Annotated in this window: 64 protein-coding genes and 1 riboswitch (1 of these 65 cut by a window edge); of the genes, 37 read left to right on the top strand and 27 right to left on the bottom strand. The window is 71.1% G+C overall.

Annotated elements, in window-relative coordinates; genetic code table 11:
- Positions 1-53: 53 nt before the first annotated feature.
- The 4 genes from CHC05_RS15560 to CHC05_RS15545 all read left to right on the top strand — a co-directional run bounded on the left by CHC05_RS15560 (position 54) and on the right by CHC05_RS15545 (position 3,337).
- Positions 54-704 (top strand): HEAT repeat domain-containing protein, encoded by a 651-nt coding sequence (locus CHC05_RS15560; protein WP_089249276.1) that lies wholly within the window; start codon positions 54-56, stop codon positions 702-704.
- 3 nt (positions 705-707) lie between these two features.
- Complete coding sequence (locus tag CHC05_RS15555) at positions 708-1,700, top strand: MerR family transcriptional regulator (protein WP_089249274.1); 993 nt, start codon at positions 708-710, stop codon at positions 1,698-1,700.
- Positions 1,701-1,824: 124 nt separating this feature from the next.
- Positions 1,825-2,091, top strand: a complete 267-nt coding sequence (gene rpsT / locus CHC05_RS15550) for a 30S ribosomal protein S20 (protein ID WP_089249272.1) — start codon at positions 1,825-1,827, stop codon at positions 2,089-2,091.
- Positions 2,092-2,695: 604 nt separating this feature from the next.
- Positions 2,696-3,337 carry an MOSC domain-containing protein gene (locus CHC05_RS15545; protein WP_089249270.1) on the top strand — a complete coding sequence of 214 codons (642 nt, stop codon included), beginning with the start codon at positions 2,696-2,698 and terminating at the stop codon, positions 3,335-3,337.
- 277 nt (positions 3,338-3,614) lie between these two features.
- Here CHC05_RS15545 and CHC05_RS15540 read toward each other — a convergent pair whose 3' ends face one another.
- Positions 3,615-4,517 (bottom strand): phytanoyl-CoA dioxygenase family protein, encoded by a 903-nt coding sequence (locus tag CHC05_RS15540; protein WP_089249268.1) that lies wholly within the window; start codon positions 4,515-4,517, stop codon positions 3,615-3,617.
- Between the two features lie 466 nt (positions 4,518-4,983).
- A complete protein-coding gene (locus CHC05_RS15535) occupies positions 4,984-5,568 on the bottom strand; it encodes a hypothetical protein (protein ID WP_089249266.1) in 585 nt (194 codons plus the stop codon).
- Between the two features lie 176 nt (positions 5,569-5,744).
- Here CHC05_RS15535 and CHC05_RS15530 point away from each other — a divergent pair, with 176 nt between their 5' ends.
- Positions 5,745-6,395, top strand: a complete 651-nt coding sequence (locus CHC05_RS15530; protein WP_144022606.1) for a helix-turn-helix domain-containing protein — start codon at positions 5,745-5,747, stop codon at positions 6,393-6,395.
- A gap of 8 nt (positions 6,396-6,403) precedes the next feature.
- Here the strand turns inward: CHC05_RS15530 and CHC05_RS15525 are convergent, their stop codons facing one another.
- Positions 6,404-7,267 carry a hypothetical protein gene (locus tag CHC05_RS15525; protein ID WP_425426763.1) on the bottom strand — a complete coding sequence of 288 codons (864 nt, stop codon included), beginning with the start codon at positions 7,265-7,267 and terminating at the stop codon, positions 6,404-6,406.
- 73 nt (positions 7,268-7,340) lie between these two features.
- Positions 7,341-8,108 (bottom strand): enoyl-CoA hydratase family protein, encoded by a 768-nt coding sequence (locus tag CHC05_RS15520; protein ID WP_089249262.1) that lies wholly within the window; start codon positions 8,106-8,108, stop codon positions 7,341-7,343.
- Positions 8,109-8,126: 18 nt separating this feature from the next.
- Between CHC05_RS15520 and hemW the strand changes: the two genes are divergently transcribed.
- Positions 8,127-9,332 carry a radical SAM family heme chaperone HemW gene (gene hemW, locus CHC05_RS15515; RefSeq protein ID WP_089249260.1) on the top strand — a complete coding sequence of 402 codons (1,206 nt, stop codon included), beginning with the start codon at positions 8,127-8,129 and terminating at the stop codon, positions 9,330-9,332.
- A gap of 24 nt (positions 9,333-9,356) precedes the next feature.
- Here the strand turns inward: hemW and CHC05_RS15510 are convergent, their stop codons facing one another.
- Complete coding sequence (locus CHC05_RS15510; protein WP_089249258.1) at positions 9,357-9,953, bottom strand: DUF4870 domain-containing protein; 597 nt, start codon at positions 9,951-9,953, stop codon at positions 9,357-9,359.
- Positions 9,954-10,115: 162 nt separating this feature from the next.
- On the opposite strand from CHC05_RS15510, the gene hrcA reads away from it, so the two are divergent.
- The 3 genes from hrcA to CHC05_RS15495 all read left to right on the top strand — a co-directional run bounded on the left by hrcA (position 10,116) and on the right by CHC05_RS15495 (position 13,076).
- On the top strand, positions 10,116-11,135 hold the full coding sequence (gene hrcA, locus CHC05_RS15505; protein WP_089249256.1) for a heat-inducible transcriptional repressor HrcA: 1,020 nt from the start codon (positions 10,116-10,118) through the stop codon (positions 11,133-11,135).
- 63 nt (positions 11,136-11,198) lie between these two features.
- Positions 11,199-12,332 (top strand): molecular chaperone DnaJ, encoded by a 1,134-nt coding sequence (dnaJ, locus tag CHC05_RS15500; protein WP_179266213.1) that lies wholly within the window; start codon positions 11,199-11,201, stop codon positions 12,330-12,332.
- A 3-nt stretch (positions 12,333-12,335) separates the two neighbouring features.
- Positions 12,336-13,076 (top strand): 16S rRNA (uracil(1498)-N(3))-methyltransferase, encoded by a 741-nt coding sequence (locus tag CHC05_RS15495; protein ID WP_089249252.1) that lies wholly within the window; start codon positions 12,336-12,338, stop codon positions 13,074-13,076.
- Between the two features lie 150 nt (positions 13,077-13,226).
- Here the strand turns inward: CHC05_RS15495 and CHC05_RS15490 are convergent, their stop codons facing one another.
- Entirely contained in the window at positions 13,227-15,659 is a 2,433-nt protein-coding gene (locus tag CHC05_RS15490; protein WP_245870868.1) for a beta-glucosidase family protein, read from the bottom strand.
- A 31-nt stretch (positions 15,660-15,690) separates the two neighbouring features.
- On the opposite strand from CHC05_RS15490, the gene CHC05_RS15485 reads away from it, so the two are divergent.
- The 10 genes from CHC05_RS15485 (at position 15,691) to CHC05_RS15440 (ending at position 24,061) form a co-directional block, all read left to right on the top strand.
- Positions 15,691-16,038: a histidine triad nucleotide-binding protein gene (locus CHC05_RS15485; protein ID WP_425426762.1), complete on the top strand. Its 348-nt coding sequence runs from the start codon at positions 15,691-15,693 to the stop codon at positions 16,036-16,038.
- On the top strand, positions 16,035-17,381 hold the full coding sequence (locus CHC05_RS15480; protein ID WP_089249249.1) for a serine hydrolase domain-containing protein: 1,347 nt from the start codon (positions 16,035-16,037) through the stop codon (positions 17,379-17,381). The genes CHC05_RS15485 and CHC05_RS15480 overlap by 4 nt, the downstream gene beginning before the upstream one ends.
- 121 nt (positions 17,382-17,502) lie before the next feature.
- Positions 17,503-18,570 carry a PhoH family protein gene (locus CHC05_RS15475; RefSeq protein ID WP_089249247.1) on the top strand — a complete coding sequence of 356 codons (1,068 nt, stop codon included), beginning with the start codon at positions 17,503-17,505 and terminating at the stop codon, positions 18,568-18,570.
- A 23-nt stretch (positions 18,571-18,593) separates the two neighbouring features.
- Positions 18,594-19,061, top strand: a complete 468-nt coding sequence (ybeY, locus tag CHC05_RS15470) for an rRNA maturation RNase YbeY (RefSeq protein WP_089249554.1) — start codon at positions 18,594-18,596, stop codon at positions 19,059-19,061.
- Positions 19,058-20,407, top strand: a complete 1,350-nt coding sequence (locus CHC05_RS15465) for a hemolysin family protein (protein ID WP_089249245.1) — start codon at positions 19,058-19,060, stop codon at positions 20,405-20,407. The genes ybeY and CHC05_RS15465 overlap by 4 nt, the downstream gene beginning before the upstream one ends.
- Positions 20,400-20,765 (top strand): cytidine deaminase, encoded by a 366-nt coding sequence (locus tag CHC05_RS15460; RefSeq protein ID WP_089249243.1) that lies wholly within the window; start codon positions 20,400-20,402, stop codon positions 20,763-20,765. Before CHC05_RS15465 ends, CHC05_RS15460 begins: the two co-directional genes overlap by 8 nt.
- Entirely contained in the window at positions 20,762-21,646 is an 885-nt protein-coding gene (gene era, locus CHC05_RS15455; protein WP_089249241.1) for a GTPase Era, read from the top strand. The genes CHC05_RS15460 and era overlap by 4 nt, the downstream gene beginning before the upstream one ends.
- A gap of 13 nt (positions 21,647-21,659) precedes the next feature.
- Entirely contained in the window at positions 21,660-22,433 is a 774-nt protein-coding gene (locus CHC05_RS15450; protein ID WP_089249239.1) for an NAD-dependent epimerase/dehydratase family protein, read from the top strand.
- A gap of 64 nt (positions 22,434-22,497) precedes the next feature.
- Positions 22,498-23,658: an acyltransferase family protein gene (locus CHC05_RS15445; RefSeq protein ID WP_089249237.1), complete on the top strand. Its 1,161-nt coding sequence runs from the start codon at positions 22,498-22,500 to the stop codon at positions 23,656-23,658.
- 55 nt (positions 23,659-23,713) lie between these two features.
- Entirely contained in the window at positions 23,714-24,061 is a 348-nt protein-coding gene (locus CHC05_RS15440) for a response regulator (protein WP_245870866.1), read from the top strand.
- Here CHC05_RS15440 and CHC05_RS15435 read toward each other — a convergent pair.
- Entirely contained in the window at positions 24,050-24,688 is a 639-nt protein-coding gene (locus CHC05_RS15435; RefSeq protein ID WP_218824567.1) for a response regulator transcription factor, read from the bottom strand. The genes CHC05_RS15440 and CHC05_RS15435 overlap by 12 nt on opposite strands.
- 42 nt (positions 24,689-24,730) lie before the next feature.
- On the opposite strand from CHC05_RS15435, the gene CHC05_RS15430 reads away from it, so the two are divergent.
- From CHC05_RS15430 to CHC05_RS15410, 5 genes are all read left to right on the top strand, one after another.
- A complete protein-coding gene (locus tag CHC05_RS15430) occupies positions 24,731-26,095 on the top strand; it encodes a sensor histidine kinase (protein ID WP_144022605.1) in 1,365 nt (454 codons plus the stop codon).
- Between the two features lie 64 nt (positions 26,096-26,159).
- On the top strand, positions 26,160-27,089 hold the full coding sequence (locus tag CHC05_RS15425) for a PrsW family intramembrane metalloprotease (RefSeq protein WP_089249229.1): 930 nt from the start codon (positions 26,160-26,162) through the stop codon (positions 27,087-27,089).
- Between the two features lie 113 nt (positions 27,090-27,202).
- Entirely contained in the window at positions 27,203-29,476 is a 2,274-nt protein-coding gene (locus CHC05_RS15420; protein WP_089249227.1) for a protein kinase domain-containing protein, read from the top strand.
- Positions 29,477-29,489: 13 nt separating this feature from the next.
- Entirely contained in the window at positions 29,490-30,206 is a 717-nt protein-coding gene (locus tag CHC05_RS15415; RefSeq protein WP_089249226.1) for an NTP transferase domain-containing protein, read from the top strand.
- 10 nt (positions 30,207-30,216) lie between these two features.
- On the top strand, positions 30,217-30,696 hold the full coding sequence (locus CHC05_RS15410) for a CYTH domain-containing protein (protein WP_144022603.1): 480 nt from the start codon (positions 30,217-30,219) through the stop codon (positions 30,694-30,696).
- Here CHC05_RS15410 and CHC05_RS15405 read toward each other — a convergent pair.
- Positions 30,676-31,515, bottom strand: a complete 840-nt coding sequence (locus tag CHC05_RS15405) for a sugar phosphate isomerase/epimerase family protein (RefSeq protein WP_179266199.1) — start codon at positions 31,513-31,515, stop codon at positions 30,676-30,678. The two genes, CHC05_RS15410 and CHC05_RS15405, sit on opposite strands and share 21 nt — an antisense overlap.
- 41 nt (positions 31,516-31,556) lie before the next feature.
- Positions 31,557-32,537, bottom strand: a complete 981-nt coding sequence (locus tag CHC05_RS15400; RefSeq protein WP_179266198.1) for an SMP-30/gluconolactonase/LRE family protein — start codon at positions 32,535-32,537, stop codon at positions 31,557-31,559.
- Between the two features lie 77 nt (positions 32,538-32,614).
- Between CHC05_RS15400 and recO the strand changes: the two genes are divergently transcribed.
- From recO to CHC05_RS15385, 3 genes are all read left to right on the top strand, one after another.
- Positions 32,615-33,391, top strand: coding sequence for a DNA repair protein RecO (gene recO, locus CHC05_RS15395; protein WP_089249220.1), 777 nt, complete (start codon positions 32,615-32,617; stop codon positions 33,389-33,391).
- On the top strand, positions 33,388-34,203 hold the full coding sequence (locus CHC05_RS15390) for an isoprenyl transferase (protein ID WP_089249218.1): 816 nt from the start codon (positions 33,388-33,390) through the stop codon (positions 34,201-34,203). Before recO ends, CHC05_RS15390 begins: the two co-directional genes overlap by 4 nt.
- 183 nt (positions 34,204-34,386) lie before the next feature.
- A complete protein-coding gene (locus CHC05_RS15385) occupies positions 34,387-34,581 on the top strand; it encodes a hypothetical protein (protein ID WP_089249216.1) in 195 nt (64 codons plus the stop codon).
- A 25-nt stretch (positions 34,582-34,606) separates the two neighbouring features.
- On the opposite strand, the gene CHC05_RS15380 is transcribed toward CHC05_RS15385, so the two are convergent.
- The 4 genes from CHC05_RS15380 to CHC05_RS15365 all read right to left on the bottom strand — a co-directional run bounded on the left by CHC05_RS15380 (position 34,607) and on the right by CHC05_RS15365 (position 38,187).
- Positions 34,607-35,206: a GNAT family N-acetyltransferase gene (locus CHC05_RS15380; RefSeq protein ID WP_089249214.1), complete on the bottom strand. Its 600-nt coding sequence runs from the start codon at positions 35,204-35,206 to the stop codon at positions 34,607-34,609.
- Positions 35,207-35,404: 198 nt separating this feature from the next.
- Positions 35,405-36,205, bottom strand: a complete 801-nt coding sequence (locus CHC05_RS15375; RefSeq protein WP_089249212.1) for an energy-coupling factor transporter transmembrane component T family protein — start codon at positions 36,203-36,205, stop codon at positions 35,405-35,407.
- Positions 36,202-37,605 carry an ABC transporter ATP-binding protein gene (locus CHC05_RS15370; protein WP_089249210.1) on the bottom strand — a complete coding sequence of 468 codons (1,404 nt, stop codon included), beginning with the start codon at positions 37,603-37,605 and terminating at the stop codon, positions 36,202-36,204. Before CHC05_RS15370 ends, CHC05_RS15375 begins: the two co-directional genes overlap by 4 nt.
- 6 nt (positions 37,606-37,611) lie before the next feature.
- Positions 37,612-38,187: an ECF transporter S component gene (locus CHC05_RS15365; RefSeq protein WP_089249208.1), complete on the bottom strand. Its 576-nt coding sequence runs from the start codon at positions 38,185-38,187 to the stop codon at positions 37,612-37,614.
- Positions 38,188-38,293, bottom strand: a riboswitch (TPP riboswitch).
- Positions 38,294-38,342: 49 nt separating this feature from the next.
- Between CHC05_RS15365 and CHC05_RS15360 the strand changes: the two genes are divergently transcribed.
- Positions 38,343-39,164, top strand: a complete 822-nt coding sequence (locus CHC05_RS15360; RefSeq protein ID WP_089249206.1) for an alpha/beta fold hydrolase — start codon at positions 38,343-38,345, stop codon at positions 39,162-39,164.
- On the top strand, positions 39,161-39,970 hold the full coding sequence (locus CHC05_RS15355; RefSeq protein ID WP_089249204.1) for an AAC(3) family N-acetyltransferase: 810 nt from the start codon (positions 39,161-39,163) through the stop codon (positions 39,968-39,970). Before CHC05_RS15360 ends, CHC05_RS15355 begins: the two co-directional genes overlap by 4 nt.
- Before the next feature lie 17 nt (positions 39,971-39,987).
- On the opposite strand, the gene CHC05_RS15350 is transcribed toward CHC05_RS15355, so the two are convergent.
- Both CHC05_RS15350 and CHC05_RS15345 read right to left on the bottom strand, forming a co-directional pair.
- Positions 39,988-40,194: a type II toxin-antitoxin system RelE family toxin gene (locus tag CHC05_RS15350; RefSeq protein WP_245870864.1), complete on the bottom strand. Its 207-nt coding sequence runs from the start codon at positions 40,192-40,194 to the stop codon at positions 39,988-39,990.
- 107 nt (positions 40,195-40,301) lie between these two features.
- Complete coding sequence (locus tag CHC05_RS15345; protein ID WP_089249200.1) at positions 40,302-40,586, bottom strand: type II toxin-antitoxin system Phd/YefM family antitoxin; 285 nt, start codon at positions 40,584-40,586, stop codon at positions 40,302-40,304.
- Between the two features lie 166 nt (positions 40,587-40,752).
- On the opposite strand from CHC05_RS15345, the gene CHC05_RS15340 reads away from it, so the two are divergent.
- A complete protein-coding gene (locus CHC05_RS15340) occupies positions 40,753-41,271 on the top strand; it encodes a DUF6328 family protein (RefSeq protein WP_089249198.1) in 519 nt (172 codons plus the stop codon).
- 77 nt (positions 41,272-41,348) lie between these two features.
- Positions 41,349-43,319 carry an acyl-CoA dehydrogenase family protein gene (locus CHC05_RS15335; RefSeq protein WP_089249196.1) on the top strand — a complete coding sequence of 657 codons (1,971 nt, stop codon included), beginning with the start codon at positions 41,349-41,351 and terminating at the stop codon, positions 43,317-43,319.
- 41 nt (positions 43,320-43,360) lie between these two features.
- Here CHC05_RS15335 and CHC05_RS15330 read toward each other — a convergent pair whose 3' ends face one another.
- The 8 genes from CHC05_RS15330 to CHC05_RS15295 form a co-directional block, all read right to left on the bottom strand.
- Positions 43,361-44,011 (bottom strand): DedA family protein, encoded by a 651-nt coding sequence (locus CHC05_RS15330; protein WP_089249194.1) that lies wholly within the window; start codon positions 44,009-44,011, stop codon positions 43,361-43,363.
- 71 nt (positions 44,012-44,082) lie between these two features.
- Positions 44,083-44,685, bottom strand: a complete 603-nt coding sequence (locus CHC05_RS15325; RefSeq protein ID WP_089249192.1) for a hypothetical protein — start codon at positions 44,683-44,685, stop codon at positions 44,083-44,085.
- Positions 44,686-44,719: 34 nt separating this feature from the next.
- Positions 44,720-45,121, bottom strand: a complete 402-nt coding sequence (locus tag CHC05_RS15320; protein WP_089249190.1) for a Fur family transcriptional regulator — start codon at positions 45,119-45,121, stop codon at positions 44,720-44,722.
- The gene (locus CHC05_RS15315; RefSeq protein WP_089249188.1) at positions 45,118-45,417 is read right to left on the bottom strand and encodes an ArsR/SmtB family transcription factor; all 300 of its coding nucleotides are present in this window, start codon (positions 45,415-45,417) and stop codon (positions 45,118-45,120) included. The genes CHC05_RS15320 and CHC05_RS15315 overlap by 4 nt, the downstream gene beginning before the upstream one ends.
- A 14-nt stretch (positions 45,418-45,431) precedes the next feature.
- Positions 45,432-46,331 carry a metal ABC transporter permease gene (locus CHC05_RS15310; protein WP_089249185.1) on the bottom strand — a complete coding sequence of 300 codons (900 nt, stop codon included), beginning with the start codon at positions 46,329-46,331 and terminating at the stop codon, positions 45,432-45,434.
- Complete coding sequence (locus tag CHC05_RS15305; RefSeq protein WP_089249183.1) at positions 46,328-47,083, bottom strand: metal ABC transporter ATP-binding protein; 756 nt, start codon at positions 47,081-47,083, stop codon at positions 46,328-46,330. The genes CHC05_RS15310 and CHC05_RS15305 overlap by 4 nt, the downstream gene beginning before the upstream one ends.
- A complete protein-coding gene (locus tag CHC05_RS15300; RefSeq protein WP_089249181.1) occupies positions 47,080-48,018 on the bottom strand; it encodes a metal ABC transporter substrate-binding protein in 939 nt (312 codons plus the stop codon). Before CHC05_RS15300 ends, CHC05_RS15305 begins: the two co-directional genes overlap by 4 nt.
- 66 nt (positions 48,019-48,084) lie before the next feature.
- The gene (locus tag CHC05_RS15295) at positions 48,085-48,342 is read right to left on the bottom strand and encodes a DUF6703 family protein (protein WP_089249179.1); all 258 of its coding nucleotides are present in this window, start codon (positions 48,340-48,342) and stop codon (positions 48,085-48,087) included.
- 27 nt (positions 48,343-48,369) lie between these two features.
- Between CHC05_RS15295 and CHC05_RS15290 the strand changes: the two genes are divergently transcribed.
- The 4 genes from CHC05_RS15290 (at position 48,370) to CHC05_RS41460 (ending at position 51,025) form a co-directional block, all read left to right on the top strand.
- Positions 48,370-48,711: an antibiotic biosynthesis monooxygenase family protein gene (locus tag CHC05_RS15290; RefSeq protein ID WP_089249177.1), complete on the top strand. Its 342-nt coding sequence runs from the start codon at positions 48,370-48,372 to the stop codon at positions 48,709-48,711.
- Positions 48,712-48,736: 25 nt separating this feature from the next.
- A complete protein-coding gene (locus CHC05_RS15285; protein WP_245870863.1) occupies positions 48,737-49,333 on the top strand; it encodes an Rv0361 family membrane protein in 597 nt (198 codons plus the stop codon).
- Positions 49,334-49,399: 66 nt separating this feature from the next.
- Complete coding sequence (locus CHC05_RS15280) at positions 49,400-50,770, top strand: glycine--tRNA ligase (protein ID WP_089249175.1); 1,371 nt, start codon at positions 49,400-49,402, stop codon at positions 50,768-50,770.
- Positions 50,771-50,878: 108 nt separating this feature from the next.
- On the top strand, positions 50,879-51,025 hold the full coding sequence (locus CHC05_RS41460; protein WP_179266197.1) for a hypothetical protein: 147 nt from the start codon (positions 50,879-50,881) through the stop codon (positions 51,023-51,025).
- 21 nt (positions 51,026-51,046) lie between these two features.
- Here the strand turns inward: CHC05_RS41460 and CHC05_RS15275 are convergent, their stop codons facing one another.
- Both CHC05_RS15275 and CHC05_RS15270 read right to left on the bottom strand, forming a co-directional pair.
- A complete protein-coding gene (locus tag CHC05_RS15275) occupies positions 51,047-51,556 on the bottom strand; it encodes an XdhC family protein (protein ID WP_245870860.1) in 510 nt (169 codons plus the stop codon).
- A gap of 2 nt (positions 51,557-51,558) precedes the next feature.
- Positions 51,559-52,161, bottom strand: coding sequence for a DNA glycosylase AlkZ-like family protein (locus CHC05_RS15270; protein ID WP_179266196.1), 603 nt, complete (start codon positions 52,159-52,161; stop codon positions 51,559-51,561).
- Between CHC05_RS15270 and dusB the strand changes: the two genes are divergently transcribed.
- A complete protein-coding gene (gene dusB / locus CHC05_RS15265; protein WP_425426767.1) occupies positions 52,160-53,326 on the top strand; it encodes a tRNA dihydrouridine synthase DusB in 1,167 nt (388 codons plus the stop codon). The two genes, CHC05_RS15270 and dusB, sit on opposite strands and share 2 nt — an antisense overlap.
- Here dusB and CHC05_RS15260 read toward each other — a convergent pair.
- Both CHC05_RS15260 and CHC05_RS15255 read right to left on the bottom strand, forming a co-directional pair.
- Positions 53,323-53,658, bottom strand: a complete 336-nt coding sequence (locus CHC05_RS15260; protein ID WP_089249169.1) for an XRE family transcriptional regulator — start codon at positions 53,656-53,658, stop codon at positions 53,323-53,325. The genes dusB and CHC05_RS15260 overlap by 4 nt on opposite strands.
- Complete coding sequence (locus CHC05_RS15255) at positions 53,642-53,893, bottom strand: type II toxin-antitoxin system RelE/ParE family toxin (RefSeq protein ID WP_342745646.1); 252 nt, start codon at positions 53,891-53,893, stop codon at positions 53,642-53,644. Before CHC05_RS15255 ends, CHC05_RS15260 begins: the two co-directional genes overlap by 17 nt.
- Positions 53,894-54,119: 226 nt before the next feature.
- On the opposite strand from CHC05_RS15255, the gene lysS reads away from it, so the two are divergent.
- Positions 54,120-54,591 carry the 5' end (the start) of a lysine--tRNA ligase gene (gene lysS, locus CHC05_RS15250; RefSeq protein WP_245870859.1) on the top strand. The gene runs 1,202 nt beyond the window's last position, so only the first 472 of its 1,674 coding nucleotides appear in the window; its start codon is at positions 54,120-54,122; its stop codon lies off the right edge, out of view.

The following is a 54,591-nucleotide window of genomic DNA, read 5'->3' as shown; positions in this document are numbered from 1 at the left end:
TTGACCTTGACATCGTGACAAGCCTTTCACTGGTGTCGAGGAGGTGGGTTCCGATGGAAGAGACAGAGGCGACGCGGGCGCGCCGTGCCATGGCGCACCGCGATCCGTCGGTGCGGGTGCGGGCGGCGATGGCCGTGGGGACGGCGCCGGACCCGGGGCTCGTCGACGATCTGGTCGAGCGGTGCGCGGTCGAGCCCGAGTTCTCCGTCCGCGAGATGCTCACCTGGGCGTTGATCCGGCACGCACCGGGGGTGACCGTGCCCAGGCTCGTCGGTGAGCTCCGGTCGCAGCGGCCGCAGGCGCGGAGCCAGGCTCTGCACACCCTGTCGAAGATCGGGGACCGGCGGGCCTGGCCGGCGATCACCCGAGAGCTGCTCACCGACGCCGACGACGAGGTGGCGCGGAGCGCGTGGCGGGCGGCCGTGGTGCTCGCGCCCGACGACGCGCGGGCCGAGTTGGGCCGGGTGCTGGCCACGCAGCTCGGCCGTGGGGGCAAGGACCTCCGGTGGAGCCTCAGCCGGGCATTGGTCGCGCTCGGTGAGGTGGTCATGCCGATCGTGCGGGCCGCCACGGCGGCCGCGGACCCCGTGGTGCGTGCGCACGCGATCGCCACCGAACGGCTGGCGCTCGACCCCGACGCCGGGTTCGAGTTGGCGATCGAGGAGGCGAAGCGGATCGTGGCATTGGGCGGAAAGGGGACTTAGGCGGTGTTGATCGGCGACGTGGCGCGACGGTCCGGGGTGAGCGCCCGCATGCTCAGGCATTACGACTCGCTCGGGCTGGTGCGGCCGACGGGGCGGACAGATGCCGGCTATCGGGAGTACTCCGCCGCCGACATCCGCCGGATCTTCCACGTCGAGAGCCTGCGGTCACTGGGGCTGTCGTTGCGGGACGTCGCGCGTGCGCTCGACGATCCCGGCTTCACGCCGGCCGGCCTGGTCGACGGCCTGGTCCGCCGGACCCGGGAACGGATCGCGGCGCAGACGGCGTTGCTGACCCGGCTGCGCCGGATTGGTGAGGCGGAACCCGCCGACTGGACCGACGTCCTCCAGACCGTCGCCCTCCTGCAGGAACTGGGGTCCGACAGCGCCGCGCGGCGCCAGCGGGCGGCGCTCACCTCGGACGAAGAGGTGCCGGTGGCGGCCCTGGTCGAAGCGGCGCTGAGCGAGACGGACCCCAATGTCGCCGGCGCCCTCCGCTGGGCGCTGGCGCGTTCGGGAGACGGCGGGCTTGCCCTCCTGGCGGAGGGCCTGGAAGCACCAGCGCCGGAGGTACGCGAACGCGCTGTCCGGTGCGTCGCCGAGTTCCCCGGCGACGCCGCGACGGACGTGCTGCGCGGAGCGCTGGCGCACGACGACCCCGTGATCCGGACGCACGCCGCCCTGGCACTCGGAAACCGTGGCGTGGCGACCGCGATCACGCCGCTCATCGAGATGATCGTCGATGAACGGCGTGATGCGGACGCGGCGGACGCGCTCAGTGTGCTGGCGGCCGAGCCCGCCCTGGCGGACCAGATCGCGGCCGACCTGGTCGTTGCTCTCGCCTGTGTCGACCTAGGCGCCCGTCGCCGGCTGACGCAGGCGCTCGCGGACATCCCCGGGAGTGCGGCGGCACGCGCCCTCGAAGAGCTGTCGCACGACGCTGACCGGGTGATCGCGGCCACCGCGACGTATACGCTCGGGCTGCGCAGCGCGGCCTGATGGATCTTGGACGGCCGGGTGGGTTTTGGCCTGTCAATGGGTTCCTGGTAATCTGGTTTTTCGCGTGTGGCGACGGTTCGCCTGCGCCCCATTCAACCAACGAAGAGCAGGACGAGGCTGTCGCGTGGCGAACATCAAGTCCCAGATCAAGCGCAACCGGCAGAACGAGAAGCGCCGTCTGCGTAACAAGTCGGTCAAGTCGTCGCTGAAGACCGCGATCCGCAAGTTCCACGAGGCGACCGCGGCCGGCGACACCGAGAAGGCCGCCGTGCTGATGCGTGACGCGTCGCGCAAGCTGGACAAGGCCGTCAGCAAGGGCGTCATCCACAAGAACCAGGCGGCCAACCGCAAGTCGGCCATCGCCAAGAAGGCCAGCGCGACCGCTGCCTGAGCACCGCCGAATTCTTCGCCGAGGGTCGGCCGCGACGACGCGGTCCGGCCCTCGCGGCGTCTCCGCCGCCGGGCGCCGGGTCTGAGGCGACGCGGCCGTTGCCGGCCGGCCCCGCCGACCGAGCCCAGCGCGACCGCTGCCTGAGCACCGCCGAATTCTTCGCCGAGGGTCGGCCGCGACAACGCGGTCCGGCCCTCGCGGCGTCTCCGCCGCCCGGCGCCGAGTCTGAGGCGACGCGGCCGTTGCCGGCCGGCCCGCCGACCGAGCCCAGCGCCGTCCGAAGCGCGTTCAGGCGCCGTTCGACGTGCCTTCGCCCGTGGGTGGCGTCCTTCGACGACCCTTCACTAACCGCCCGGGTGGTGAGCGCTTACTAACCGCACGGGCGTGGCCGGCGGAGGCGACGCGTCGGCCTCCCCGCACCCGCTCATAGCGCGCGGCGTGTCGTGGCGCGCCACGCCGTGGCCCAGCAGATCTAGGGAAACGAGCGTCGTTAGGGCAGCCGTTAGGGCAGCAATCGTTTACCTAGATCTTGTTGCGATCACCGTCTCCGGTAGGCGGTGGCGGCGGGCGGCGGGTGCGTGGTGGGGCAACGTAGCGTTGGGCCATGACAGGGCGCGTTCTCTCGGTCAACACCGGCAGCCGGAAGATCACCGGCTATGCCGACGGACCCGGTGGTCAGACCGGCATCGACAAGCAGCCGACCATCGACCGAGTCACCGTGTCGGATGCTGGTGTCGACGGTGATTACATCGGCAACCGCCGGGTGCATGGGAGTCCGGACCAGGCCGTTTACGCCTACGCCGTCGAGGATGCTCGGTGGTGGGCCGACGAGCTCGGGCGGGAGTTGTGGGCCGGTGCGTTCGGGGAGAACCTCACCACCGAAGGTGTGGACGTCACTGACGCGTTGGTCGGTGAGCGGTGGGCGATCGGGTCCGCGATCGTCCAGGTGACCAAACCCCGGGAGCCCTGCAAGACCTTCGCCGGCTTCTGGGGCGTGCCTGACCTCATCAAGCGCTTCACAAACCACGCCGCCCCCGGCGCCTACTTCCGTGTGGTGACACCCGGCCAGATCGGCGCGGACGACACCATCGAGGTCATCCACCGCCCCGACCACGACGTCACCATCGGCCGGATGTTCCGCGCCTTCAACGGGCAGCCAGAGCTGCTCCCGAGCCTGCTGGCGGCCACCGACATCCCGGAGCCGCTGCTCGCCAAGATCCGGCGTCGCGTCCGGGCTCGGAGCTAGCTGGTCGGGTTTCCGGGGCTTCGCCCCGGTCCCCGCCCGAGCTGCGGGGACCCAGGGGGAGGGGCGGGTCCCGTTGTCGGGCTTCGCAAGGGCATCAGGATCTCCGGGCGGTGACAAGGTCGTTCGTCCGTGGGGCGCTCCACCTTGTCACCGCCCGGAGATCCTGATTTGTGGGCTACGCCCGACAACGGGACCCGCCCCTACGGCCACGGGTTGCGACAAAAAACAACTGGCCCGGGTCCGTACGGACCCAGGCCAGCTTGATGTTGCTAACGGCTTATCGGAGCCACGGGATGTTGCGGTCGAGCAGACCCCGGGTCTTCAGCTCCTTGCGGAGCGGGATCTCGTCGTCGATGTAGCCGTCCCAGTTGATGCCCCAGTAGTTCGCCGTGTGGGTGCCCTCGCCCAGCAGCTGGCGCTGCACCGGCGTGCGGTTCTGCCACCACTGCGACGCCAGGTCCGGGTGCAGTTCGTCGAGCGGGCGGATCCACCGGTACGTGTAGCCGACGAACAGCATCTTGCGCGTGATGGTCGACAGGTTCGTCGAGCGCGAGTGCCACTGGCGGCGGTCGAAGATGAACGCGTCGCCGGGGTTCGCGGTGATCTCGACGGTGCCCTCGGGGTCCGGGTTCTGCACCGTCAGGTCGGCCGGGCGCGGCAGGGAGTTCCACAGGTGGCTGCCCGGGATGACCTTGGTCGCGCCGCGGCCGTTCTCCGAGAGGTCCGAGAGGACGTACGCCACCTTCAGCGAGAACATCGGGCGCGGCAGGTTCGGGTCCATCGTCTCCGGGTCGGAGTTCTGGCGGTACCCGTCCTGGTGCCAGCCCCAGTACGGCTTCTCCGGCTCGAGGGCCGGCGGGGTGACGTCGAGGTGGTTGTGGTGCGTGTAGATGTTCCAGCCCGCGAGACCCCACATGTACGGGAACGCGACCGGGTGGGTCAGCAGCTCGCCGAACAGCTCGTCGCGGTCGAGGAAGCCGAGCAGGTGAAGGGTGCCGTCCTTCGTGGTGTTGCCGGCCGCCTTCTCCTCGGCGTACACCCGGTCGACCGCCTCTTCGAGCGCGGCCCGGTGGTCCTCGGTCAGGACGTTGCGCAGGAGCATGAAGCCCTGCTCGTGGAACTCCTTGCGGTCGACCTCGCTGATCGGCTCATAGCCGGTGCGGCCTCCGTAGTCGAACACGTGATTCCTCCTCGTGACGTCGCCTGGGCCGTCACTCGACCGTCGTTCGGGCCATGCTCGGCCCCGGATAACGCAAAATCCGAGGGGATTTCGCGCACATCCGGCGATGCTAGAGCCACTTGTCATCCCGAAAACACTTCTTCCGGCTGAGAATCCGCTGCGTTCGGAGGATCCGCACGATCCGGAGGGGCGCCATCACGACGGGCGATGATAGGTCACCCTAAATGCCAGCAAAAAGGGCGCAAGATCGTACGGAAAGTGAGATTGGACTCAGTTCGCACGTCGTGAGAGTTGCGGCTACCCGGGTGTACGCGACGAGTGCCCGGACGCTTACGCGCAGGTGTACCAATCGGGTACTATCGCGGGAGTTAGTTGTGCTGGCTCGTCTGCGGACGGGTCGGAAGTGGAGCCGAGGATTCCCGGGGCAGACCGGGGCCTCGGCTCGGCGCGTTTTAGGTCTCGTCGGTTAGGCCAGCTCGATGACGTGCTCGGTTACCACGCGCCGCAACGGGGCCAGAAACTGCGGGTTCTTGTCGCCTCGCGCGGCGCTGACGGCGCCGGCCATGATGTCTGGCAACCACAACAAGGGTTCGCCGTTCGGGCCGTACGCGCGCCCGAAGTCGACCCTTAGCGTCGCCGGAAGCTCGCCCCGGGAGCGCCACGCGGCCACCGCTGCGAGATCTGCTCGATCTTGCGCCGCCGTCCTTGACTCGATCATGGTTCGAGTCACGCCGAGGCTGTCGATCTCCCATAGGAGGCGGCGCAGGCAATGCCTGCGTCCGCGTTCCTGTCGGATCCGCTCGAGTCGAGTTCCGACTACGACAACGTGGATGGCATCGAGCGAGCCGACGGAATGGACGAGCTTGCGTCGTTCGGAATCGTCGGCGTCGCGCCAATGCACCCGTGGGCGTCGCGTGCCCGCCAACATCCGAACGTCTTCGCGAATGGAATTTACGTCAGTGTCGGCGATGATCGCCGCCGCTAGGAAGTAGATCGCGGCGCCGTCACGTCGGTAGCGCATCGACTCGTCAATCCAGGACGAGAAGGCCACGGGTGCACCGCCTTGCTGAGGGCCGTTAGCTCAGATCGGGCGGACATGGCACCGACGACCGCGACCCTTCCATGGAACGATGGGAAGATCGCAACCCAATGACGGTTAGTCACTCCAAAGTGAAGTAGCCCTCGCGTTTACTTTGGTGCGGGATTCTCAATCGGTATATTGCTGTTGTGTCCGATGGTGCCGACCGGCCTTTGCCGGAGGCGATGCTGGCCCAGCAGGTCAGAATCAAGCGCAACGAACGTGGCTGGTCACAGCAGGAGCTGGCCGCGCACTTGTCCGTGGAGTACGGGTTCCGTTGGCATCAGACAACCGTCGCGAAGGTTGAGAATGGCTTGCGGCCGATTGGGCTCAACGAGGCGGTCGTCCTAGCGATGGTCTTCGACATAACCGGTGCGCAACTGATGGAGCCTGTGAAACGCCGCCGCGAAGATCTGCACCGGATAACGGCGCGGAGGCAGCAGTTGGAAGGCCAGCTGACCCGGCTTTCGGCCGACCTCGAAATTAACCTTCGCGAAGCCGAAGCCGAAGCCGCGTCGCGCGCGGCCGACTCCGCGGCGATGACGCGCGAGGTTGCGGAGACCGCGGTCGAGGACGCGCTCGCCAAAGCGGAAGCGGCACGACAACTGATGGCCGTCAGCCGTGACAGGTTGGCCTACGCCGACGCGGAGTTTCACCACTTGAAGGGCGCCGCGCTTGCCGTGGAGTCGCGGATAAGAGCGATCCGTTTGGAGCGTGAGCGTCTAGAGGTGGATCTCGCCGATTTGCGGCGCCTGGGTGACGCGGTGCTTGAAGACGCCACTCGCCACGGCGAACCGTAACCGGCCGATCAGGCGTCCGCGAAGACCTCGGCCTGGACCTGGGTCGAGCCGGCGCCGTCGACCTTGGACCAGCGGCCTCCGTCGGCGGACCATTCCAGGCCGGCGAAGCGGACCGTCTTCACGCCGTGGTCGGTGGCGTGCGAGACCAGCCAGTGCGCGTAGCGCCAGCCCGCGGTCACGTCGGCGGCGGCCACCGCGAACCCGGCGCCCTCCGGCACCGTCTCGACCGTGCCCCAGTCCAGGTTGAGCACCTTGGTCAGCGACGTCGCGGCCAGCACGCCCCGCATCAGCGGCTCGCCGGGGACCGTGCAGGCGACCGCGCCGGTCGCCCGGCCGAGCAGCGCCGCGGCCAGCACGCCGGCCTCGTCTGACCACTTCTCGTAGGCCTCCGGGTACGCCGAGCGTTGCACCGCCTGGGCCGCGTCGGTGACCCGCATGTCCTGCCAGCCGCGGACCTTCTTGAGGCCCGAGTAGAACTTGCCCGCCGCGTAGCGCGGGTCGCGAATCTGCTCCGGTTTGCCCCAGCCCTGGCTCGGCCGTTGCTGGAACAGGCCGAGCGAGTCGCGGTCACCGCCGGGCAGGTTCTCCAGCTTCGACTCCTGCAGGGCCGTGGCGAGGGCCACGACGACGCCGCGTTCGGGGATCTTCCGGCGTACGCCCACCGCCGTGATCGTGGCCGCGTTGGCCATCTGGGCGGCGTCGAGGGTGACGGGCGGGCTGTCGTCACCGGCGCGCACCGTGCAGTCGCGGGACGGGGCCGGCAGCGTGATGGCGGGCGCCTTGAAGTCCTGCTTGCTCAGCCAGACGCCGAACGCCGCGACCAGGAACAGCGCGACGATCCCGACAACGACGCCCCGACCTCGCACCGACACCTCCGCGCTCCTGTTGTGGCAAAGGTTACGACGAGAGCGCGAAACCGGGAAACGACATCGCGGCGATCTGGCGTTAAGACGGGATCCAAGCGGGGTCGCGCTTCTCCCGGAAGGCAGCGACGCCTTCGCGGCCCTCGGAGGAGAGGAAATAGCCGACCGAGCGGGCGCCGAGCTCCGCGGCGTCGTCCCGCACGGAGGCCAGGGGAGCGCGTGCCAGCAGCTCTTTCGTCCCCGCCAGGGCACCGGGCGCGCCGCGCACCAGGGCGGCGCAGTACGAGCGAACGGTCGCGTCGAGCTCGGTCCCGCCCACGGACGCGGTCACCAGGCCGATCGCGGCCGCCCGGGTGCCGTCGAACAGCTCGCCGGTCAGGTAGAGCTCCTGCGCCGCTCGCGGGGACAGCCGGCGCAGCACGGTCGACGAGATCACCGCCGGGATCACTCCTAGCCGCACCTCGGTGAAGGCGAACGTCGCCTCGGTCGCGCAGATCGCGATGTCGGCCGCGGCGACCAGGCCGAGCCCGCCGGCCCGGGCGGGGCCGCCGATCCGGGCGACGACCGGCTTCGGGCACTCGACCACGGCGGCCAGGACGTCTCCGAGCATGCCGACCGGGACCTGTCCGGACGCGTACGCCGCCGCGGTCTCCTTGAGGTCGGCACCCGAGCAGAACACCGGCCCGGTGTGTGACAGCACCACCACCCGCACCGCCGGATCGGCGACGGCGGCGGCCAGGGCGTCCAGCAGCTCGGTCATCAGCGGCGTCGAGAGCGCGTTGCGGTTGTGCGGGCTGTCGAGGGTGAGGGTGGTAACCCCACGGTCGGTGTCGACCCGGACGAGAGTCATGGGGCGCACACTAGTGGAATGCCCGGTCCACTTCCCGACGGCGAAGCCGTGCCGTCCGACGGCGCCCTGCCCGACTCCGCCCTGCGTGCGGTCGGCTCGCGCGGCTTCGGCGTCTACGTGCACGTCCCGTTCTGCACCTCGCGGTGTGGCTACTGCGACTTCAACACGTACGCGCCGGGCGACCTGCCGGGCTGGCGCACCGACGGCTACGCCGACACCGTGCTGGCGGAGCTCGAGCTCGCGGCGCGGACGCTGGGCACCGCGCCCGCGGTCGACACGGTCTTCGTCGGCGGCGGCACGCCGACCCTGCTGCCCACCGACGACCTGGCCCGCATCCTGGAGGCGATCGACAAGACCTGGGGGCTCGCGCCCGGCGCCGAGGTGACCACCGAGGCCAACCCGGAGTCGGTCACGCCGGAGAGCCTGCGCGGGCTGCGGTCCGCCGGCTACACCCGGATCTCGCTGGGCATGCAGTCGGTCGCGCCGGGCGTGTTGCGCGTCCTCGACCGCCGGCACTCGCCGGGGCGGGCGGCCCAGGCCGCCATGGAGGCGCGCGCGGCCGGCTTCGACCACGTCAACCTGGACCTGATCTACGGGACGCCGGGGGAGACCGCCGACGACTTCGCCGCCTCGCTGGCCACCGCGATCGACGCCGGCGTCGATCACGTCAGCGCGTACGCCCTGATCGTCGAGGACGGCACCCGGCTGGCCACCCGGATCCGTCGCGGCGAGCTGCCGCAGCCGTCCGACGACGTGGCCGCCGACCGCTACCTGGCCGCGGAGGCGGCCCTGAGCGCGGCGCGCTTCGGCTGGTACGAGGTGTCGAACTGGGCCACCACGGCGGCCGGGCGCTGCCGGCACAACCTGCTCTACTGGACCGGCGGCGACTGGTGGGGCGTGGGCCCGGGCGCGCACAGCCACGTCGGCGGCGTGCGGTGGTGGAACGTCAAACATCCGGCCGCGTACGCCCAGCGCCTGGCCGAGGGCCACTCGCCCGGAGCGGGCCGGGAGGTGCTGACCGGCGAGGACCAGCACACGGAGGACGTCATGCTGCGGTTGCGGCTGGCCTCCGGGCTGCCGCTGGACGTGCTCGACCCGGCCGGCCGCCAGGCCGCGGAGCGGGCCCGGGCCGACGGCCTGCTGGAGCTCGACGGCGGCGTCGCGGTGCTGACCCTGCGGGGGCGGCTGCTCGCCGACGCCGTGGTCCGCGACCTGCTCGGCTAGGCGAGCAGGCCGCGGACGGCGGAACTACTTGATCATGTTGATGGTGAGCGGGTACTTGTAGAGCTGCCCCTCGTTGGACTTCACGCCCGCGATGATGCCGAAGATGATGGCGATCAACGTGGCGATCGGCCAGATGACGAAGCCGATCACGAGGCAGGCCGTCGCCCAGCCGATGATCGACACGATCGACCAGGTGATCTGGAAGTTCAGCGCGGCGACGGCGTGGGCGCGGACCGCCGGCGACTGGTTGCCCTTGGCCAGCAGAGCGACCAGCGGGGCGACCCAGCCGAGGGTGGCGGTGCTGAAGAACGCGAGGGCCGCGCCGCCGAGGTGCGCGACCATCGCCCAGGTCTTCTCTTCGTTGTTGGCGAAGCCCGCGGGGGCCGCGCCACCGTAGTAGCCGCCCTGCTGGGGCGGGTAGCCACCGCCCTGCGGCGGGTAGCCACCCTGCTGGGGCGGGTAGCCACCACCCTGCGGCGGGTAGCCACCGCCCGGAGGCGGGTAGCCGCCCGGCGGCGGGTAACCACCGGCGGGCGGGTAGGCGCCGCCACCCGAGGTGGGGGGCGGTGTCGAGTTGGGGTCCGGGTAGCCCTCGCCGGGCGGCCGGGGTGGCTCAGTCATGCCCTGCACCGTAGGGGTATCGATCAACCCGCGCCAGATGGGAGTTCTGACTTGTTCTGGACAGCTTGGCCGCGGCAAACACCGATCATCGCCAGGTGGACGGGTGCGTCGTAGACTGGCACTCGCTACAGTCGAGTGCCAAAGGGCGCAAGGGGGTGACGCATGGCTCTCGATGACCGCAAGCTCGATGTGCTGCGGGCGATCGTCGAGGACTACGTCGCCACCCAGGAGCCGGTCGGCAGCAAGTCCCTCGTCGAGCGCCACCAGCTGGGCGTTTCCCCCGCCACCGTGCGCAACGACATGTCGGTGCTCGAAGAAGAGGGCTACATCCGGCAGCCGCACACCAGCGCCGGCCGGGTGCCGACCGACCGGGGCTACCGGCTGTTCGTCGACCGCCTGTCGACGGTCAAGCCGCTGAGCCCGGCCGAGCGCCGGGCGATCGAGCGTTTCCTGGTCGGCGCGGTCGACCTCGACGATGTGGTGCACCGCACAGTGCGCCTGCTGGCCCAGATCACCCGGCAGGTCGCGGTCGTGCAATATCCGAGCCTGGCCCGGTCGACGGTCCGTCACCTGGAGCTGGTGCCGATCTCCACCACCCGCCTGATGGTGGTGATGATCGCCAACACCGGGCGGGTCGAGCAGCGCCAGGTCGAGCTGCCGGCGCCGCTCGACGAGACGCAGGTCACCACCCTGCGCCGGCTGAGCAACGAGAAGCTGTGCGGCAGCAAGCTCTCCGACACGCCCCCGCTGGTGCAGGCGCTGATCGACGAGGCTCCCGTCGAGCTGCGCGCGGCCACGGTCGCGCTCTCGTCGGTGCTGCTGGAGACGCTGGTCGAGCGGCACGAGGAGCGGGTGGCGCTGGCCGGGACGGCCAACCTGACCCGCGGTGGTTTGCTCGACTTCCAGGGTTCGCTGCGCCCGATCCTCGAGGCGCTGGAGGAAGAGGTCATCCTGCTCAAGCTGATCGGCGAGGTGGAGCCGATCACCCGGGTCCGGATCGGTGACGAGAACGAGATCGACAACCTGCGCGCCACGTCGATCGTGAGCGCGGGTTACGGCCCCGGCGTCACCATTGTCGGTGGTCTGGGTGTGCTCGGACCCACCCGGATGGACTACCCCGGCACCATCGCGACCGTGCGCGCCGTGGCACGCTACGTAGGCGAGATGCTGGCCCAGAACTGACACCACCCCCACCTGATCACCGGCGGCCGGCACAAGCGAGACGACATGAGGACTCAGAACACAGTGGCCAGGGATTACTACGGGATTCTCGGCGTCGCCCGAGACGCCAGCGACGACGAGATCAAGCGCGCCTACCGCAAGCTGGCGCGTCAGTTCCATCCGGACGTCAACCCCGATCCCGCGGCGGCCGAGAAGTTCAAGGAGATCAACGCCGCGTACGAGGTGCTCTCCGACGACCAGAAGCGGCAGATGGTCGACCTGGGTGGCGACCCGCTCGCGCCGGGCGGCGGCGGGCCGGGCGGCGCCGGGGGAGCGGGCCCGTTCGTCGGGTTCCAGGACATCATGGACGCGTTCTTCGGCGCGGCCGGCGGCGGCGCGCGTGGCCCGCGCCCGCGCACCCGGCCCGGCGCCGACGCGATCCTGCGGCTCGAGCTCGACCTGCTGGAGACCGCGTTCGGCGTCGAGGCGCCGATCACGGTCGACACCGCGGTGCTCTGCACCACCTGTGCCGGCGCCGGCACCGCGACCGGCACCCACCTGGCCACCTGCGAGACCTGTGGCGGCCGGGGCGAGGTGCAGTCGGTCCAGCGCACGTTCCTCGGCCAGGTCGTCTCGTCGCGCCCGTGCACGGTCTGCCAGGGCTACGGCACGGTCATCCCGCACCCGTGCCCGACCTGCGCCGGTGACGGCCGCGTGCGCACCCGCCGCTCGCTGACCGTGAAGATCCCGGCCGGCGTCGAAGACGGCATGCGGATCCGGCTGGCCCAGCAGGGTGAGGTCGGCCCCGGTGGTGGCACGGCCGGCGACCTCTACGTGGAGATCCACGAGCGGCCGCACGACGTCTACTCCCGCAAGGGTGACGACCTGCACTGCCGGGTGACCGTGCCGATGACGGCGGCGGCGCTCGGCACCCGGCTGACCATCAAGACGCTCGACAGCGAGGAGACGGTCGACGTCAAGCCGGGCACCCAGCCCAACTCGACGCTGCGGCTGCGCGCCCGCGGTGTGCCGCACCTGCGCGGCACCGGGCGGGGCGACCTCTACGTGCACCTCGACGTGCGCACCCCGGCCAAGCTGACCGCCGACCAGGAGCGCGTGCTGCGCGAGTTCTCCCGGTCCCGGGGCGAAGAGGTGGCGGAGCTGACCAAGCAGGGCGGCTTCTTCTCCCGGGTACGCGACGCGTTCAACGGGCACTAGGGCTTGAGCCGCGCACTCTTCCTGGTCGACGCGCTCCCGGTCGGCGACGAGTTCCTGCTGGACGGCCCCGAGGGGCGGCACGCGGCGGCCGTGCAGCGGATCGGGCCCGGCGAGGAGCTGCTCCTCGCCGACGGCCGGGGCGCCACGGCGGAAGCGGTGGTCCTATCCGCAGGCAAGAACGCGCTCACCCTCGAGATCCGATCCCGGGCGTACGAGCCGGCGCCCGACCCCCGGCTCGTCGTCGTGCAGGGCATCGCGAAGGGCGACCGGGGCGAGCTCGCCGTGCAGGCGATGACCGAGGTCGGCGTCGACGAGATCGTGCCCTGGGCCGCGACCCGCTCGGTGAGCCGCTGGCGGGCGGAGCGCGGCGACAAGGCCCGCGACCGCTGGGTGGCGACCGCCCGCGAGGCGGCCAAGCAGTCCCGGCGCGCCTGGTGCCCGACGATCGCCGGCGACCCCGACGAGTCGACCCGAAATGTCGCGACCCGGCTCGCCGCCGCCGCGGCCGCGTTCGTGCTGCACGAGGAGGCCACCACCGCGCTGGCGACGGCCGCGTTGCCGGAGCGCGGCGACGTGCTCCTGGTGGTCGGACCCGAGGGTGGCATCGCGCCGGAAGAGCTCGCCGCGTTCGAGGAAGCGGGCGCGACGCCGGTGCGGCTCGGCCCCACCGTGCTGCGCACCTCGACGGCCGGTGTGGCCGCGTTGTCGGTGCTGAGCGCGCGACTAGGGCGCTGGGGCTCATAGATACGAGTTGACGGCCGGCACCCACGGGGGAAGGCGCCGGCCGTCCCATATACGAGACCACATCACCCGGTCTTCAGCAAGTCCGCCCTCCCCGTTCGGGCGAACGTCGAACGTGCGCCATTTGCCGACCAGGGCAAGATCGTCCTTAGCTCACAGATCGACCGTGGCGGTGAGCTTGAGATCGGTCACCGACGCCGCCGCCTCGACCCGGTACGAACCCGCGACGGTCTGCCAACCACCGTCCGCCCAGACCTGGAACGCGCGCTCCGGCAACGGGATCCGCACGGTCACGGCCTCGCCCGGCTCGGCGGTCACCCCGGCGAAGCCGGCCAGCCAACGGGTCGGTCGCACCAGGTCGCCGTCGGAAGAGCCGGTCGGGCCCACGTACACCTGGACGACCTCGCGTCCGGCCCGCGCACCCGTGTTGCGGACGGTGACCACCGCGGTGTCGTCCTCGACGGTCAGCGACTCCCAGGACCACGTGGTGTAGCCCAAGCCGTGGCCGAACGGGAACAGGGGAGCGGCGGTCCAGCCGCGGTAGCCGATCAGCACGTCCTCGGCGTAGGTCAGCGTGCCGTCGGTCGGCGTGGTCGACAGCACCGGCAGGTCTTCCATCGCCCGCGGCCAGGTGGTCGGCAGCCGGCCGCCCGGCTCGGCCACCCCGAGCAGCACGTCGGCCAGCGCGCCGCCGGCCTCCTGCCCCGGGAACCAGGTGAGCAGCACCGCGGCCACGTCGTCGACCCAGGGCATCAGCACCGGCGAGCCGGCGTTGACCACGACCACCGTGCGCGGGTTGGCCGCCGCGACCCGGGCGACGAGCTCGTCCTGGCGCCCCGGCAGCGCCAGCGTGGTGCGGTCGAAGCCCTCGGACTCGACCTCCTCGGTGGTGCCGACCACCACGACCGCCACGTCGGCCTCCGCCGCGACGCGGGCCGCCTCGGCCAGCAGCGTCTCGTCGTCGGCGACCGGGCGGCCGTGCCCGAGGGTCAGCGTCACGAACCCGTGCCGGCCCGGGTAGATCTTGTGCGTGAGTACGACCTCGACCGGCTTGCCGGCCACCGCCTCGATCGGGAAGCGCCGCTCTACCGGCGTGAGGAACGCCGTCGTCAGCGGGTCGTCGCCGGCCCAGTAGACGGGCTCGTCGAGCAGCGTCTCCCCGCCGACCTGGAACACCAGGTCGCCGAAGCCGTTGGCGGCCAGCTGGTGCGTGCCGGTGACCGAGGGCGTGAAGGTCGCCGCGATCTCGACGGTGGCGGCCGCGGCCGGGTCGACGCCGTCGGGCAGCTCGCCCATCCAGCGCACGTCCGCGGCGTCGATCGACGCCTCGTAGAGCGCGGTGCCGGCCGCGTCGCGCAGCGTGGTGGCGATCGGCGTCCACTCCAGACCGGTGGCGGCGGCGAGCTCCGGGCGCGGGTCGGCGCCGACGGCGTAGACCACCTCGGTGCCCGGCAGCGCGGCGGTCAGCCCCGCGAGCGGGGAGACGATGTGCCGCGGGAGCACCCGGGCCGAGCCGCCGCCTTGGATCCGCGCGTCGTCGGCGAGCGCACCGAGCACGGCGACCCGGCGCAGCGCGCCGGCGTCCAAGGGGAGCAGGGCCTCGTTGCGGGCCAGCACGAACGAGCGGGTGGCGATCTCCCGGGCCGCGGCGTCGAGGTCGAGGCCGGTGGTCACCTCGGACGCGGGCACGGCGGGCGGGACCCGGTCCCAGGCGCCGACGCGGCCGGCGAGCAGCAGGATCCGGCGTACCTTGTCGTCGATCAGCTCCTCGGCCACGTCGCCGGCGCGGACCGCGGCGAGCAGCTTGTCGCCCCACGGCGAGGCGAACGCGGGCATCACCACGTCGAGGCCGCCGCTCGCGGACGGCACCGTGGTGCGGGCGGCCGTCCAGTCGGACACGACCGCGCCGTCGAACCCCCACTCGCCCTTGAGCAGCCCGTTGACCAGGTCTTCCTGCTCGGTCATCGGCGAGCCGTTGACGCCGTTGTAGGCGGCCATCAGGCTCCACACGCCCGCCGCGACGATCCGCTCGAACGGCACGAGGTAGAGCTCGCGCAGCGCGCGCTCCGACACCCGCACGTCGACGGTGAAACGCTCGGTCTCGGAGTCGTTGGCGACGTAGTGCTTGACCTGCGCGCCGACGCCCTGCTCCTGGAGCCCGGCCACGTACCCGAGGCCGATCTCGGCGGTCAGCAGCGGGTCCTCGGAATAGCACTCGAAGTGCCGGCCGGCCAGCGGGCTGCGGTGCAGGTTGACGGTCGGCGCGAGCAGGATGTGGATGCCCCGCGCGCGGCACTCCTGGCCGAGCACCCGGCCGGCCAGCCGCGACAGCGACGGGTCCCAGGTCGCGGCGAGCGCGGTCGGGCTCGGCAGCGCGATCGACGGGCGATCGGGGGACCAGCGCACGCCGCGGACGCCGATCGGGCCGTCCGACATCGTGAGGTTGGCCAAACCGATCTCGGGGACGGCCGGCAGCCGCCAATAGTCCTGACCGGTGAGAAGTCGGACTTTGGTCTCCAGGTCGAGGGTCGCGAGAGCGCTCTCTATCGCGGCCCGATGCGTCGTGTCCACCACGCCGGACATCATGCCCTATCCCTCGCGCCCTACGATCGCCCTCGTGACTGACTGCCTCTTCTGCCGCATCGTGGCCGGTGACATCCCCGCGACCGTGGTCCGCGAGACGGACACCACCCTGGCCTTCCGCGACATCGCCCCGAAGGCGGCGGTGCACGTGCTGGTCGTGACCAAAGAGCATTTCGTCGACATCGCCGCCCTGGCGCAGGCCGACCCCGAGCTGACCGGCCAGCTGATGGAGACGGCCGCGATCGTGGCCGAGACCGAGGGCCTGCTCGCCGACGGCTTCCGGACGATCTTCAACACCGGCGTGTACGGCGGCCAGGAGGTCGACCACGTCCACGCGCACGTGCTGGGCGGGGAGCCGCTCGGTCCGATGGTCTGCAAGTGAAGGCGCTCGACCGGCTGGTCCGCCAGGCCCAGGTCAAGGGCCGCATCCCGGCGCTGTCCGCCGCCGTGCACCGCGCCGACCGTCCGCTGTGGAGCCTCGCGGTCGGCGCGGAGCCCGAGGCCGCGTTCCGGATCGGCTCGGTCACCAAGACGTTCACCGCGGTGCTGGTCATGCGGGCCCGCGACGACGGCCTGCTCGACCTCGACGACCCCATCGGCCGGCACCTCGACGTGCCCGCGCACGGCGACCTGACCATCCGCCGGCTGCTCTCGCACACCAGCGGCATCCAGCGCGAGCCGCACGGCGACGTCTGGGACACCCTGGTCGCGCCGGACGCCGAGCGGCTCGTCGCCGACCTGGAGCGGGTCGAGCGGGTGCTGCCGCCGGCCCGCCGCTACCACTACTCGAACCTGGGCGTGGCGCTGCTGGGCCTGACGGTGGCCCGGTTGCGGGGCGGCACCTGGGGCGAGGTCCTCGCGGACGAGATCCTCGGGCCGCTGGGCCTGGCCGGCACCTCGGTCGCCCAGCCGGTCACCGCGACCACCGGATATTTGGTCGACGCCTACTCCGACGCGGCCCGGCCCGAGCCGCCGGTCGACTTCGGCGCGGTCGGCCCGGCCGCGCAGCTCTGGAGCACCGCCGCCGACATGGCCAGGTGGGCGGCGTTCCTGGCCGACCCGGCCGCCGTCGACCCGGCGGGCGCGGTGCTGCGGCCCGCGACGATCGACGAGATGAGCTGGCCGGTGACCACCACCGACCAGGGGCTCTGGGCGGTCGGCTTCGGGCTCGGGCTGATCCTGGTGCCGCGCGGCGACCGGGTGGTGCACGTCGGGCACGACGGCGCGATGCCCGGCTTCCTGGCCGGCGTCTACGGGCGGCCCCGGGCGCTGACCGGCCAGCCGGGCCCGGCCGGCTTCGGCGCCGCGGTGCTCGGCGCGTCCGGCACGGCGCTGGAGACCGTGGAGCTGCCGCACCAGCTGCTGACGGCCGCCGCTGACGGCGACCCGGCGGAGATCGAGCCGTGGACCCCGGGCGAGCCGGCGCCGGAGCGCTACCGGTCGGTGCTCGGCCGGTGGTGGGGCGAGGGCTTCGAGCACGTCTTCAGCTGGCACGACGGTGCGCTGCGGGCGCGCGGTGCCGGGGACCCGGCCGGCCGCCCGTCGGCGACGTTCCGGCCGTCATCCGACAATCCAGACATTCTCCGTACCGTGTCCGGTCGTGAGGTCGGGGAGTTGCTCCGGTTGACCCGCGACGCCGACGGGCGGGTGGTCCGGATGCACTGGGCCACCTACCGGTTCACCCGGGACCAGCAGACCTTCGAGGGGCAGTCGTTCACCGTGTGAGCTTCGGCCCGCTGTGACGCGAAGAAATGCGCGCGGTGGGCACAGGGTTGAACCGATACGATTGACGCCTAACGACCGCGCGAGATGAGAGCAGGTGGCGCAGGACCCGCGGGTCCGACTTATGACCGGCACTCCACCCCCCGGCCAGACCCGGGTGCAGACCAAGATCACGGTCCCTGACCCCAAGATCATGGTCAACCTCGTCGGCGCAGGTGACGAGATCCTGCGGCTCGTCGAGCGCTCGGTCGCCAGCGACGTCCACGTGCGTGGCAACGAGATCACCATCACCGGTGCCCCGGCGGAGAACGCCCAGGCCGAGCGCCTGTTCACCGAGCTTCTGGAGCTGATCCAGAAGGGCGAGACGCTGACCACCGACGCCGTCCGCCGCACGGTCGGCATGCTCGAGCAGGGCACCGCAGAGCGCCCCGCCGACGTCCTCACGCTCAACATCCTGTCCCGGCGTGGGCGCACCATCCGCCCGAAGACGCTGGGCCAGAAGCGCTACGTCGACTCGATCGACGAGAACACCATCGTCTTCGGCATCGGCCCCGCCGGCACCGGCAAGACCTACCTGGCCATGGCCAAGGCGGTCCAGGCGCTGCAGGCCAAGCAGGTCAACCGGATCATCCTGACCCGCCCGGCGGTCGAGGCCGGCGAGCGGCTGGGCTTCCTGCCCGGCACGCTCTACGAGAAGATCGACCCCTACCTGCGCCCGCTCTACGACGCGCTGCACGACATGCTCGACCCCGACTCGATCCCGAAGCTGATGGCGGCGGGCACGATCGAGGTCGCGCCGCTGGCCTACATGCGCGGCCGCACGCTCAACGACGCGTTCATCATCCTCGACGAGGCCCAGAACACGACGCCCGAGCAGATGAAGATGTTCCTCACCCGGCTCGGGTTCGGCTCCAAGGTCGTCGTCACCGGTGACATCACCCAGGTCGACCTGCCCGGCGGCTCGACCAGCGGGCTGCGCCTCGTGCGGGAGATCCTCGACGGGCTCGACGACATCCACTTCGCGACGCTGAGCAGCAGCGACGTGGTGCGCCACCGGCTCGTCGGCGAGATCGTCGACGCCTACGGCAAGTGGGACGAAGAGCGCGAGAGCCGCCAGGCCCAGGGTGTGCACGCGGTCCCCGGCCGGGGTGCCGCACAGGCGTCCGGCGGCCGAGCCGGCCGGCGCCGATAGTCAGCTTTCCGAAAGAGGCAGTGTTGTCCATCGAGATCGCCAACGAGTCCGGTGTCGCCGTCGACACCGACGCGGTGCTCGCCGTAGCCCGCCACGCCCTCGACGAGATGGGTGTCAACCCGCTCGCCGAGCTGTCCGTGCTGCTCGTCGACGTCGACTACATGACCGAGCTCAACCACCGGTGGATGGGCGGCGACGGTCCCACCGACGTGCTCGCCTTCCCCATGGACGAGGGCAGCGTCGACCACGGGCCGGGCGAGGTCAGCGGCACGGAGCCGGCGTTGCTCGGCGACATCGTGCTCTGCCCGGAGGTGGCGGCCAAGCAGGCGGTCACCGCCGGCCACTCGGCCGCCGACGAGCTGCACCTGCTCACCGTGCACGGGGTCCTCCACCTGCTGGGTTACGACCACGCGGAGCCCGACGAGGAGCGGGAGATGTTCGAGCTGCAGTCGCGGCTCCTGACGGGCTGGCGGGCGGCGCGGGCACGGTGATCCACCTAGCCGCGACCGCCGCCGCGATCCAACCAGGGCTTCCCGACCTCCAACTGCTCCTGGTCGCCGCGGGCCTGGTCGTCCTCGGCGGGTTCTTCGCGATGACGGACGCCGCGCTCGGCGCCGTCTCCCCGGCCCGGGCCGGCGAGCTCGCTCGGGAGGGTGTCCGCGGTGCGCGCACCCTCCAGATCGTCGCTTCCGACGCGGTGCGCCACATCAACCTGCTGCTGCTCCTGCGGCTGCTCTGCGAGCTCACCGCCACCACCCTGGCCGCGCTGGTCGCGGTCGACACCTGGGGTGCGGGCTGGCGAGCCGCGCTGGTCACCGCCAGCGCGATGACCGTGGTCAGCTTCGTCGTGGTCGGCGTCGCGCCACGCACCATCGGACGGCAGAACGCGTACGCCGTCGGTCGGGCCACCGCGCCCCTGGTGCGCTGGCTCGGCCGGGCGCTCAACCCGCTCGCCTCGCTGCTGATCCTGATCGGCAACGCGGTGACGCCGGGGCGCGGCTTCCGGGAAGGCCCGTTCGCCACCCAGGTCGAGCTGCGCGAGCTGGTCGACCTGGCCGAGCAGCGCGGCGTCGTGGAGAGCGGCGAGCGCCAGATGATCCACTCGGTGTTCGCGCTCGGCGACACCATCGCCCGCGAGGTGATGGTCCCGCGCACGGACATGGTCTGGATAGAGGGCACCAAGACGCTCGGCCAGGCGCTGGCGCTGTTCCTGCGCTCCGGCTTCTCGCGCATCCCGGTGATCGGTGAGAACGTTGACGACGTGCTCGGCATCCTCTATCTCAAGGACACGATCCGGCGGCTGGACGGCGAGGACGAGCAGGAGGTGCCGGTCGCCGACGTGATGCGCGACGCGACCTTCGTGCCCGAGTCCAAGCCGGTCGACGACCTGCTCTCCGAGATGCAGGCGGCGCGTACCCACCTCGTGGTGGTGGTCGACGAGTACGGCGGCACCGCCGGCCTGGTCACCATCGAGGACATCCTGGAAGAGATCGTCGGTGAGATCACCGACGAGTACGACAACGAGCGTCCCCCGATAGAGCACCTCGACGACGGCGCGGTCCGCGTCGCCGCCCGCGTGCCGGTCGAGGACCTCAGCGAGCTGTTCGACGTCGACCTGCCCACCGACGAGGTGGAGACGGTCGGTGGCCTGCTCGCCCAGGCGCTCGGCCGGGTGCCGATCCCGGGCGCCGAGGCGACCGTCGACGGCCTGCACATGGTGGCCGAGGGCGTGGTCGGCCGCCGCAACCGGATCGATACCGTACTGGTCCGGCGGGCCCACCAGGACCCGGACGGAGCCAACGACGACAGTGACGAGAGGCAACACGCGGATGTTTGAGTCGCCCGACCTCGGGCCACCCGCCCACCTCGACGCCGAGGACACCAAGCTGGTCACGCTGGCGCGTGGTGCCCGGGCCCGGGCCGGTGCGGTGGAGGGCGCCGCGGTGCGCGACCAGGACGGCCGCACGTACGCGGCCGCGACCGTCGCCCTGCCGTCGCTGACCATGACCGCACTCCAGCTGGCGGTCGCCTCGGCGACCGCCGCCGGCGCGACCAAGCTCGAGGCGGCCGCGGTCGTCACCGAGGCCAGCACGCTCGACGGCGCCGGCCACGCGGTGGTCCGCGACCTGTCCGCCGACGCGCCGATCCACCTGGCCGCGCCGGACGGCACCGTGCTGGGCACGGTGGGTGCATGAGCACGGCGTACCGGGCCGGTTTCGGGTGCTTCGTCGGCCGGCCCAACGCCGGCAAGTCCACGCTGACCAACGCGATCGTCGGCCAGAAAATCGCGATCACGTCGAGCAAGCCGCAGACCACCCGGCACGTGATCCGGGCCGTCCTGCACCGCCCCGACTCGCAGCTCGTCCTGGTCGACACCCCGGGCCTGCACCGGCCGCGGACCCTGCTCGGCGAGCGGCTCAACGACCTGGTCCGGTCGACCTGGAGCGAGGTCGACGTGATCGGCCTGTGCATCCCGGCCAACGAGGAGGTCGGCCGGGGCGACCGGTTCATCACCGGCGAGCTGGCCGAGCTGAAGGCCACCGTGCTGGCCGTGGTCACCAAGACCGACCTGGTCGACAAGGCCACCCTGGCCAAGCAGCTCGTGGCGGTCGGCGAGCTGGCCGACTTCGCGGCGGTGGTGCCGGTCAGCGCCACCACCGGCGACCAGATCGACACGCTGGTCGACGTGATGACCGGCTTCCTGCCCAAGTCGCCGCAGCTCTACCCCGACGACATGATCACCGACGAGCCGGAGGCGATCCTGATCGCCGAGCTGGTCCGCGAGGCGGCCCTCGAAGGCGTGCGGGACGAGCTGCCCCACTCGATCGCCGTCGTGGTCGAGGAGATGTTCGACGAAGGCTCCGTGACCAAGATCTACGCCGACGTCTACGTCGAGCGCCAGAGCCAGAAAGCTATCGTGATCGGGGCGCAGGCGAGCCGGCTCAAAGAGATCGGCACGCGCTCGCGCCTGGAGATCGAGGCACTCCTGGGTCGCCGGGTCTACCTCGACCTGCACGTCCGCGTCGCCAAGGAATGGCAGCGCGACCCCAAGCAGCTACGCAAGCTGGGGTTCTGAGCTGGGAGGTCTGATGCGGCGGGTGCTGGTCACGGGAGGCGCCGGCCGCATCGGCGGGTTGTTGACGACCCGGCTGGCCGGCGACTACGCGGTGCGCTCGTTCGACGTCGCTCCGCACCAGCCGGCGCCCGGCGTCGAGGCGATCCGCGGGGTGATCGGCGACCTGGACGCGCTGGTCGAGGCGTGCGCCGGGGTCGACGTGGTGATCCACCTGGCCGGCATTCCCGCGGAGGCGATCTGGGAAGACCTGGTCCGGGTCAACCTCGACGGCACGCGCACCGTGCTGGAGGCGGCGCGGCTGGCCGGCGTACCCAAGGTGGTGTTGGCGTCCTCGATCCACGCTTCGGGCTTCCAGCCGCCGAGCACGACCCCGCTGCCGGCCTCCTCGGCGCCTCGGCCGGACACCTACTACGGCTGGACCAAGGCGGCCATGGAGTCGCTGGGCAGCCTCTACAGCGACCGGTACGGCCTGACCGTCTTCGCCGTCCGGATCGGCGCGTTCCAGGAGACACCCTGGTCGGAGGTGGACGTGCCGATCTGGCTGTCGCCCGACGACTGCGTACGCCTGATGCGCGCCCTGGTCGACACCCCCGTCACCGGCTTCCGGGTGGTCTGGGGCGTGAGTAACAACTCCACCGGCTGGCTGGAGCTCGACGCCGAGGTCGGTTACGCGCCCACGGACGACTCCGCGACCGTCGCTCACCTGGCCGCACCCAGCGACGTGGCCGCGCACGCCCACCTCGGCGGAGTGTTCTGCGCGGTCCCGCTCGGCAAGCCGCTCTGGTGATGTGGGATTGCTCACCGGTGCCTGAGGTTTGATCGTGAAAGTCGTTGGGGTACGGCTTGACCCGATGCGGAACCGTTACATAGACCTGCTGCGCGCGGTGGCCATCGCGCGGGTCGTCGTCTACCACACCTCCGGCTGGACCCTGCTCTCGTTCGTACCCGCGATGTCGTTGATGTTCGCCCTCGGTGGTTCGCTGATGGCGTCGTCGCTGGACCGCGCGGGCGTACGCGCGGTCGGCCGTCGCCTGCGCCGCCTGCTGCCGTCGCTGTGGGTGGTGTCCGCGATCTTCGTGCCCGCGATGTGGCTGACCGGCCTGGACGCGCACTGGAAGCTGCTGCTGTGGGTGGTGCCGCTGGCCGACCCGCCGGCCAACCACTGGGGCGCGCTGGCCCTGAGCACGATCTGGTACCTGCGCGACTACCTGTGGTTCGTGCTCGTCTCCCCGCTCGCGCTGTGGCTGTTCCGCCGCTGGCCGGTGCCGATGCTGATCGCGCCGTACCTGCTGCTGGTCGTCTTCGAGCTCGGCCTGCTGTCGGGCCCGCCGGTGCTCCGCGACTTCGGCCTCTACCTCGGCGCGTGGCTGCTCGGTTTCGCACACCACGACGGCCTGCTGCGCCGCTGGTCGAGCCGGACCCTGTCGGTGGCCGCGGCGGTGTTCTGCGGCGTGGGCCTGGTCTGGATCCTGACCCACCCCGGCTTCCGGGGGTACGACCTCAACGACATCCCGCTCGGCAACGCGCTCTGGTCGGCGGGCGTGATCCTGGTGGCGCTCGGCTTCCTGCCGTCGACGGCCGACTGGATCACCCGCTGGGCCTGGTTCGACCGGCTGGTGACACTGCTCAACTCGCGCGCGCTGACCATCTACCTCTGGCACATGCCGGTGGTCATCCTGGTCGCCGCGGTCGCTTCGCCGCTGGGGTACGAGGGCCTGCAGGCCGACCGGGTGGCGGTCCGGCTGGTCTTCGTCGTGCTGCTGGTGGCGGTCGCGGTGGCGGCGTTCGGCTGGGTCGAGGACCTGGCCGCCCGGCGCCGTCCGGTGCTGCTGCCGGGCGCCCGCCGCCGGCCCCCGATGCCGATCCCGGTCTCGCCGGCGCCCGCCGCTGTCCCGGATCGCCCGGTCCTGGTGTGGCGTTGGGACGCGGCCGGCGCACCGGCTCAGCTCGACGAGCGCCGCCACGTCGCGGTGGTCTCCCGGTGGACCTCCACGAACGGCCCGCACGTCTGAGGATTGCCGGCTAGCAGGGATGCCGGCGGCCGCCTGGTGGGGTCATGGTGGTGGGGTGAACCTGCTCATCGTGGACGACAGCGAGCGCTTCGTCCGGTCCGCCCGGCGGCTGCTGGAGCGGGAGGGCGCCGTGGTCGCGACGGCGGCGACGGGCGCGGAGGCTCTCGCGGTCGCCGGAGCCCTCCCGGTCGACGTCTCGCTGGTCGACGTGCAGCTCGGTGCCGAGAACGGGGCTTCAGTTGCCGACGCGCTGGCCGCCGCTCGTCTCGGCGGCCGGATCCTGCTCATCTCCACCCGCGGCGCCGACGACCTGGCCGACCTGCTGGCGGGCTCGGCGGCGGTCGGGTTCGTCCCGAAGTCGGACCTGTCGGTGGCGGCGATCGAGGCGGCGCTACGCGTTTAGGTAGCGGACCACGGCCAGCACCCGCCGGTGGTCGGCCTCGGTCTCGGGCAGCTCCAGCTTGGTCAGGATGCTGCGCACGTGCTTCTCCACGGTGCCCTCGGCCAGCCAGAGCCGCTGCGCGATGCCGGCGTTGGACCGGCCCTCGGCCATCAGCGCGAGCACCTCGCGCTCGCGGGGGCTCAGCGGCGCCAGCGGGTCGACCCGGCGGCGGGTGTTGACCAGCTCGCGGACCAGGTCGGGGTCGACCACCGAGCCGCCGGCGGCCACCCGCTGCACCGCCTCGACGAAGCTCGCCACGTCGGTCACCCGGTTCTTGAGGAGATAGCCGACGCCACCCTCGGCGCTGAGCAGCTGGAGGGCGTGCTCGACGGCGACGTGCGCCGACAGCACCAGCACGCCGGTGCCTGGGTGCCGGGCGCGGATCGTCTCGGCCGCGGTCAGCCCGGCCGTGCGGTCGGGCGGCATGCGGACGTCGAGGATGGCGATGTCCGGCTCGGTCTCGGCCACCAGGTCGACGGCACCGGGCCCGTCGCCGGCCGTGCCGGCCACCTCGATGCCCGCCCGCTCCAGCAGGCCGGCGAGCCCTTCCCGGAGCAGCACGTCGTCGTCGGCGAGCACCGCCCGGATGGCCATGATTGCCCCTGTCATAGATCGCCTACAGGCCGCACCATGGTACGCGTGCGAATGGGGCTGCTCGGGCGAGTGCTGGTGGGGGCCGGTGTGCCGACGCTGGTCGCCGCGGCCGCGTTCGTGACGATGCTCGGCTCGATCTCCGACGTGCGCGACGCGCAGGGCCGGGTCGCCACCTCGCAGGAGGCGGTGATCGCGGCCGAAGGGCTGTCCCGGGCGGTCGGCGACGTCGCGTTGGCCCAACGCGGCCGGCTGCTCGGTGTCGCCGACAGCGCGTCGGCCGAGTCGGCCGCCGCGGACCGGGTGCGCACGCAGGCGTCGGCGCTGGCCGAGCTCGACCTCGCGGGCGCGGGGGAGCAGGGCCGGGTCGCCGACCTGACCGCGGCGGCCGACGCGTACCTGCGGCGCTCCCAGCGCGGCGCCGACCCGGCCGCGGTGTTGCTGGCCGCCGTCGACCACCGCCTCGACGCGTTCCTCGCACAGGAGCGGGTGGTGGCGGCTGAACAGGAGCGCGCGGCCTCGGCCGCGACCACCCGCGCGGTCACGGCCGCCGGCATCGGGTTGGCGGCGTCGCTGGTCGCGGTGGTGCTGGTCGGCATCTACCTGACGCGTACCGTCTCGCTGCCGATCCGCCGTGCCGGTGCGGTGGCCGGCCGGTTCGCCGGGGGAGACCTCGACGCCCGGCTGCGCGTGACCGGGGTGGGCGAGGTCGGCGACCTCCAGCGGGCCCTCAACGCGATGGCCGCCGGGCTGGCGTCGGCCCGCGCGGAGCTGACCGCCTCGCGGGCCCGCATCGTCGCCGCCGACTTCCGGGTGCGCCGGTCGATCGAGCGCGACCTGCACGACGGCCTCCAGCAACGCCTCGTCGCGCTGGCGCTGGACCTGCGGGCCCTGAGCGCCGACGCGCCGTGGTCGCTGCGGCCACAGGTCGACGAGGTGACGGCGGGTCTGGTCGAGGCGACGGAGGAACTGCGGGATTTCGTGCACGGGATCCAGCCGGCGGCCCTGACCGACAGCGGGCTGGGCGCGGCGCTGCGGACCCTGGCCCGCCGGGCGGCGTTGCCGGTCGAGGTGCGCGCCGATCTTTCCGAGCGGCTGCCGGCGGACGTGGAGTCGGCCGCGTACTACTTCGTCTCGGAGGCGTTGACCAACGCGACGAAGCACGCTGCGGCGTCCTATGTGGAGATATTGGTTTCGGTGAGCGGCGGCACGTTGGAGGTGGTCGTCCGCGACGACGGTGTCGGCGGGGCCGACCGCTCCGCGGGCACGGGCCTGGTCGGCCTGGCCGACCGTCTCGAGGCCCTCGGCGGCCGGTTCACGCTGGTCAGCCCGCCCGGCGACGGCACGACGCTGACCGCGACGATCCCGACTGCCGGGCAGCAGGGTGCGGCGGTTACCGGGTAGCCGGTAGCGCGGATGGCGGCTGGCCACGAAGCGCGTTGTGCCTGTCCGGCGGGACGCTCGTCCCATGACGCAGACTCTCTCGTACCCCATCGCCGCACCGGTCGTCGTTCGTCGCCGTTTGCCGTCGTGGGCCAGCATCCTGCTCGGCGGAGGCGCGCTGTGGCTGGCCACCGTGGTCATCACGTTCGTCACCGGAAACGTCAACCTGGTGCCGACCATCATCCTGGTGGGCGCGTTCCTGGTCCCGGTCGCCTTCGTGGCGTGGGCCTTCAACCGCGCCGACGCCCTCCTCACCCCGTCGAAGATCTTCAGCGCCTTCCTGTACGGCGGCGTCCTGGGCGTCCTGGGCGCCTCGGTCCTGGAGGCGGCGTTCGTGCACAACACGTCGCTCACCGGGTTCATCGGCGTCGGCCTCATCGAGGAGGGCGTCAAGCTGGCGGTCCTGTTCCTGATGGCCCGGGGCCTGGGCCGCTGGACGATGCGCGACGGCCTGGTCCTCGGCGCCACGGTCGGTTTCGGCTTCGCCGCCTTCGAGAGCGCCGGCTACGCGTTCCAGGCGCTGTTCAACGGCCAACAGGGCCTGTCGCTGCTCGGGGTGGTCGAAACGGAACTGCTGCGCGGCATCCTGACCCCGTTCGGCCACGGCCTCTGGACGGCGATCACGGGCGCGGCCCTGTTCGCGGTGGCCGCCCGCCGGGGCAGGGCAACGCTGTGGGCGCGCCCGGTCGCCGTCGCCTACCTGGCGGTGACGGCGTTGCACGCGCTGTGGGACGCGGCCGGCCTGGCGGCGGCGTGGCTGACGCTGCACCTGACCGGCACGCCGCAGCAGTGGGCGCAGGCGCGGGAAGGGATCGCGGTCGCGGCGACCCCGGCGCAACTCCACCTGGACGCGGTGCTGAGCTTCGCGCTCCCGGCCGTGGACGCCCTGATCGGCCTGGCCCTGGTGATCGTCCTGGCGGTCCGGGTCCGCCGCCACGAGCGCGCGTCGTTCTGATCAGCTTCGCTCCGCGTCCACATAGGCACCATCCCGCGCCGGGGTGGTGCCTATTCGAGTTCAAACGCCTGGTGCTTGCCGCGGACCGGGCGATAGATTCGTGATACGCCACGATGGAGGTGACTCCGCTGAATGTCGATCTTGTTTCAGGCTCTGTCATTTGGGATGAGGCCGGTGGCGACCAAGCCAGTGCGTGGACAATTTCGCACATCCTTGGCCGAGGTGATTTCGCCATCGTCTACCAGGCCGAACGCGACGGCCAGCAGGCGGCGATCAAGCTCACCTCCAGAGGTGGCAGCCCGGAGCGACGGGCGCAGATAGAGCGCGACGCGCTCAAACAATTGCGACACCCAGCCATCCCTACGGTTCTCGACGAGGGCACCTGGCACGACAGCGACTTTTTCGCGATGTCACTGGTGCGGGGTGAGACGCTCCAGGCCAGGGTGGCGCGGAAGCTAGTCGACGGCGAACTCCACGGCGACATCGCGACGCTCCGGATCCTCTCGAGGCTGCTGGACGCCCTTGCCCACGTGCACGCACGAGATCTGGTCCATCGCGACATCAAGGACGCGAATCTCGTCTATGACGAGACGACCGGCAAGGTCGGTTTGCTCGACTTCGGCTTCTGCCAGAAAAGCGGTGTCGCCGGCATCCGCACAGCAGACTCGTTCTGGCGCGTGGGGGCAGCGCGGTTCAGCCCGCTGGCGAAATTGTACGACTCCAGCCTGTCGAATCCAGCCCATGACGTCTTCGCCATGGGCGTCATCGGCTACCTCCTGCTCACCGGTGAACATCCGTGGAGTGTCAGCGAGAAGGAAGGGCTGGCCGCCCTGCGACAGCGGCATGAGGACCGTCCGCTCGTCTCCGTCATTGACCGCAACTCGTTCGTCGCCCCCGAGCTTTCCGGCTTCATCAGCCACCTTCTGGCGCGGCATGACGACCAGCGCCCGTCGGCCGCTAAGGCAGCTCAGAAGGCGCAGGAGATACTCGACGAACTCACTGCCCGACGTCTGGCGGGCGGACGGATCGCGCGTGGAGGTCCGTGGGAGAGCCGGTCGCATGTCCTGCGCGATCCCGTCCATGGAGACATCCGGCTGAGTGAGCACGAATACCAGATCCTGAACACGAAAGAGATGCAGCGGCTGCGGTGGATACGGCAACTCGGCCTCACCAATCTAGTGTTCCACGGCGCCGAACACTCCCGGCTGTCCCACGCGATCGGCTGCGTCTTCGTCGTCGAGAAGATGCTCTCCACCATGGAGGACGCTGTCGGCGTTCGCATCGACTCTGAACTGAGGGCCGTGGCGCGCCTGTTCGCGCTGGTCCACGACGTCCCGCACATCGCGTTCGGGCATACGTTGGAAGACGAGTTCGGGATCTGGACCCGGCACGACGCCAACGTCAGCCGGTTCGAGCGACTTTTGCTCGCGTCGACGTCCCAGCTTGGTGAGCGGCTGAGGGCCGACGCGGTTGGCCGGGCCGTCCTTGATCTCATGGACCCGGAGCAGCAGGACAAGCCGCACAAGATCAAGGAACTCGTCTTAGGTGCCACCGGCGCCGACGTGCTCGACTATGTCGATCGCGACGCTGAGTTCTGCGGGATCAACCATCGCATCGACACCGCGATCTACCGTCAGTTCCGGATCGAGTCGTTCCTCAAGCTCGAGGACCAGCATCTGGTTTCGGACATCGCAGGCAAGTACGGCGTGCGTGTCGACCGCGAGCTTGCCGTCGAGACGGTCCTCCAGCAGCGGTACACGATGTTCCTGAAGGTCTATTCGCATCCGGCGAAGCTGGCATCTTCGTGCCTGCTCGCCCGCGCCGTCTACGACGCGTCGCAACAAGAACATCCCCTCGAGGAGGCATTCGTCGAATGGTTCGGTGACGAGGGCCTACTCAGGCAGCTGCGCGGTTTCCCCCGCGAAACTCAGGCGCACAAGTGTGCGAGCCTCATCTTGCAGCGCCGCATCCCAGAGGGCGTCTATCGGGCGAACCTGTTGTCACCTGGCGCGCGGACCAGCCTCGCGTACGGCAACATGCTGGGTTGGGTACGCGACAACAGGTACGCCACTCCAGAGGGGAGGCTGCGACTGGAGAAGGAGATCGGTCAACGGGCCGACTTCGATCCTGAACGGATATTCGTCTACTGCCCGGCCAAAGCGCCGGGCTATCAGACGATCGAGCACTGGGTGATGCAGCGGCGGAATCGCCCCGAGCCGTGGGCGTACGAAGGTGGCATAACCGCGAGCCACCTGGATCTGTGGCAGTTCTGGACCTTCGTGCGCGGTGGCACCGCGCAGGAACGACGGCGCGTGGCGATGGTCTCGCAGGAGATCGTCAAGCGCCCAAATACGATTGACAACTACCGGCCGGATGCGTCGGTCTGAGGGGAACGTAGCGATGCCGGGCGACATGGCTGGGCAGGCTGTTATCGCCGTCGGCGGTTACGGTGCCCGGCTCGGCAATGTGATGGGCGACGGCAGGCCGAAGTCGCTCATCGAATTGTACGGCCGGCCGATCATCTACTGGACCCTGCGGGCGCTTTGTGCGGCAGAGGTCCGTCGCGTCCTGCTCGTGTGTGATCGGGTCGAGTTCGCGGCGAGCATCGAGAAAGTCGCGCTGTCCATTGCGGAACTCTTCGAGTCGATCGATGTGATCGTCGATGACGGATACGGAGTTCACGGCATCCCCGTTCACATCGTCGATCGGCTCGAGCCGCGGTTTTTCCTCGAGGCGGGGAACAGCTTGCTGCCGCATCTCCACTATCGTCGGATGTCGGCCGTGCACAAGCCGGGCACCTGGGTGATGTCGAGCTTTGCTCCGCGAAGCGACAACCCGAGCCGTTATCCCCTGGCGGTCCCGATGGAGTCGGGCGCGTCGCGGCCACGGGTGGCAGCGTTGCCGTACTTGCTGGAGCGGGACTACTGCGTCGATATACGGGACGCCGACTTCAGGGTCTGGCGGGCGATTGCGCGCCGGCTGTCCGAGCAGCGAATCATGTTCGTGGAGTCCCCTTTCGCGCCGGAGTTCGACCTGCCCGAGGAGCTCGACGACTTCCAGGACGGCGCCCGTTCCATTGTTCGCTTCTATAGTGGCCAGACGTTCGAGAAGGAGTGAGAGGAGGGGCATGTACAGGGCGGTTTCCAGATATCTGGTGAGTCGGCCGGAAGTGATCTGTGGCCCACCGATCGCGGTCGTGCGGTGTGCGTACCTCTTCGTCGGCGATCACGTGACGGTGGGTGTTGAGCGGCGCACCGCCCTCGACTCAGAGGCACAGCCGTTCGGCGCCGAGGTCGCAACCCTGACTGTCACTGGGCCGAACCCGACGCGGCTCGATCTCTCGACGGCAGCAGCGGCAGAGATGTTCACGGCCGCCCAGGCCAAGACCTTTCGCGTTGAGTATCGGCCGCTTCAGATCTCGATGCCCTGGGTGCTCTGGGTGTACAGCTTCGCCAACACGGGCTTGGTCATCGCGGAGTCTCACCTCGAGCCCGATGGCCGGATCGCCAAGACCCCCGAATGGTGCGACGAAAACGTCACAGGCGATCCGCGGTTCAGAGACGAGCAGTTGGCGCTGCACCCGTATTCACCGGCGGCGCTCGACTGAGCGCAACATGCGGGCCGCGGGCCACGACGTGACGACGCCTTCCCAGGCGAAGACCTCGATCCCCACGAAGCCTGAGTAGCGATCGAGGTCCGGCGCCAACGACGGCAGGTCGAGCTGCCCGTCGCCGAGAGCGAGGTGTGCGCGCCCGCCTGCTACGCCATCGTGCAGATGGATGTTGCCGATCAGCGGACCGTGCTCACGGAAGAACGCCCGCGGGTTGATGCCGCTCTGGATGGCGTGGCCGACGTCCAAGGTGATCCGCAGGTTCGGGACCCTTGACAGCAACTCCGCGAAGTCGGCGGGCTCGACCACCGGCTCGTAGGTCACGCCTCGCCGTACGGCCATGTTCTCGATGGTGATCGCGGGACCGTCGGAATTCGCCGCACCCAACCGCGTCAGGCTCTCGGCAAGACGATCGTGTGCCTCGGACCGTTCCGTTCTGAAAAACGCCGGACCGGAATGCATCGTGATCAGTTCGGCACCGAGATCGCACGCGACACTGTGGGCGCGCGCCAGGCGCATCTCGCTGGCTAGGCGCAATTCCTTTGCCGGACCGACCAGCGAGATGCCCACGAACGGTGCGTGGACGACGACGCGCCTGCCGCTGAGGAGTTTGGCGAGCCTGCTGGACTGCGCCGGAGTTTCTGGGACCCGTTCCAGCCAGATCTCCACGTGACCGATCTGGTCGAGGTCGGCAGAGCGGGCGAGCAGCTCAGCGATCGGCGCGGGATCGTCGTCGACGACGTTGAGGAAAAAGCCTTGAGACCACAATTGCTTTCCTGCCGTTCCGGGTCGGCGCAGGGCAACGTTAGTCGACACAGTGTAGCGGCACGATTCTGTCGCGTAGCTCGCAATCGCACTCAGAGCGCGACGACAGCGACGGTGGATTCGGTGAGGCTGCCCAGGTAGAGGTGGCCTTCGTGCTCACGTACGCCGGTCACCATGTGGTAGTCGGTGCCGTCGCGTTGGAGGTCCGCGACCACCGTGCCGGTCTCGTCGACGGCCTGCACCCAGATGGTGCGGGCCGGCGCCGGTTGCAGGGCCAGCGGAAGGGCCCAGACCACCTTGCGCAGCGCCGGCGGGCGGGGGAGCAGGCGGTCCAGCTGCGGGTTGCGGGGCGTGGCCAGGGCGATCCAGATGCGGCCCGCGCTGCCCGTCGACAGGTTGTCCGGGAAGCCCGGCAGGTTGTCGACCAGGACGTCGTGCTGGCCGGCCCGCGGGCCCGTCAGCCACACCCGGCTGATCCGGTACGCGCCGGTCTCCGCCACCGCTACGAACGACTCGTCGGCCGCCAGGGCCACGCCGTTGGCGAACTGCAGGCCCTCCAGGACGACGTCCACGGAGCCATCGACGTCGCGGCGGAGCAGGCGGCCCGTGCCCGTGTGTTCCAGGATGTCCGCCCGCCAGTGGGCCAGGTCGTGCCGCTGCGACGAGTCGCTGAACCAGATCGTGCCGTCGCGGGCCACCGCGGCGTTGTCACACAGCCGGAAACCATCCGCGAGCACGTCGATCGTGCCGCTGGCCGGGTCGACGCGAAGCACACCTCGATAGGCATCGCTGACCACCAAGTCGCCGTCCGGGCCGACCTCGACGCCGAGGGGCCGGCCGCCGGTGTCGGCCACCACCGACGGCGCGCCTCCGGACAGGTCCAACCGGAGGATCCGGCCGTCGGCGACGCCCGTGTAGAGGTGGCCGTCGGGATGGATCACCACGTCTTCCGGCCCCGAAGCGCCCACCGGCCGAAACGCGGGCGCCGGCATCGGCGGGTCGCTGGCCTTCAGGCGGGCCCGCGGCGACGGGATCGGCGGTTGCCACACGACCGGTTCAATCCGGGGACGCATGCCCAAGACACTAACTCACATCGATCTTCACAGAACCCGCCGAGACGTACCCGGAAAACAGGGACCACAATTGGCGGGTGCCGGGATATCGCCGTCAGCTCTACCGCGACGACGCGGTGGTTCTGCGTGTGCAGAAGCTGGGCGAGTCCGACCGGATCATCACGCTGCTCAGCCGGCGGCACGGGCGGCTGCGGGCGGTGGCCCGGGGGGTCCGGCGGACCACCTCGCGGTTCGGGGCCCGGCTGGAGCCCTTCGGCCACGTCGACCTCCAGATCGCCGGCGACCCCAACGGCGGCGACGGGCTGCACACCGTCAGCCAGGTCGAGGCGATCGAGCTCTACGGCAAGCGGTTCCTCGACGACTACCCCCGCTACACGGCGGCCAGCGCGATCGCGGAGACCGCCGAGCGGCTCTCTCCGGTCGAGCGCGAGCCGTCGCTGCGGTTGTTCCAGCTCACACTCGGCGCGATCCGGGCGTTGGCGGCCCGCGAGCACGCCGGGACGCTGGTGCTCGATGCCTACCTGCTGCGGGGCATGGGGGTGGCCGGCTGGGCCCCGGCCCTGGTCGAGTGCGCGGTTTGTGGCACCAAGGGGCCGCACAAGGCATTCTCCGTACCCGCTGGTGGGGCTGTCTGTCCGGATTGTCGGCCGCCGGGTGCCGCCCATCCGGCTCCTGCCACGCTCGACCTGATGGTCGCCCTCTCGTCCGGCAACTGGCACGTCGCCGACGCGGCCGAGGCCGGCCCGCGCCGGGAGTGCAGCGGGCTGGTCGCCGCACACCTCCAGTGGCATCTGGAGCGCGGGTTACGCTCGCTGCCGCTGGTCGATCGCACAACGGGGGAAGAACAGAAATGATCAGGTCACGCAGTCCGCGCCGCGAGGTGCGGCCGCCGACGCCGCACGTGTCGGGCGCCCGCCCGCCGGAGCTGCCCGCCGGGGCCCTGCCGAAGCACGTGGCGATCGTCATGGACGGCAACGGCCGCTGGGCCAAGGAGCGCGGGCTGGCCCGCACCGCCGGCCACGAACGCGGGGAGCACTCGCTCTTCGACACGATCGAAGGCGCCATCGAGATCGGGATTCCCTACCTGACCGCGTACGCGTTCTCCACCGAGAACTGGCGCCGGTCGCCCGAAGAGGTCCGCTTCCTGATGGGCTTCAACCGCGACGTCATCCGGCGCCGCCGCGACCAGCTCGTCGACCTCGGCGTGCGGGTGGTCTGGTCCGGCCGGGCCGGGCGGCTGTGGAAGAGCGTGATCTCCGAACTGCAGACCGCCGAGGAGATGTCCCGGGGCAACACGAACCTGACCCTGCAGTTCTGCGTCAACTACGGCGGCCAGGCGGAGATCGCCGACGCCGCGGCCGCGATCGCGCGTGACGCGATGGCCGGCAAGATCGATCCGGACCGGATCTCCGAGAAGACCATCCAGCGCTACCTCTACCACCCCGAAGTGCCCGAAGTGGACATGTTCCTGCGGCCGTCGGGCGAGGAGCGCATCTCGAACTTCATGCTCTGGCAGTCCGCGTACGCGGAGCTCGTCTTCCTCGACACGCTCTGGCCCGACTTCGACCGGCGTCACCTCTGGTACGCGTGCGAGCTGTTCGCCAAGCGCGACCGCCGCTTCGGAGGGGCGATCCCGAACCCGATCGCGCCCCCGCCCGCGGAATGACCTAGCGGCGCACGCGGCGGCGGTGTACCGTCGTCGCATGCGTTACTGATGCCCTCAGGGATTTCTGTGTGCCGGTCCGCCCTTCGTCGGCGGTCATCGAGCGCCCGGGGCGTCATTCTGTCTTTCTGATCACGTGCGCCGCCGGGCATCCGTCTGTCCTTCTCCGTTTCTGGAGGCCTTCGTATGCCTGCATCCGAAAAGTTCACCGTCGACCTGTCCGCGAGCGAGGTCCCGGACCTCGACCTCGGCGGCAACCGCGCGTCGCGGCGAGCCAAGTCGACACCGCAACGCGGTCTCGACCGCGCCGCGCAGTCCACAAAGGGCGGTCGCGGAAAGCCGGCGTCGCAACCGAAGCGCTACGCCTTCCGCCGCGCCTAAGAAGTGCTGTCGCCCTGGCCCTGGTTCACAACCGGGGCCAGGGCCGGCGCAGGTCGATCGCGTAGAAGACCTTGTCGTAGCGCAGATGCCCGACGGCCACGAAGTCGACCAGCCGCCCGTACTCGTTGAAACCCAACGTGCGGTAGAGCGCCAGCGCGCGCTCGTTGTCGCCGCGCGCGTCGAGGGTCAGCACCTCGATGCCGGCCTTGCGGGCACTGGCCACCAAACCCTCGGTCAGCGCCCGCCCGATCCCGCGCCCCTGGTGCGCCTCGGCGACCGCGACCCGTTCCAGGTCGGCGTGCGGACGGTGGGTCTGCCGGCTGTAGCGGCGCCAGTAGCCGAGCCCCGCGACCGTGCTGCCGTCGGCCAGCCGCGCCGTCAACGGATCCAGTCCGGCGGGCGGCGGGACGTCGTCGCCCGACGCGTAGGCGACCAGCAGCGCCGCCTCACCCGCCGCGGCGCCCTCGACGACGCCGGTCAGCAGCTCGCGCACCTCGTCCGGGCCGGGCGGCACCGCCCAACCCAGCGCGGCACCGCGCGAGACCATCTGGAAGATCCGGTAGACGTGCGGCACCAGCGTCTCGATCTCCGCCGGGTCCGTCACTTCCCTCAGCACAACGCTCATCGGCCACCACCTACGACAACGTGTGGCAGAGACCAGGGTCTGCCTCGTGGATCAGGGCGGCACTCCGCCGGGCCCAGGCGGCGACCGACCGCACGCGAAGAGCGGCCAGATACAACACCGGTATCCGACCACTCTCCGCGCACGCCCGGACGCCGCCTGGACCTCGCCGGAGCACCACCCTGACCCACGAGGCAGACCCTAGCCGAGAACCGGCCGGAACGTACCCGTCGCGATGCTCACAGTGAGGATCGCCGCCGTGAGCAGCACCGCCCCCACGAGGAACAGCCAGTCCGCGCGGGTGAAGGTCTGCTCCCGGGCGTGCGTACGCGGCGTCCCGCTGTCGAAGCCCCGCGCGTCCATCGCCGTGGCCAGCCGGGTGCCGCGCCGGATCGCGCCGACCAGCAGGGCGAACACCGTGCCGGCGAACAGCCGCGCCGCCGCCACCGGGTTGCCGCCGGCGTCGACGCCCCGGGCCCGGCGCGCCATCCGCAACGCCTGCCATTCCTGGCCGAGCAGCGGCACGAGGCGGAACGCGGCCAGCGTGCCGATCGCGAACCGGGCCGGTGCCCTGGCGTTCTGCACGAGCGCGTCGGCGAGGTCGGTCGGATCCGTGGTGGCGAAGACCATGATGCCGGGCAGTGCCAACGCGACGAGGCGAAGCGCGAGTCCTAACGCGACGGTCAGCACGCCGGTGGTCACGTCGATCGGGCCGACCGCGAAGACGGAAGCGCCGTCGCGGTTGGCCCCGAACAGGATCGTGGTCAGCACGACGCCGAACACCGAAAGCAGCAGCGGCCACCCGCGACGGAGCAGGGTGCCGTAGCCGACGCCGAACAGCGGCAGCAGGACCAGCTCCGCGGCGATCGCCAGGGCCGGGGTCAGCGGGTCGAGGGTGGCCAGCACGCCGACCGCGAACACGGTGGCGGCGACCAGCTTGGCGACCGGGTTGCGCCGGGCCAGCGGCGCCGACGAGCGGACCATCACCGCCGACAGCGTCATGGCGCGAGCTCCAGCCGCCGGTCGGCGAGCGCCTCGACGAGGGCCGGGTCGTGGGTCACGGCCAGCACGCCGTGTCCCTCGTCGCGCAGGTCGGCCAGCAGTGCGACGAGCTCGACCCAGGTGCGCCGGTCCTGGCCGAAGGTCGGCTCGTCGAGCACCAGCAGCCGGGGCGCCGACGCCAACGCCGTCGCGACGCTGAGCCGCCGGGCCTCACCGCCGGAGAGGGTGTACGGGTTGGCCCGCGCGAGATGGTCGAGGTGCAGCCGGTCCAGCAACTCGTCGACGACCGCCAGCGGCCGGCCCAACCGGCGCGGGCCGACGGCCAGCTCGGCGCGCACGGTCGAGGCCACGAACTGGTGCTCGGGGTTCTGGAACACCGAGCCGATCCGAGCGGTCAGGTCGGCGGCCCGCCAGCGGTGCGGCGGTCGGGCCGCGTCGTCGCGGGCCAGCACCGCGGACGCCACCACCCGCCCGGCGCCCGGCCGCAGGAGCCCGCCGAGCATGAGCGCCAGCGTGGATTTGCCGACGCCGTTGGGTCCGAGCACGGCCAGCGCCTCACCGGCGCGCACCGACAGGTCGGTCGGCGCCAGCCGTTGTGCCAGCGCCACCCGGTCGGCGGTGACCAGCACCTCGCCGGGCGCGGCGGTCGCGCGCCGAGGCGCCGGCAGCGGCTGCCCGGGCACCCAGATGCCGTCGGCGGCCAGGGCGGCGCCGTGCTCACCGAACACCCGGGCCGGCGGCCCGGACGCGACGACGCCGCCGCCGGCCGCGAGCACGACGACCCGGTCGACGAACGGCACGACCTCGGCCAACCGGTGCTCGACCATGATGACGGTGGTCTCCCGCGACACGGCCGCGTTGAGCGACGAGCGCACGAGCGAAGCGCCGGCCGGGTCGAGGTTGGCGGTCGGCTCGTCGAGCAGCAGCAGGTCCGGGCGCAGCGCGAGCACGCCGGCCAGGGCCAACCGCTGCTGCTCGCCGCCCGACAGCGCGTGGGTGGGCCGGTCGAGCGGGTGGGTCAGGCCGACCGCGTCGAGGGCGTCGGCCACCCGGGGCCAGAGCTCCGCGCGGGGCACGCCGCGGTTCTCCAGGCCGAAGGCCACGTCGTCACCGACCCGGGACATCACGAGCTGGGTCGCCGGGTCCTGGAACACGATGCCGACCCGCTCGCGCGCCTTGCGGGTGTCCAGCCCGTCGATCTCGGCCGTGCCCTCCCGCTCGCCGGAGTCGTCGGCGAGCAGGCCGGCCAGCGCGGCCAGCAGCGTGCTCTTGCCGGCGCCGGACGGACCCAGCAGCAGCACCCGCTCACCGCGCTCGATGCTCAGGTCGACCCCGCGCACGGCCCAGGCCTTGCGGCCGGCGTGCCGCCAGCCGAAGCCGCGCAGTTCGACGGCGCCCACGACGGATCAGACCGCTGGGCGTTCCCGGCCGGCCGGGAAGCGGTCGAGCACACCGGTGTTGACCAACGCACGGGTCAGCAGCCAGCCGCCGCCTCCGGCGATCACCAGCGAGCTGGCCGCGGTCAGCGCGAGGTAGGGGACGCCGAAGCTGGCCCACGAGTTGCCCGGGTACCAGTAGAGGACGTCGTAGAGGGCCGCCACCAGGCCCGCGACGGCGCCGGCCAGCGCGGCCACGGGCAGCCGGTAGACGCGGTAGGCGAAGAGGGCGAAGACGAGCTCCGCGCCGAGCCCTTCCAGCGGGCCCTGCAGCACCAGGGTCCAGCCCCAGCTCGTGCCGAACGCGACCGAGACCAGTGCGGCGACCGTCTCCGTGAACAGGGCCGCGCCCGGCTTGCGGATGACCAGCGCGCCGAGCACGGCGGGCAGCAGCCAGACGCCGTAGAGCAGCGTGCGCGCGGGCAGTGGGATGGCGTCGGCGGGTCCGTTGTAGAGCAGGCCCCAGGCCCAGAAAACGACGCCGAACGCGACACCTAGGACGGCTGCGACGACGATGTCGACCGTACGCCAACGATTGTTGCTCATAGCTTGTGCCTCCCGAGCTCCCTGCGCTGGCATTACCCAGATCAGGTTCGAGGGTCTGCGGATGGCTCCGCACTCTCAGCGCTCGCGCGCTCCCCTGTCGGACGTGAAGTTGTTCCACCACGTTAACACCGGTGTCGGCAGGTACGCTCGCGCGCATGCGGATGCAGACGCGTGGCCTGACCTTCGAGGTGACGGAGGGTGGCCCGCCCGGCGGCCCGCCGGTGATCCTGCTGCACGGCTTCCCGCAGAACCGGCACAGCTGGGCCGGCGTGACCGCCCACCTCAACGCGGCCGGGCTGCGGACCTTCGCGATCGACCAGCGCGGCTACTCCCCGGGCGCGCGGCCCAGCGGGGTCGACGCCTACCGGCAGGCCGAATGCGTGGCCGACGCGGTCGCGTTCGTCGACGAGCTGGCCGGTGGCCGCGCCGACGTGGTCGGCCACGACTTCGGTGCTCTGGTCGGCTGGCAGCTCGCCGCGGCCCACCCCGCGCGGGTCCGGTCGCTGACCGCGGTCTGCGTGCCACACCCGGCCGCGTTCGCGCAGGCCGTCTTCACCGACCCCGACCAGCAACGCCGGTCGTCGTACATCCAGCTGTTCCTCATGGTCGGCAAGGCCGAGGCGGTGCTCACCAGCGACGACGGCGCCCGGCTGCGCACGATGCTCGCCGGGACGGGCGACATCGAGGTGTACGCCGCACCGCTGCTCGAGCCCGGCGCGCTCACGCCGGCCCTCAACTGGTACCGGGCCCTGTCGATCGAGGAGCTGGCCAAGGTCGGCCCGGTCGAGCGGCCGACGACGTTCGTGTGGGGCGACCGGGACACGGCCGTCGGCCTGGTCGCGGCGAGCGCGGCCGGCGAGCACGTGACCGGCGACTACCGCTTCCTGCCGTTGCCCGGGGTCGACCACTGGGTGCCCGAGGCGCAGCCCGAGGTGCTCGCGCAGGCGATCCTCGCCCGGATCGCGGACGCGTCGTGAGCAACCACCCCGCGGAGGCGGCGGACCGCCTGCCGCACACCCGCGAGTCGCTCGCCGCCGACCTGGCCGCGCTCGGCGTCCGGCAGGGTTCGACGCTGCTCGTACACGCGTCGCTCAAGCCGGTCGGCTACGTGGCCGGCGGCCCGCACGCGGTGGTGCTGGCGCTGCGCGACGCGATCGGCCCGGACGGCACGCTCGTCGTGCCCACGCACACGCCCGACAACTCGGACCCGGCCGGCTGGCAGAACCCGCCCGTACCCGAGGACTGGTGGCCGGTGATCCGCGAGCACGCGCCCGGCTTCGACCCGCAGGTGACGCCCAGCCGCTGGATGGGCGCGGTCGCCGAGGTGGTCCGCACCTGGCCGGGCGCGCAGCGCAGCGACCACCCGCAGGTCTCGTTCGCGGCGCTGGGCCGGCTGGCGACCGAGGTGGTCTACGGCCAGCCCCGGGCCGGCATGCTGGGCGCGGACTCGCCGCTCGGCAAGATCTACGGCCTGGACGGCGACGTCCTGCTGCTCGGCGTCGGCCACGACTCCAACACGTCGCTGCACCTGGCGGAATACCGCCAAGCGGACCCGCCACCGGCCCGCCTGGGCGCGGCGGTCCAAACGGCGAACGGCGGCCGCGAATGGGTCTGGTGGGACGACATCGACCTGGACGAAAGCGACTTCGAACTGCTGGGCGCCGACTTCGACGCGACCGGAACGGTCCGCACGGGCCGCGTGGGCGGCGCGCTGGCCCGCCTGATGCCCCAACGCGCCGCAGTCGACTTCGCCGAGCGCTGGATGTCCGAAAACCGCAAGTAGCCGGATGATCGGACTCGTCAGGAGCGGTAGGCGTCGCGCCGGTGGCGAATCGAGTGGATCTGAACCGTGCGCTTGCTCTCGTCGATTCGGTAGATGATCCGATAGGTCCCGCGGCGCGCGGAGTGGAAGCCGTCGAAGGGCTCGTCGAGTGGCTTGCCAGCCCGGTAAGGATTGACCGCGATGGCGTGTTGGATGGTCTCTGTCGCTGCGACCGCAACCTCCAAAGGCAAGTCCTCGTGGAGGTTGCGGCGAGCTTGCCGCGAGAACAGGACGACGTAGGGACTGGGTGCCTCGCCGGGGCCGTCGTCCCGACGCCGACCTCGCGGGGGCATCAGGCCGCCTCGCCGCGGCGCCGCTCCAACTCGGCGCGAACCTCGTCCATCGAGTACGTGTCGCCGGACTCGAAGTCGTCGCGCGACTGGCGGAGGTCGGCGAGGGCCTCGTCGTCCGAGAGCAGATCGAGCGTCTCGCGCATCGACTCGTACTCGGCGACCGAGATCAACATGACGTCGGCGCGACCATTGCGGGTGATCGTGAAGTGGTCGTGCTCGCGCGCGACCCGATCAGCGAGCTCGGCGATGCGGGCCTTCGCTTCTGTGATCGGAATGGTCTCCATGGCTGCCATTTTAGCGACCGGTCCGAATTCTGGCCAATGTTGTCGGACCTGATTGGATCTCGCGTTTCGCTTGTTGGCGGACAGGGAATTGACCGCGGACCGGTGCCCCGAGGAACAACCATGAGGGCTAGCCGGCAATCCACCCCGGCCGCACGAAGGAGCCCGCATGGCCCAGGACCACGCTCGGGAGACCCCCAAGCAGCGGTGGGACCGTAACTTCGCCGACCTGCTCCAGGAGTTGCGGGTCGCGCAGACCGGCGTGCAGATCCTCTTCGCGTTCCTGCTCACGCTGCCGTTCAGCAGCGGGTTTCCCGAGACCACCGCGTTCCAGCGCGACATCTACCTCGTCGCGCTGCTGTGTGCCGCCGCCGCCACTGCGATGATCATCGCTCCCGTGGCCTTCCATCGGGCGCTCTTCCGGCAGGGGCGCAAGCCGGAGCTGGTCAGGTTCGGCCACAAGATGGCCACCGGCGGGCTGTTCTTCATGTTCGTCTCGATGTCCGCCGCGGTCCTGTTGATCACTGACTTCATCCTGTCGCGCACGATGGCGATCATCCTCAGCGTGCTGGCCGCCCTCTTCTTCATCACGTTGTGGGCGATCCTGCCGTGGACACACCGGGACTGGGGAGAGCCCGACGAGAGCGCAGAGGAGATCGAAGAGCGTCGCGAGAACCCGGAGGAATAGCAGTTGCCTACCGGTGGGTAACAAAGCGAGGTACCGTCAGAACCAGCACAGCCCAGCCCGGACAAAAGGGGGAAGCCGTGACGACTACGCAGAACAGGCCGCCGGAGGCCGGCGGCGCCGACGGTGCCGGTGCCCTGCCGCAGGAGGCCGGCACGGTTTCCTACCAGGAATCCCGCGAGGTCGCCGAGGCGTCCCGCGAAACCAACTGGACCAAGCCCAGCTTCGGCAAGGAGCTCTTCCTCGGCCGGCTGCGGCTCGACCTGATCGACCCGTGGCCGCAGCCCGACCCGATCCGGTCGGCCAAGGGCGAGGAGTTCGTCAAGAAGCTCAACGCGTACATCCGCAGTGACGTCGACGGCGCCCTGATCGAGCGGGAAGACCGGATCCCGGACGACGTGTTCCACGGCCTGGCCCGGCTGGGCGCGTTCGGCATGAAGATCGACGAGAAGTACGGCGGCCTCGGGCTGACCAACCTCGACTACGCGCGCAGCCTGATGCTGGCCGGCTCGGCCAGCCCGGCGATCGGCGCGCTGCTCTCCGCGCACCAGTCCATCGGCGTACCGCAGCCGCTCAAGCTCTTCGGCACGGCCGAGCAGAAGCGGCGCTACCTGCCCCGGCTCGCCGGCGGCGAGGTGTCGGCGTTCCTGCTCACCGAGCCCGACGTCGGCTCCGACCCGGCCCGCCTCGGCACCATCGCCGAGCCGGTCGAGGGCGGCTACCGGCTCAACGGCGTCAAGCTCTGGGCCACCAACGGCACCGTCGCCACGCTGCTCGTGGTGATGGCCCGGGTGCCCAAGGCCGAGGGCCGGCGCGGCGGCATCACCGCGTTCGTCGTCGAGGGCGACTCGCCGGGCATCACCATCGAGCGCCGCAACAGCTTCGTCGGCCTGCGCGGGCTGGAAAACAGCGTGACCCGCTTCCACGACGTGTTCGTGCCGACCGACCAGATGATCGGCGGCGAGGGGCGCGGGCTGAAGATCGCGCTGACCACGCTCAACACCGGCCGGCTGTCACTGCCCGCGATGTGCGTCGGCGCCGGCAAGTGGTGCCTCAACGTGGCCCGGCAGTGGTCCGCGGAGCGGGTGCAGTGGGGCCGACCGGTCGGTGACCACGAGGCGATCGCGCAGAAGCTGTCCTTCATGGCCGCGACCACGTACGGCATGGAGACCATGCTCAACCTGTGCTGCATGCTCGCCGACGACGACCGCAACGACATCCGCATCGAGGCGGCGCTGGTCAAGCTCTACGCGAGCGAGATGGCGTGGAAGATCGCCGACGAGCTGGTGCAGATCCGGGGCGGCCGAGGCTACGAGACGGCCGACTCGATGGCGGCCCGCGGCGAGCGGGCCGTGGCGACCGAGCAGATCCTCCGCGACCTGCGGATCAACCGGATCTTCGAGGGTTCGACCGAGATCATGCACCTGCTGATCGCCCGTGAGGCGGTCGACGCGCACCTCTCCGTGGCCGGCGACATCATCGACCCGAAGGCCGACCTCGGTCGCAAGGCCAAGGCCGGCGCCCGGGCGACCGCGTTCTACGCCAAGTGGCTGCCGGGCCTGGCCGTCGGCAAGGGCCAGAACCCGTCCGCCTTCAACGAGTACGGGCCGCTGGCCCAGCACCTGCGGTACGTCGAGCGGGCGTCCCGCAAGATGGCCCGGTCGACGTTCTACGGCATGTCCCGCTGGCAGGCCCGGATGGAGGACCGCGAGGTCTTCCTCGGCCGGATCGTCGACATCGGCGCCGAGCTGTTCGCGATGGCGGCGGTCTGCGTGCGGGCCACGTCCGAGCGGGAGAACCGGCCGGAGGGCATGGAGCTGGCCGATCTGTTCTGCCGGCAGGCCAAGGTACGCGCCGACGCGCTGTTCACCGCACTCTGGGACAACACGGACGCCGTCGACGTGAAGGCGGCCAAGCGCATCCTCGACGGGCGCTACACCTGGCTCGAGGAGGGCGTCGTGCACCCCGAGGGCGACCTGCCCTGGGTGGCGGCCTGGAAGCCGGGCCCGTCGACGGCGCAGGACGTACGCCGGCGAATTCCACCGATGTGACGCTCGCGGGGGCGGCCCGGGCTTCGGCCCGGGCCGCTTCGCTATTTCCCGTCCCCGCCGACGCCCACCTTCTGCGGCTCGGGCTTCTCCGGCGGCGGCCTGCGGCGGTGTCGCAGCCACTGGATCAGCTCGGCCAGCCCGGCCAGGCCGAGGGCGATGCCGAAGCCGAGCGCGAGGCCCTGAATCGGGTGGTCCTGGAAGGCCGAACCGCCCAGGAAGCCCAACAGCGTCGTGTACGCCGCCCAGGAGAAGCAGGCCAGCGCGTCGAACGCGGTGAACCGGCGCTGCGGATACCGGATCGCGCCCGTGGTCAGCGTGATCGCCGTCCGGCCGCCCGGGATGTACCGGGCGATCACCAGGGCGATGCCGCCGTGCGAGTAGAGCAGTTGGCGTACCCACTCGAAGGTCTTGGCCCGGCGGCTGCCCTCGGGTATCCGGTTGATCACGTTCTCGCCGCCGGCCCGGCCGATGAAGTACGAGATGTGGTCGCCGACCATCGCACCGACCGCGCCGACCAGGATGACGAGGATGACGTTGGGCTCGCCGCTGGCCGCGAACACCCCAGCGGTGATCAGCGTGGCCTCACTGGGCACGATCGGGAGGAACGCGTCGAGAGCCGCCAACGCGAAAACGACGCCGTATACCCACGGCGACGTGATGAACGGGTCCAGGAAGTCTAGAAAGCCATCCATGGCGAGAAGATCGCGTTGACAGTGATCTTCAAAGCCTAGCCGCGGTATCGCCGTTCACCCAGTCGGGCCGATCATCGTTGTCGCAGGCCAAGGGACTTGAGCTCGAGCGCCGCCAGAGCTTCCACTGTGGAGTCGTCCGAGCGGCGCCACGACTCGGCGACGTCCGGGCCGAGCTTCGCCAGCTTGCTCAGCGGCTGGGTGGCCAGGGCCCGCAGGGCGAGCAGGTCGCGGCCGGCCGCCGACTTCCGGACGCGGGACGCGGCGCTGGCTCGGCGGACCCAGCGGATCCGCAGCGGCAGCCAGAACAGCAGCACGAACAGGATCGGCAGGACGGCGGTGATCACCGCGAGGGCCAGGGCCAGGTCGCCGACCACGTCCTGCTGCGACTGGCCGGCCTCGGCGACCGAGCGGGCCGCGCCGGCCGCCTTCTCGAACGGCGCCGTGAGCTCGTCGCCGACCAGCGGCACGCGGCCCACCTTGCTGCCCGCGTCGGCCAGGTTGTCGGCCAGCGCGCTGCCGGCCCCTTCGAGCTTCTGCCCGGGTACGCCCAGCTTCTGCACCTGGTCCTGCAACCAGAGCGCGCCGCGGATCCAGAAGTAGACCCACGCGATCACGAACAGGTCGGTGAGGACCTGGAGGAGGAACCGGGGAAAACGGTCGGCGTAAATCTTCACGCGCACAGCGTCCCGCACCGCGCGGCGCGGCGCACTAGGACCGGCAGCAGCCCTGGCAGGTTCCGAAGATCTCCAAGGTGTGGCTCACGTCGGTGAAGCCGTGCTTCTCGGCCACGCGGTCCGCCCAGTTCTCGACGGCCGGGCCCTCGACCTCCACGGTCGAGCCGCAGGACCGGCAGACCAGGTGATGGTGGTGGCCCTGGCTGCACCGGCGGTAGAGATGCTCGCCGCCCGGCGGGCGCATCACGTCGATCTCGCCGGCGTCGGCCAGGCTCTGCAGGGTGCGGTAGACGGTGGTCAACCCGACCCGCTCACCCCGGTCCCGGAGCATCGAGTGCAGCTCCTGGGCGCTGTGGAAGCCCTCGACCGACCCGAGCAACGAGCTCACGGCACGCCGCTGGTGCGTGTTCCGCAACGTTCCGGCGTCGCTGGTCATGATGCCTCCCGGGCGTGGCTGACCGCGTCCGCCACGATGTGCGCGATGTGCTCGTCGACAAGGGAGTACGCGATCTCCCGGCCCCGCCGGTTGCCGCGTACGAGGCCTGCGCCGCGCAGCACCCGGAGGTGCTGGGACACCAGGGGCTGCGGCGCGCGCAGCGACTCGACCAGCTCGTGCACGCAGCGCTCGCCGCCGCCGAGCTCGGTGACGATGGCGACCCGGATCGGCGCCGCGAGGGCGCGCAGGAGCTCACCCGCGCGCTCGTACGACTCGTACCCGTTGCCTTCCGTCATACCGGAACCGTAGCTCAGCGTCTTTCCAGGACGACCTCGTGTGGCTCCGCGTCGGCCCGAGCCGGCGCTTGGCCCAGTCGGCTGACGCGCAGGGCGGTGCGTCTGCGGACCGCGCGCAGCGCGGCGAGGGCCACCGCGACGGCCAGAAAGCCGGCGATCGCGAGCACGACGATGGTCGCGCCGAGGGCGGTGTCGATCTCCCAGGCCAGCCAGACCCCGGAGCCGGCGGCGGCGACGCCGACCACCATCGCGAGGCCCATCGTCGCCAGGAAGCCGCGGGCCACCTGTTGCGCGGTCGCCACCGGGACCACCATCAGCGCGCTGACGAGCAGCAGGCCGACCGCGCGCATGGAGATCGTCACGGTGACCGCGGTCATGACCGCGACGAGCAGGTTGAGCGCGCGGACCGGCAGGCCGGAGACCCGGGCGTACTCCTCGTCGTGGCTGGCCGCGAACAGGGCCGGGCGCAGGCCGATGGCCAGCCCGAGCACGACGGCGCCGAGCACCAGGATCAGCACCAGGTCGGAGCGCGAGGTGGTGGCCAGGGATCCGAAGAGGTACGTCATCAGGTTCGCGTTGCTGCGGCTCCCGGACAGGCCCACCAGCATCACGCCGCCCGCGATGCCGCCGTAGAAGAGCAGGGCGAGGGCCAGGTCGCCGGAGGTACGGCCGCGTTCCCGGATCAGCTCGATGGCGACCGCGCCCACCGCCGAGACGACCACTGCGGTCCAGACCGGGGAGGTGTTCAGCAGGAGGCCCACGCCGACGCCGGTCAGGGCCACGTGGCCGACCCCGTCGCCGATCAGGGACATCCGCCGCTGCACGAGGTAGATGCCGAGCGCGGGCGCGGTCAACCCGATCACCACGGCGCCGACAAACGCCCGGATCATGAACTCGTTCGCGAAGATACTCATGCGCCCCACATCCCCGGTGCGTCGTGCGGCGCGTGCGGGTGCACGTGGTCGTGGCCCGGGTCGGCGTGGTGGCCGGCGGGCGCGGGCACCGAGCCCTCGTGCGCGATCTCGCCGTGGTGCACCACGACGCAGCGGGTGATCAACGGCTGCAGCGGGCCGAGCTCGTGTGCGACCAGCAGGACGGTGCCGCCGCCGGCGACGAACTCGGTCAGCGCGCCCGCGAAGGCGGCCTGGCTCGCGGCGTCGACGCCGGCCGTCGGCTCGTCGAGGACCAGCAGCTCGGGGCGGCCGGCCAGGGCCCGGGCGATCAGCGTGCGCTGCTGCTGGCCACCGGAGAGGCTGCTCACCGGGTCGCCGGCGCGGTCGGCCAGCCCGACCGCGTGCAGCGCCGTGGTCACGGCGGCCCGGTCGGCGGCGCCCGGCGGGCGGAAGATCCCCCGGCGGGCGACCAGGCCGGAGCCGACCACCTCGGCGACGGTCGCCGGCACGCCGGAGCCGGCGCCGATCCGCTGCGGCACGTACCCGATGCGTTGCCATTTCTTGAACCGCTTGTCGCCGAACAGGGTGATCTCGCCGGCGCTCAGCGGCACGAGGCGCAGGATCGACCGCACCAGCGTGGACTTGCCGGAGCCGTTGGCGCCGAGGATCGCCACCACGTCGCCGCGCTGGACGCTCAGCGAGACCCCGCGCAGGACGATCTTGTCGTCGTAGCCGACGACGGCGTTGCTGACCTCGACGATCGGGGTGCTCATGAGCAGTCCAGGGCGGTGCGGAGGGCGGTCAGGTTGGTGCGCATGATCGAAAAGTAGTCGCCGGTCGCGCCGGGCTGCAGGCCCTCGATCGGGTCGAGCACGGCGGTCCGGGCGCCGACCTCGGCCGCGATCGTGTCGGCGACCTTGGGGCTGACCAGCGTCTCGAAGAAGATCGTGGTGGCGCCGTGCTCGCGCGCCTCCTCGGCGACCGAGGCCAGCCGCTGCGGCGCGGGCTCGGTGTCGGGTGTGATCCCGGTCAGGCCGACCTGCTCCAGGTGGTAGCGGTCGGCGAGGTAGCCGAACGCGGCGTGACTGGTCACGAGCTCGCGCCGCTGGCAGGTGGCCAGGCCCGTCGCGTACTCCTGGTCAAGTCCCGTCAGCTCGGTGCGCAACCGGGCGGCGTTGGCTTGGTAGTCGGCTGCGTGGTCCGGATCCTGTGCTGCAAGCCGGTCGGCCACCTGCTGGCCGATCGTGGCGAGCCGGGTCGGGTCGAGCCAGACGTGCGGGTCGGTGCTGCTTTCGTCGCCGTGCTCGGGTTCCTCGCCTTCGTGCGCGTGGTCGCTCTCGCCGGCTTTGAGCAGCGGCACCGCGGTGCTCACGTCGAACGCGCGGTCGCCGCCGACCTGCTCGACCGCGTCGTCCATCGCCGGCTGGAAGCCCTTGAGGTAGACGATCACCTCGGCGTCGGAGACCCGGCCCACCTGGCGGGCGCTGAGCTCCAGGTCGTGCGGCTCGGCGCCCGGCTTGGCCAGGTTGGTCACCGCGACGTGGCCGCCGCCGACCTGCTCGGAGACGAACTGGAGGGGGTAGAAGGCCGCCACGACGTCGACCTTGCCGGGCGCGGCCGCCGAGCCGGTGGTGCAGGCCGCAAGGCCGGTCGCGGCGAGGAGGGCGAGACCGGCGAAGACCGCGGCGAGGGTACGGCGGCGACGCATGCCGTCAACTGTCGCCGACAATGAAATTGATTGTCAAAAACGCATGAGTCGAGGCGGGTGCCCGCTCTAGAGGATCTTGAAGATCGCGATGCCGATGAGCGCGGTGAGCAGCACGAGGCGCACGAGGCGGGTCTGTGGCGCCTGCACGGCCCAGGTCAGCCGCGCGAGCGCGATCATGCCGGCCGCCAGGACCAGCAGCACCAGGCCGCCGATGATTCCCGGCAGCAGGAGCCCGGCCAGGATCAGCGCCAGGGCGAGGAGGAACGCGCGCGTCGGGTTGACCCGGGCCAGCCGCTCCGGCAGGGCGCGCTGCGTAGGCTGCATGCCGACACTCTACGAGGAGGTTCGTCCGTGCTGGTCGTCAACCGGTTCGTGGTGGCCGAGGAGGCCGCCGACGGGTTCACCGAACGGGCCCACGCCGCCCTGGAGGCGCTGGCCGCCCGCCCCGGCTACCGGTCCGGGCAGCTGGTCCGCGGTCTCGACGACCCGACCGCCTGGTGCCTGGTCACCGACTGGGAGTCGGTGGGCACCTACCGGCGGGCGCTCGGCGGGTTCGACGTCAAGGTGCACGCGATGCCGCTGCTGGCCGAGTCGCTCGACGAGCCGTCCGCGTTCGAGCCGCTGGCCAGCGCCGAGCCCGGCGGTTCCGTGGAGGTCCGAGCCAGTGACCGGTCGGTAGGCCCCGGCCGGTGAGCCCGGTCGCATTACGCTTGCGGACATGAACCCGACGCCCGGCCCGCCGGAGATCCCACCGGGCCCGCCGTCGGCCTATCCCACCTCGCCCGCCCTGCCGCCCAGCTCGCCCGTGCCGGCCGCCCAGCTGGCCGAGCCGCCGGTGCCGCCTCAGGGTCCGGGTGTCGTACCCCCGTTTGCCGCACCTCCGACCGAGGGACGCACCAAGCGGCTCTGGTGGGGGCTCGGCGCGGCCGGGGCGTTCGCCGTGCTCTGCTGCGGCGGCGGGGTCGCGTCGTTGGCCGGGCTGACCGTCGTCGGGGTCCGGGCGATCGAGGAGCAGGCCCGCGTCGTGGTCACCGACTACGTCGAAGCGCTGCAGCACGCTGAATACGGACAGGCGTACGCGCTGCTCTGTGACGCCCAGCAGCGGGCGCAGTCGCCGAGCGACTTCGCCGCCACCGAGTCGCTGGCCCCACGGATCGACCGGTTCCAGGTGCAGTCCATCAAGACCGGCACCACGGACGGCATCATCGTGCCGGTCAACGTCACGTACTCGACCGGATCGTCCTCGACGCTGAGCTTCACCATGGCGCAGGACCGGGGCACGGGCGGTTTAGAGGTCTGCGGCGTCACCGACTAATCTCGGTGCGTTGTCTGTCCTTTTTTCCAGGCCCTCAGCCGACCGCCAGCCGGCGTAGGAGGAACCGTGCCAGCCGATCGCATCGACGCCATCGTCAGCCTTGCCAAGCGCCGGGGCTTCGTCTTCCCGTCCAGCGAGATCTACGGGGGCACCCGGTCGGCCTGGGACTACGGTCCGCTCGGCGTGGAGCTCAAGGAGAACGTCCGCCGGCAGTGGTGGAAGACCATGGTGCAGGAGCGCGACGACATCGTCGGCCTCGACTCCGCGGTGGTCCTGGCCCGCGAGGTGTGGACGGCGTCCGGCCACATCGGTGAGTTCGTCGACCCGCTGACCGAGTGCCAGTCGTGCCACAAGCGGTTCCGCGCCGACCACCTCGAAGAGGCGTTCGAGGCCAAGCACGACCGCCCGCCGACCGGCCTGTCGGAGATCAACTGCCCGAACTGCGGCGTCAAGGGCGCGTTCACCGAGCCGCGCATGTTCAACGGCCTGATGAAGACCTACCTCGGCCCGGTGGAAAACGAGGAGGGCATGCACTACCTGCGGCCCGAGACCGCCCAGGGCATCTTCGTCAACTACAACAACGTCGCGACCGCGGCCCGCAAGAAGCCGCCGTTCGGTGTCGCCCAGGTCGGCAAGTCGTTCCGCAACGAGATCACACCGGGCAACTTCATCTTCCGTACGCGCGAGTTCGAGCAGATGGAGATGGAGTTCTTCGTCGAGCCCGGCTCCGACGAGAAGTGGCACGAGTACTGGCTGCAGGAGCGCTGGAACTGGTACCGCGACCTGGGCCTGTCCGAGGCCAACATGCGCTTCTACGAGCACCCGAAAGAGAAGCTCTCGCACTACTCGAAGCGCACGGTCGACATCGAGTACCGCTTCCGCTTCGGCGGCACGGAGTTCGCCGAGCTCGAGGGCATCGCCAACCGCACCGACTTCGACCTGACCACCCACTCCAAGCACTCGGGCGTCGACCTGTCCTACTTCGACCCCGACAAGAAGGAACGCTGGGTCCCGTACGTGATCGAGCCGGCCGCCGGCCTCACCCGCGCGGTGCTGGCGTTCCTGCTGGAGGCGTACGACGAGGACGAGGCACCGAACACGAAGGGCGGCGTCGACAAGCGCACGGTGCTGCGCTTCGACAAGCGCTTGGCCCCGGTCAAGGTCGCGGTGCTGCCGCTGTCGCGCAACCCGGAGCTGTCACCGAAGGCCAAGGACCTCGCGGCCCGACTGCGCAAGCGCTGGGTGGTCGAGTTCGACGACTCCCAGGCGATCGGCCGCCGCTACCGCCGCCAGGACGAGATCGGCACGCCGTACTGCGTGACGGTCGACTTCGACACGCTCACGGACGACGCGGTGACGATCCGGGACCGCGACACGATGACGCAGGAGCGGGTGTCCCTGGAAGCGATCGAGCGCTACCTGCTGGACCGCCTGTAGGCCCACGTCCTGGCCGGCGCAAATCCACGGTGGACCGTGGAAGGTTTCTCTGGTTCCCCTTCGGGGGTACAAAGGGCGGCCGTTCGGTCCACCAACAGGGAGAGCGCCATGTCGGTCCAAGCAGTCCTCTATGTACTCGCGGTCATCCTCATCGCGGTGGGCGCCCTGCCCGTGCGGCCACGGGGACTCTCCCTGCCCCTGCTGGGCGCGGCCTGTGCGGTGCTCGCGTACGCCTGGCCGGTGATCACCGGCTGACCGGCCCACGAAAGTAGACCGTTAGAAGTCGAAGCCGCCCGGGCGGGTGTTGCGGTCCGCGATCAGGCCCGCCAGGGTGGCGATCGCGATCTCGGCCGGGGTGCGGGAGCCGATGTTGAGGCCGATCGGGCGGTGGACCCGGGCGATCTCGTCGTCGGCCACGCCGAGGTCGCGGAGGGCCTTGACGTGCGGGCCCTCGTGGTGGGGGTTGCCCATCAGGCCGATCCAGCGGGTCTTGCCCGCCAGCGCGTAGCGCAGCAGCGTGCCCAGCTCCTCGCGATGGTGGTCGCAGACCACCACGTCGGTGTTGGCGTCGAGCCCGGCGGCGTCCAGCGTGGACACGGCGCCGTCGGCCTTCGTCACGTCCGGCTCGACCAGCACGGTGCGGTAGCCGAGGTCCTGCGCGTAGCGCAGCAGGTGCGCGGACATCGGCGAGGCGAAGATGGCGACCAGCGTCTTGGGCTCGTCGCGGGGTGCCGGCGCGTCGCCGTGGGCGACGGCGCAGGAGGCGTCATGCACGTGGTCGGTCACGCCTATGACTCTGCCACGACCACCTCCTCACCGGCGGCCGCCGCGAGCGCGCGTCGATCCGGCGCCCGCCCGAACGGCGTCACCGTGATCGTGCCCTTGCGCCGCCGCCACGTGCCGGCCACAGCGCCGGCGGCGAGCACCACACCCGGGTTGGCGGTCGCCCGCCAGACCTGCTTGCGGCGGGCCGGGTCCGGGACCAGCAGCGCGCGGTCGCCGAGTTCGAGCACCGGGTCGTACGGCGGCAACAGGCTGACACCCCGCGCGGCCGGTGCGGCGCGGGCCGCGTCGAGATCGTCCGGGTGCAGGAACAGCCGGCGGCCGTCGACCTCGACCGGCACCACGTCGGCCAGCTCCCACCAGCGCCGGGCCGCGGCGGGGGAGAGGGCCAGCCAGGCGGCCAGCCCGTCGCGGTCGGTCGGGCCGGCGTAGCGCAGGAACCGGCGGACCAGCTCACCGCGGGTCGCGTGCCCGCGGGCGGCCAGGGCCAGGTGGGCCGCCCCGCCCGGTGGCGTGTCCTGGACGCCCGTGTCGAGGACGCCGGTGCCGCCGAGGTGCGTCGCCACGCGGTGGGCGCGGACCTCGGCATCGGTCAGGCGGACGGCCATACGGGCAGGATGCCGCACGGGTACGACAACGTACGCTCGATGCGTGACTCCGTTGCTGCTGGGACCGCACAAGGTCGACCCGCCGGTGGTCCTGGCGCCCATGGCCGGGATCACCAACGTGGCGTTCCGCCAGCTCTGCCGCGAGCAGGGCGGCGGCCTCTACGTCTGCGAAATGATCACCACGCGCGCCCTGCTCGAGCGCAACCCCAAGACCTTCAAGATGATCGCCTTCGCCGGTGACGAGCGGCCGCGCAGCCTCCAGCTCTACGGCGTCGACCCGGACGTGACCGCCGCTGCGGTGCGGATGATCGTCAACGAGGACCTCGCCGACCACGTGGACCTCAACTTCGGCTGCCCGGTCCCCAAGGTCACCCGCAAGGGCGGCGGCGCTGCCCTGCCGTGGCGCCGGCGCCTGTTCGCCCGCCTGGTCCGCGCGGCCGTCGACGCCGCCGAGGGTGCCGTCCCGGTCACGGTCAAGATGCGCAAGGGCATCGACGACGACCACCTGACGTACGTGGAAGCCGGCCTGGCCGCCCAGGACGCCGGAGTGGCGGCGGTGGCCCTGCACGCGCGCACGGCCGCCCAGCGCTACTCGGGCACCGCCGACTGGGAGGCGATCGCCACCCTGAAGCGGGCGCTCGACGTGCCCGTACTCGGCAACGGCGACATCTGGGAGGCCGAGGACGCCCTCCGGATGGTCGCCGAAACAGGCGCTGACGGCGTGGTGGTGGGCCGGGGCTGCCTGGGCCGCCCGTGGCTGTTCGCCGACCTGGAGGCCGCGTTCGCCGGCCGCCCGACCCGCAAGCTGCCGACGCTGGGCGAGGTGGCCGGGGTCCTGCGGCGGCACGCCGAACTGCTGAGCGAGACCTTCGGCAGCGAGCGCGACGCCTGCGTCGACATCCGCAAACACGTCGCCTGGTACCTCAAGGGCTTCCCGGTGGGCGCCGAACTGCGCCGCGGCCTGGCCATGGTCTCGACCCTGGCCGAACTCGACGACCTGCTGGGCAAGCTCGACGCCAACGAGCCGTTCCCCCTGGACACCCTGGGCCAGCCCCGCGGCCGCACCAACGCCCCGGGCAAGGTCCACCTCCCCGACGGCTGGCTAGCGAGCCGCGACACGGACACGGTCCCCGAGGGCGCCGAAATGGAAAACTCGGGCGGCTAGCCCAACACGTACGACTCGTCGCCGAACTCGGCGACGATCTTCAGCCGCCCGCCCAAGGCCCGCACGTACGCCGCGAGCGTGTCGACCTCGCTGCGGGTCAGCTCGCCCTTCTCGATCCGGGAGACGCGGGCCTGGGTCACGCCCATCGCCTTGGCGATGTCGGTCTGGGTGGCGTGCTGGCGGCGCCGGATCTCCGCGAGCCGATAGGCCCGCGCCTGCGCGATGAACTCGTCCTTCGCGGCGACAACCTGCCGGCGTTCGTCATCGGTGAGCCGGAGCTCCTGCTTGAGATCGGTCCAGGAAACCGCCTGCGGGTCATCGAGATGGTCCATCACCGTTCACCGCCCTTCGCGCGCAGTCGTTCGAGGTGCTCGTCGTATGCCGCACCTCGGTGCGTCCGGCGGATCCCGGTCGCAGCTCCTTGAGGTTGGCGATCCGCGACCCCTTGACCGTGTCGACCAACGGCCGACCCAGTGCCGGCCCCTCCTCTGCCAGGGCGTCGATCGCCGCGCTGATCAGCACCAACGTGCGGCGATCGGTCTGCCGCAGCTCGTGCAGCCACGACAGTGCCGGGTCGACGACAACGACGGTCCAGGTCACCGGATGCCTCCGCCATAACGTTCACATCATATGTCATGAGCGTTATACCGACCAGCGATCCATGATCGTGGCCCCGTTGTCGAAAGGCGTCGTGCCAATACCTCTCGGGCTGGGCGCCGCGTGCCGTGCGGTAATTTCGTTCGGTACTCGAGGAGGGGTAATCACTGTGGCGCAGGCTATTGATGCTGACTGGGTGGCGCGGTTCGCCGACGAGGTGATCGTCGAGGCCGACAAGCGGGCCCCCGGTAAGCCCATTGTCTGTGCCAGTGGGCTCAGCCCCTCCGGGCCCGTGCACCTCGGCAACCAGCGTGAGCTGATGACGCCCCACCTGGTCGCCGACGAGATCAAGCGGCGTGGGCGCGAGGTGCGGCACATCCTGTCGTGGGACGACTTCGACCGGTTCCGCAAGGTGCCCGGCGGCATCGATCCCTCCTGGGCCGAGCACATCGGCAAGCCGTTGACCGCCGTCCCGGCTCCCGCGGGCAGTGACTACCCCAACTGGGCCGAGCACTTCAAGGCGCCGTTGGTCGAGGCCATGGGCAAGCTCGGCATCGAGGTCACCGCGATCAGCCAGACGGCTATGTACACGTCCGGGGCCTATCGTGGGCAGATTCTGCACGCGATGAGCCAGCGGGCGAAGATCGACGAGGTGCTCGGGCGCTACC

It is taken from the genome of Asanoa hainanensis, from assembly GCF_900188485.1.
GTDB lineage: Bacteria > Actinomycetota > Actinomycetes > Mycobacteriales > Micromonosporaceae > Asanoa > Asanoa hainanensis.
Note: the sequence above shows the minus strand (reverse complement) of the source record. Positions and strands in the feature narration are given on the sequence as shown.

Excerpts from the sequence above, each read along its gene's own strand:
- CHC05_RS15305 (WP_089249183.1), bottom strand. The coding sequence starts at position 47,083 with ATGAGCACCCCGATCGTCGAGGTCAGCAACGCCGTCGTCGGCTACGAC.
- CHC05_RS15415 (WP_089249226.1), top strand. The coding sequence starts at position 29,490 with ATGCCGGGCGACATGGCTGGGCAGGCTGTTATCGCCGTCGGCGGTTAC.
- CHC05_RS15270 (WP_179266196.1), bottom strand. The coding sequence starts at position 52,161 with ATGGCCGTCCGCCTGACCGATGCCGAGGTCCGCGCCCACCGCGTGGCG.
- CHC05_RS15425 (WP_089249229.1), top strand. The coding sequence starts at position 26,160 with ATGACGCAGACTCTCTCGTACCCCATCGCCGCACCGGTCGTCGTTCGT.
- era (WP_089249241.1), top strand. The coding sequence starts at position 20,762 with ATGAGCACGGCGTACCGGGCCGGTTTCGGGTGCTTCGTCGGCCGGCCC.
- CHC05_RS15330 (WP_089249194.1), bottom strand. The coding sequence starts at position 44,011 with ATGGATGGCTTTCTAGACTTCCTGGACCCGTTCATCACGTCGCCGTGG.
- CHC05_RS15310 (WP_089249185.1), bottom strand. The coding sequence starts at position 46,331 with ATGAGTATCTTCGCGAACGAGTTCATGATCCGGGCGTTTGTCGGCGCC.
- CHC05_RS15510 (WP_089249258.1), bottom strand. The coding sequence starts at position 9,953 with ATGACTGAGCCACCCCGGCCGCCCGGCGAGGGCTACCCGGACCCCAAC.
- CHC05_RS15365 (WP_089249208.1), bottom strand. The coding sequence starts at position 38,187 with ATGAGCAACAATCGTTGGCGTACGGTCGACATCGTCGTCGCAGCCGTC.
- CHC05_RS15400 (WP_179266198.1), bottom strand. The coding sequence starts at position 32,537 with ATGCGTCCCCGGATTGAACCGGTCGTGTGGCAACCGCCGATCCCGTCG.
- CHC05_RS41460 (WP_179266197.1), top strand. The coding sequence starts at position 50,879 with ATGTCGGTCCAAGCAGTCCTCTATGTACTCGCGGTCATCCTCATCGCG.
- CHC05_RS15410 (WP_144022603.1), top strand. The coding sequence starts at position 30,217 with ATGTACAGGGCGGTTTCCAGATATCTGGTGAGTCGGCCGGAAGTGATC.
- CHC05_RS15450 (WP_089249239.1), top strand. The coding sequence starts at position 21,660 with ATGCGGCGGGTGCTGGTCACGGGAGGCGCCGGCCGCATCGGCGGGTTG.
- CHC05_RS15445 (WP_089249237.1), top strand. The coding sequence starts at position 22,498 with ATGCGGAACCGTTACATAGACCTGCTGCGCGCGGTGGCCATCGCGCGG.
- CHC05_RS15345 (WP_089249200.1), bottom strand. The coding sequence starts at position 40,586 with ATGGAGACCATTCCGATCACAGAAGCGAAGGCCCGCATCGCCGAGCTC.
- CHC05_RS15320 (WP_089249190.1), bottom strand. The coding sequence starts at position 45,121 with ATGACCAGCGACGCCGGAACGTTGCGGAACACGCACCAGCGGCGTGCC.
- CHC05_RS15475 (WP_089249247.1), top strand. The coding sequence starts at position 17,503 with ATGACCGGCACTCCACCCCCCGGCCAGACCCGGGTGCAGACCAAGATC.
- CHC05_RS15340 (WP_089249198.1), top strand. The coding sequence starts at position 40,753 with ATGGCCCAGGACCACGCTCGGGAGACCCCCAAGCAGCGGTGGGACCGT.
- CHC05_RS15390 (WP_089249218.1), top strand. The coding sequence starts at position 33,388 with ATGATCAGGTCACGCAGTCCGCGCCGCGAGGTGCGGCCGCCGACGCCG.
- CHC05_RS15300 (WP_089249181.1), bottom strand. The coding sequence starts at position 48,018 with ATGCGTCGCCGCCGTACCCTCGCCGCGGTCTTCGCCGGTCTCGCCCTC.
- CHC05_RS15430 (WP_144022605.1), top strand. The coding sequence starts at position 24,731 with ATGGTACGCGTGCGAATGGGGCTGCTCGGGCGAGTGCTGGTGGGGGCC.
- CHC05_RS15315 (WP_089249188.1), bottom strand. The coding sequence starts at position 45,417 with ATGACGGAAGGCAACGGGTACGAGTCGTACGAGCGCGCGGGTGAGCTC.
- CHC05_RS15285 (WP_245870863.1), top strand. The coding sequence starts at position 48,737 with ATGAACCCGACGCCCGGCCCGCCGGAGATCCCACCGGGCCCGCCGTCG.
- CHC05_RS15295 (WP_089249179.1), bottom strand. The coding sequence starts at position 48,342 with ATGCAGCCTACGCAGCGCGCCCTGCCGGAGCGGCTGGCCCGGGTCAAC.
- CHC05_RS15360 (WP_089249206.1), top strand. The coding sequence starts at position 38,343 with ATGCGGATGCAGACGCGTGGCCTGACCTTCGAGGTGACGGAGGGTGGC.
- hemW (WP_089249260.1), top strand. The coding sequence starts at position 8,127 with ATGCCCGGTCCACTTCCCGACGGCGAAGCCGTGCCGTCCGACGGCGCC.
- hrcA (WP_089249256.1), top strand. The coding sequence starts at position 10,116 with ATGGCTCTCGATGACCGCAAGCTCGATGTGCTGCGGGCGATCGTCGAG.
- CHC05_RS15385 (WP_089249216.1), top strand. The coding sequence starts at position 34,387 with ATGCCTGCATCCGAAAAGTTCACCGTCGACCTGTCCGCGAGCGAGGTC.
- CHC05_RS15420 (WP_089249227.1), top strand. The coding sequence starts at position 27,203 with ATGGAGGTGACTCCGCTGAATGTCGATCTTGTTTCAGGCTCTGTCATT.
- CHC05_RS15260 (WP_089249169.1), bottom strand. The coding sequence starts at position 53,658 with ATGGACCATCTCGATGACCCGCAGGCGGTTTCCTGGACCGATCTCAAG.
- CHC05_RS15380 (WP_089249214.1), bottom strand. The coding sequence starts at position 35,206 with ATGAGCGTTGTGCTGAGGGAAGTGACGGACCCGGCGGAGATCGAGACG.
- CHC05_RS15375 (WP_089249212.1), bottom strand. The coding sequence starts at position 36,205 with ATGACGCTGTCGGCGGTGATGGTCCGCTCGTCGGCGCCGCTGGCCCGG.
- CHC05_RS15560 (WP_089249276.1), top strand. The coding sequence starts at position 54 with ATGGAAGAGACAGAGGCGACGCGGGCGCGCCGTGCCATGGCGCACCGC.
- CHC05_RS15520 (WP_089249262.1), bottom strand. The coding sequence starts at position 8,108 with ATGACTCTCGTCCGGGTCGACACCGACCGTGGGGTTACCACCCTCACC.
- CHC05_RS15490 (WP_245870868.1), bottom strand. The coding sequence starts at position 15,659 with ATGATGTCCGGCGTGGTGGACACGACGCATCGGGCCGCGATAGAGAGC.
- CHC05_RS15545 (WP_089249270.1), top strand. The coding sequence starts at position 2,696 with ATGACAGGGCGCGTTCTCTCGGTCAACACCGGCAGCCGGAAGATCACC.
- CHC05_RS15460 (WP_089249243.1), top strand. The coding sequence starts at position 20,400 with ATGTTTGAGTCGCCCGACCTCGGGCCACCCGCCCACCTCGACGCCGAG.